The following is a 57199-nucleotide window of genomic DNA, read 5'->3' on the forward strand; positions in this document are numbered from 1 at the left end:
ATAGTCATTGCCTCCTTGGTGGATTTTGTGTGGTAACTTAATTTTACCGATGGCAATAGACTATGTCTATTTTTATTCAATTGAATTTGCGAAACTTATTATACGTTATCGTCCGCCGGTCTGCAGGATCAGCTTTCCACTGTCCGCAACTCGGAATGCCGGATCGGTACCATCATCAATGATGCGGCTTTCCGATGCCTTTGTTTCTTTCCCGCTTTTTTCTTCTGCTTTTTTGCTGTTTTCCCGGGAAGCGTTTTCAGAAGAAGACTCTTCCGTGATGACGGAAGAAGAGCTGCTGTCCGCTGCCTGGTCCGCCTCCGATGTGTCCTGGGATGAATCATCAGATGGCGAATCGTCGTTGTAAACAATCGCTCCGCTTCCGTTTGTATTTTCCTCAGAAGGCGTTTCGTAGAGAATCCCGCCGCCGGAATTCTGTTGCTCTCCCGCGGCAAAATAATTTCAAAAATCCGCACACACAGAATTTTTTAGCCTGAAACCGACCATATATAAGTGGGGAAATGTATGCGTACCGACATTCAAGAGGAAATACAGAATAATCGTTTTTGCTCGTACAAAACCACCTTGTAAAACCATTGAAACCCTTTTAAAATATGCTTGGATGAGAGAAAAAATATCACATACAAAATGCGGTATGATTTACACGATCTTCGTCCATATCTGGGGTATAGAAAAAGAGGAGGGAACCTTATGAAAAAGAAATTAGCAAAACTGATTCCGGCTGTTCTCGCAGCTTCCATGATGCTGTCTGCAGCATCGCCTGTTTCTGCGGGTGTAATGCCGCAGATTACGAGCAATGCGGCGGTCAAAAATCCGGTAACCGCAACGGTTTGTTTTCATGATGTGACGGAAAAGGATTATTTCTACCGTCCGGTGTACTGGGCAAAAGCGTATGGTATCACTTCTGGAACATCCGGGAACACCTACAGTCCAAATCAGCCCTGCACGCGCGCACAGATGGTCACGTTTCTGTGGAGGCTTGCGGGATCTCCGGCTTCCAGCTGGCAGAGCTCCTTTCAGGACGTTGATTCCAATTCACCTTACGCAAAAGCAATTCAGTGGGCAGACGACGTGATGCTGACACAGGGAACCGGGCCCAACACGTTCTCCCCGAATGCACCGTGCCATCGGGGAGAGATGGCTGCGTTTTTGTGGCGTTTCAATAATTCGCCACAGACAAATGGCAGTTCCGGATTTTCGGACGTCTCCGCATCTTCTTACTATGCCGATGCGGTTGTCTGGGCAAAAGCAAACGGCATTACTGCCGGCACGGACGCAAAGCATTACTCCCCGAACAAGCCATGCACTAGAGGAGAAATGGCCGCTTTTCTCTATCGTATGAACGGCAGTCCGAAAGTCACAGTCAATACGCCTGCACCAAGTGTCACTCCGACTCCCAGTCCAAACCCAAGTCCAACCCCATCTCCGACACCGACTCCTTCCGCAGAGGGTAAGGGAGCCCGGGTAGAGGGAAATGAAAATTATGGGCACTGGGTGACGATACACGGAGGTTATCTGTGCAACGGATGTGGGGAGTATTTCTGGGATAATGATGATTACGGATATTCTGACTGGCTTGGTAATGGTATTCATTATCATGGATCGCAATCCAGTTTTACGGAACACGATTTTTGGGTGTGGGATGATATTCCTCGCATTGAAGACCCGAATTCCGGGAAGCCGTTTTATAGTGAAGCAGATTGGAATAGTTATCTTAAATACTGGGATGCAATGGATCAATTAGCAGAAGAATATAATTTGCCGGTGTATCCAGAGGATGTGGCATATGAAAAACAAATTCGATCCATGTCCTGGGCCAAAGATGCTATCGCTCCCACAAAATAACATTTCCTACGAAAAAGGGCGGGGATTTCTCCTCGTCCTTCTTTTTTTCGATTCACGGAAGTACACTTCCGTCTTTTGTTTACCCTGCATTCTCAGGTAATCCCTTTTCTTTTCTCCGCTTTCGGACAAGCAGCATAATTTCAAAAATCCGTACACACAGAATTTTTTTGCAAAAAATCGACCATATATAAGTGGGAAAGTGTACGCCCAACAACATTCAAAAAAGCACGAAATGTTCGTTTTTGTGCGAACAAAATCACCTTGTAAAACCAGACAAACCTTTATAAAATATGCTTGGAAGAGGAAAAAAATACCGGATGCAAAATGCGGTATGATTTACACGATCTTCGTCCATATCTGGGGTATAGAAAAAGAGGAGGGAACCTTATGAAAAAGAGATTAGCAAAACTGATTCCGGCTGTTCTCGCAGCTTCCATGATGCTGTCTGCAGCATCGCCTGTTTCTGCGGGTGTAATGCCGCAGATTACGAGCAATGCGGCGGTCAAAAATCCGGTAACCGCAACGGTTTGTTTTCATGATGTGAAGGAAAAGGATTATTTCTACCGTCCGGTGTACTGGGCAAAAGCGTATGGTATCACTTCTGGAACATCCGGGAATACCTACAGTCCAAATCAGCCCTGCACACGCGCACAGATGGTCACGTTCTTGTGGAGGCTTGCAGGATCTCCGGCTTCCAGCTGGCAGAGCTCCTTTCAGGACGTTGATGCCAATTCACCCTACGCAAAAGCAATTCAGTGGGCAGATGACGTGATGCTGACACAGGGAACCGGGCCAAACACGTTCTCACCGAATGCCCCCTGCCACCGTGGAGAGATGGCTGCATTCTTGTGGCGTTTCAATAATTCGCCGCAGACAAATGGCAGTTCCGGGTTTTCGGACGTCTCCGCATCTTCTTACTATGCCAATGCGGTTGTCTGGGCAAAAGCGAACGGCATTACTGCCGGCACGGACGCGAAGCATTACTCCCCGAACAAACCATGCACCAGAGGAGAAATGGCTGCTTTTCTTTATCGTATGAACGGCAGTCCGGAAGTCACAGTCAATACGCCGGCACCAAGTGTCACTCCGACTCCCAGTCCAACTCCCAGTCCAACCACGTCTCCAACACCAACTCTGACACCGACTTCGACACCGACTCCTTCAGGTGAAGGAAAAGAACAGCCCGGCAAGGGAGCTCGGGTAGAGGGAAATGAAAATTATGGGCACTGGGTGACACAGGATGCTTTAAAGTGTAATGGATGCGGAAAATATTTCTGGGGACCGTCGGATTATGGATATGAGCAAAGAATAACTCATGGCTTACATTATCACGGATCGCAAACAAGTGTTATAGATCATAAATTTTGGGTTTGGGATGATATCCCTCGTATTGAGGATCCATATTCTGGACAACCGTTTTATAGTGAAGAAGATTGGAATGCTGCTATAAATTCCGCATTTGAAACAGAAGCAGAAATGGCAGCACACGGAGTTACATTATCCGAAGAGGAACAGCGTATTAAGGAAAAGTATCTATCCATGTCCTGGGCAAAAGACGCCATCGCTCCAACAAAATAACATTTCCTACGAAAAAGGGCGTGTGAAAAAACGAAAAGTTTTTTCACACGTCCTGTTTTACGCGTTATTTCTTTTTGATTTTATAACCGGCTTGCATGGCTTTTGTAAAAAAGTCATCCTTGTCCTTAATACCATACTCGGAAGCTTCTTTCACAGCCACATCAAGCGGCAGATAGCCAGCGGCGGTATGACGGTATATGGTTAGCAATGTTCCTTTGGATTGTCCCATCTTTACACCTTCGGTTATTCCAATTTTCTTGCCCTTCGCCATTCCAATTTCCTTACCTCTGTTTTCGAGACGTTCAGCAACATCACACATATTGTGCACCTCCTCAAAATTCTTATCAAACCGAATTTCCTGATATCTGGGGTCTTTTGTGACCGCTGATAGAAGACACAAAATGTCTTCGACGTGTTTGATGGTAGTTGGATCATCTGGAGTATACCCCGGATCTTCTCGTTTGCGTACAAAAAAATTTGCAGCAATTCGAAAATCGCTATGGAAGCGATCCAGTTCTTCCTTCGACAAGAAGGCGACCTCGCAGATATTTGCCTTCGCATCGTTCAAAAAAGCATCCATTTCCTTCGGATACGATTGATCGGCAACGATACCACTGATCGTCTTGGGTGCTTTCCAATGCTGATCGCCAAAGTACAGGACAAGGGACAGGACGGGGTATACATCAGACTTTCCGCTCTTCAGCATGTCTCGGTATGATGCTCCCTCATAGCCCATGATCCTCATTGGCATGTACTGATCGATTTTGGTCTGGTTCTCCAAACCACACAGGGCGATCTTGACACCTTTTTTCAACCACAGCTTCGCAACATCGCGTTCCTGGCTTCGAATCGCACCGCTATGGATTGACCGGTACATCGATTCCAAGGCTGTATTCTGCAGATCGCCCGGTTGAACAATTTGTTTTCCACCAAATACGAAGCCGTTCACGATATCCGCAAAGACATCATTGTTGTCTTCAAGTAATTTTTCTGACAAGTCTTTTTCCTTGCCCATGTTTTCTCTCTCCTTTAATTTTAATATTAGCACATTCGCATCCGTTCGGCAACAAAGCAGTTCTCCGCTTTGCTGCCTTCGTATTGTGCTCTCAATCGAATTCGTAGTCGCATCCATGGAAATCCAGGTCAGCTTCGCCAAACTCAATTTCTTCCCAGTGATCACAAATGTAATCGTAGAGTTTTTCTTCGCTGCCATTCATCACATCGTCCGGGACCTCAAGGTCGCCGTGAATTGCAGCGTAAGGATGTGCTGTGATATGGAGTTTTGTCATGTTCCTTTCCTCTCTTTCTTCGTCTTCTTGGTTAATCTGCGTATACACACCATTTTCCGGTGCAAAAATCTACTTCGTCGTTGGCTTCATCATCCTTCGGATCGTAAAACCCGACATGGATCGGAAAACCGCACACCACTTCCAGAAAATCCGCCAATGCCACAGCATCTTCTTTGGAATGGCACAAAACTTCATTCCCGTCGATGGTGATGTAGCGCGGCTTCTGTTTCCGTGAGTCCTCGTTTTCTACGAGACGATTCAAAAGAAGATCGTAGAGATCTCTACTATCAATTCCCACATTTTCTTTCTCTGATTTTCCCATATGTTTTCCTTTCTTCCGGCTCTCCCCGGACAAAATAAAAAAAGGAGAACCCGCTTTCTGCTCTCCCTTTACCAATAAATATGTACATGTATATATGGTCGATCCGAGAGAAAATGAAAAATACCAAAAAGAAAAGAGAATGAAGCAGAATTCTCCGCCAATTCCAAATCAGCAATTTATTCCGGGATAATTTCCACAAGACGGCACAGGATGACAAGCAGGAAGTATTGCAAGAAAGAAAAAAGTTAAAGAAAACCCGAAGAAAGGCATGACGCGGGCCTTGCAATGGCATATAATAGAAAAAAGCGGAAATGTTCACCGCAAATGAGGAGGAAAAGATGGAAAACGGAACCGCAGATAAAATAAAGAAAGCCACATCAGATGTGATTTCGGAAATCGGTAAAGACACGACCCAGATGTCGTCACAGGAAAAAGCGGAACACTATGCGATAATAGCATTGATATGGGATATTGTGGCCATCATCGTGCAACTCATTGTCTGGATAATCATCAATGCAGACGAAGATATGATGTTAAAAACGCAATATCTTGCATTGGGAGATGTTGTTTTTCTCTATCTAATGAACCACGAATTGAAATGGCTGGAACCGGAAAAAAGGACTAAAGCCCTCGTCATAGGAACGGTTGCGTTCTGTCTTAATTTTCTGTCTGCGCCATTTATCATGGGTTTTGTGTTCATTGCGCTAATCATGATACAGTTTGTCGGTCGTATACCCGGTCGTTATTTTTTCCTGTTTGACTGGAAAAAAGATACTGTTAATATTCAGGCTGCTGACGCATTGACGCAGAGCTATCTTTCACACGAACACGAAACTTATCCGACAGATCACATGCATAAAGTAGTAATAGCTATATATCTGATATTTGCCGTCGGCACTCTCCTAGTCCCTCTCGGTGGGATTGGTCTATTTGGTTTTCCTATTGCCGTTAGCCTTGGATGCGGCCTTGCGGGATATGTACTTCGACGCGTCATTGGTGAACAAAATCGGAATACCGAGATCGGGAAAAGTCTCTGGCGCATTACAACTTTGTTTTCCATTATCGGTTATATAACAATTATCTGGTTGATCATAGGTGTAATATGCGCTATAGTTGCCGATGTGATCACTGAGCGTAACTCAAGATATTTATAATCAGAACAACAACAAAAATTAACGAACAGCCGTAGGATTTTCTCTCCTACGGCTGTTCTTATCATTCTATCCATTTACAATATTCTTTACACACTGGGACAGACCAGGTAAATCCCGATCCATGACATAGCTATCCGCATTCGAATCGTCATACATGCCGTACTGACGGGCAACCGTATCATACTCCTCGTCCGAAAGAATTGCGCTGGGATCTGCTCCTACGATCACTCGGACCCTTTCGGATACCAACGCTGATAATATCGAGATCGACATTTCTTTTCTTTTTAAATGAGTGTCCGAATATCCATCATTATAAAAGTCCGTCAATCCGTTTGCATTCGCCACAAATGTGATTGCGGTCTTTTCTGATACACCCGGAAGTTCGGATGTCGATGATACACTTTCTGTCTGCGCATTCTCCGCGGTGTTTTCCGCCGTATCCTCCTGCGTATTTTCCTGTGTCTGCTCTTCTGTCTTTTGCTCTGTGCTGTCTGCCTTGACAGACCCGAATGGATCGTCAATTTTATGCAGTGTTTCCAATGGGCTGCAGCCGGCGAGAACAACAGGGAAAATGAGCAATGCACAAATGGTGCCGACAACAGATGTATGTTTATTTTTAAAAATGTTTTTCATGATTTTCTCCTCTGTCAGAAGAAACAAAATTATCCTCTTGCCACTTCCTGTTCTGAACTTCCATCATAAGCTGTCTTTCCCGGCGCATTGCAGTGCGGGCACACGGTTTCACCGAATACATAGGTGCCTCCGCAGTAGTCGCAACGCACCAGACGCGGTGCTTCCCCGTGTGTGTTGACCTCGTGCATTTTCTGGCCTGCCGGTGTCCTCTTATCTTTCCGGATTGCGAGGATACACAACACTACAACGAGAGCAGCCATGGCAAAGCATCCGTAGCCTACCAGTAAGAAAACTATGTTGGCTTTTGGAGTGCCGATTGTCTGAAAGCCCTTCACCAAAGCATCTGCGCATGCTCCTTCCTGATGCATATTTTGCCCGAGCTGACGGCTGACCGTGGAATTGAATGTCTGCGTCATGGACTCCGGAAGCATATTGGATGTATCGTCTCCGGCTACTCCGGCAAAGGTATAGGCGTTAGAATCTACTTCGTCTGTGCCCTGCTTTCCTTCTCCGCTCCAGACACAGATGAGCCAGTGCTTCTCATCAGTCGGGAACATGGATACATATGAATCATATGCGTAATTTTCCTGCGTCTGCCCCCAGCTACCGTAGTAGGCATACCAGGTTTTGTAATCGACAGTCTGGATGACAACCGGAATGCCGGACTTATCGTAATAAGCATCTACCGCCTCTTCCAGTTTTTCTGTGTCTTTTTCTGAAAATATTTTTGCGTTATCCTGAATCGTGAGTGGTGTTTGCCCGGATGTCACACGGGCAGGAACCGCACCGAACGTCACGAAAAAGAAGCCAATCATAACCAACACAATGACTGCGACCAGGAATGAAAGAGGACTGTTACCTCCTCGATACGCCGCATCGGTGTATCGGTAATGTGGCATTCCGTTACAGTACAAGACCCAGACATGAGCTCCGGGCCGGTAATGCGTGTAGTAATGAACAGTATTTGTGTCTCTCGATGAACTTGTGCCTCTGAATGAACCGCCTCCGCCGGAAAAGCTTCCCCCATGACTTCCTCCGCCGCCTGTTGAGTGTGGCATGAATTAACCCCTCCTTAAATCATTATAAATAATTTTGTGTGAGCTTACACATTCTCCGGTCTTTTTGTTCCGCACTTTGGACAGAAATTTCCATTATTTTTACGCCCGCAGTTCGGGCAGAACCACGAAGAACCTACATTTTCAGTTGCTGTTTTCTGCTGCGGATTTTGACTCGCATAAGCAGCGCCAGCAGCAGGATTCCCTGTCAACACCCCGGCGGTATCTCCTACCGACGGATTCTGGTTTTGGTAGAACTGCCCAGCGTTAACACCGCCTGCCTGCATCGCAAAACTCGAAACTGTATTGGACAGGAGCCTTTAGCAAGCCCCGATCCCTTTACGGGTCGGGGTAATTGACAAACAATCGACCATATATAGATGGGAAGCTATAGCCCCGCAAAAACAGGTATAGCGAACCAGGAAAAACTACGTTATCATGTAAACAAACGTTTTTGAAGGAGGATTCACTATGAAAAGAAAGTTTACGAAACTTATCCCCGCGGTTCTTGCAGCCGCTATGATCATGTCCGCATCACCAGCTTACGCGGATACAAAGCCTGCCGCTTCTGCATTTTCTGATGTCGGATCGAGTGCGTGGTACCACGACGCGGTATACTGGGCAGCGGACAAGGGCATTACCGCCGGAACGACCAAAACAACCTTCAGCCCGATGAAGTCCTGTACCAGAGGAGAGATTGTCACGTTCCTGTGGAGATACGAGGGCTCTCCGAAAACATCCCTTGCCGGAAATCCGTTCAAGGACGTCACGGATCAGTATTATGCCGAGGCTGTGATGTGGGCAAAAAACAACAAGATTACAGCAGGAACCTCTGAAACCACTTTCAGCGGAGAACGAACCATTGACCGGAAAGAGGCCATCACTCTTCTGTGGAGACTCGAGGGCAGCAAAGAGCCGACAAAGAATGCAGGTTTCAGCGATATCCCTTCCGGAAAGTATTATTCCAAGGCGGTCGCATGGGCTGCGGAAAACAACATCACCAACGGTGTCGGAAACAACCAGTTCGGCCCGGACAATCCTTGCACCAGAGCGCAGATTGTAAAGTTTATCTCGAATACAGATAGCGTTCAGGCGGATGATGGTAAGAAGGACGATGCGACGAAGCCGGACGATACGAAGACGCCGGATGATACAAAGAAGCCGGACGACGGCAAGACAACAGATGACACGAAGAAGCCGGATAACGGCAAGACTCCGGACGATACAAAGAAGCCGGATGACGGCAAGACAACGGACGATACAAAGAAGCCGGATGACACAAAGAAGCCGGACGATACAAAGACTCCGGATGACACAAAGAAGCCAGATACTGGAAGCACCTCTGAAGATACCAAGCAGCCGGATACCGACACAACTCCTGCTCACGAGCACAAGTGGGAGCCGATTAAGGAAACAGTGCATCATGAGGCGACTGGTCATTACGAAAAGGTTCAGACTGGAACAAAAACAGTTGTAGATGAAGTGGCATACGACGAGCAGGTAGACACGGGAAAAGGTCAGTATGTTTGTAATTATTGCGGCTATAAAACGTCAAATACACAAGAGATGATTGATCATAGCGCAAAAGAAGGGTATGGATATCATGTAGAACCTATTTATAAAATCATTCATCATGATGCCGTCACACATGAAGAACCTGTTTATACGCAAAAATGGGTTCAGGATAAAGCAGCCTATGACGAAAACGTAATAACCGGATATAAATGCTCCATCTGTGGCGCAACAAAGTAATCTTTATAAATAACACTCCCCCTCCATACTAATATAAAAGCCGGAAGCATTTCGCTTCCGGCTCTCTTTGTATCAACCGTTAATTTTCGGTTTTCTTCTGTCGTTTCATAACTGCAAGCAATGCAAAGAGTGCAAGGGCAATCGCAGCGATGGACACAACAAGGATGATCATTCTTCCCGGTCCGCCGGTCTGCAGGATCAGCTTTCCGCTGTCCGCAACCCGGAATACCGGATTGGTAACTTGTGTATCATTGACACTGGCAACCTTATGGTCTTTCAGCACCACCTTGATGTCATCCGACTGCAGTTCTTTTCCATTCGGTGCTGCTGTCTCACGGATGTAATAGGTGCCATCTTCCAGTCCTGTCCATGTGACATAGCCATCGGTTCCGGATACCTGCTCCGGATAATCCTTCGGATTTGCTCCGGTGCTGTCGTTCTGCTGATACCGGGATTTGTCCGCTTTCAGAAGAACAAATTTCGCTCCGGCAAGGGACTGATGGTTGTTGTCAATCTTCATGATACGGACAGATCCGGAGGTTACATGGTCATCTCCATGCATCAGAAGAACCTTTCCGAGATCATCCCAGCGGATTTCTACCGTATTTGGAATATCAACGCCATTTTCCGGTGTGATCTCTGCGGTAGAATTGATCAGTGTATCAAAGCGCAGCCGTAAATAATCCACGCCCTCATACTGCTTCTTTGAAATCTTCTCCAGTCCGCTGGCTGTCAGAGTGACCTTCAGCGTACCGCCCGCGGTTCCTTCGGTTGCTCCGGAAATGGTGTAATCTCCGCTTTCGAGCGTAAGGAGTACGTTTGCGTCTGTGCTTTCCGCGTCCACAACATCAACTCTCACATTTCCCTTGTAATCCAGACGGGAGTCAATCGCATCTGTGAAGGACGCTCCTCTCTGCTCCGGTTTGGAATCCTCCATGCCGGACGGGATCTTTGTGGTGATGCTCCATGTATGGATCTCATAACGGTTGTTGCTGACCTTGGAGACTACTTTCTTCGGTGTTGAAACCAGGATACGAATCCTCTGTGCTTCAATGTTCTCTTCTTCTTTGGCCGATACGGACTCTCCGGAAAGATTCAGTGTTTCGAAAGCAACCAGCTGACAGTTCTGATACTGCATGGCATCAAAGCTGTAATGAATGTCCGCGCTTCCAGAAGATGTAAGATTTCCACCTGTCGCTGCCCCTGTTTTAAACGAGGTTTCCTTTGACCGGATTCCGGTATCGGTAAGACTTCCATCCGCATTCACCTTCATCAGTTTTCCGGTTACTTCGTATACCTTGGATGGAGCGAGGTTTTCATAGATTACCTGGTCGGTCAGGGTGACATTGGTATCAAATGCCTTCGTATCATCCGCTGCCTGTACCGGCTTTCCGTTTTTGTCCAGATCAAAGGCGATGATCTTTTCTCCATCATTCGCGGTCTTGTCTCCATTGGCATCCTGATACAGGATCGTGCTGATCTTCGGGAAGAAGACCATCTGCTCTGTATCATTCAGATCCTTATGAGATGCAATCTCTTTTCCATCGACAAGGATGGACTCTGTTGCCACCACGGTTTTTCCCTGCATACCGGTTGCATCGAACGTGAAGACGTTCTTTACCTCTCCGGTCTCACTGGTTACGTTCATGGTGGTCGAAGCGGTTACTGTCTTTCCGTTAATGGTAAGCGGCTGCCCGGTCGCCTTATCGTAGAGTGTTCCGGTTATGGTTACCGTTTTGCCGATAAAAGCATTCAGCCTCGTGATCTGAATCGTATCCGTCAGGCCAGTATTCTTCACTGCTTCTGTATACTGCGAATTTTCTCTGTCCCGAAGATTTGTGGACAGTGCGGGAAGAAGTAACGGATTGATATACAGACCGGAATCGTTATGTTCAGACCGATAAGTCTGATCCGCCATCTTTGTCTTGTCTGGAAGCTCGATTCCGCTGATCTGTGACTTTTCCAGCTCTCCGAAACCACCGGTTTTGATTACCCCGTCCGCATCGGAATCAACCGTGGTATCTGTACCGACATGTTTTTCCACCTGCGACAGATACTTTTCCATTTTTGTCAGAACGATCCGATAAGTACCTTTTGGCAGATTTTTGAATTCGTACGCGCCGTCTGCTTTGGTTGTGATCTCTGCGACATCGTTCCCGTACACATCTTTTGCCTTCTCATAATTGCCGGAGGCGTCCATTTGATACAGGGAAGCGACGATACCGGAAAGAAATCTGTCGTCTGTCGTGCGGACGTTGTTACGGTCCTTGTCCAGCCATACATTTCCGCTGATCTGTCGGTCTACCACCTGTACTTTCACGGCATTTGAGACAACAGGCGCGACCTGATTGTCGGAATTCTCGAAGAAACGGTTGATATAGGTATCTCCCACCTTCTGGGATGAATTTCCCTGATTTTTATCCAGACAAGTAAATGTGATCCGAATGGATTCACTGCCTCCGAGAACAGACGCGTATTTGATTGCCGTTATGTTCTGGCTGGAATCCGGGAATCCTGAAATCTGAATGGTACTGCCATTGATTTTTGCTGTCAGTGGTTTCCAGTCAGTCACAGAAGATAATCCGGCATATTCCATCCCTCTTACATCCGGGTTTGTCGTGTACCATGCGATGATTCCGGCTTTTTTCTGCGCGGTTAATGCCAATGGCGCAGATTTGTAATCGACGGACATTTCTTTCAGATCATAATAGCCTCCGAATTTCGATCCGAGCGAATCCCCGTTGTAGGGCAGCACATCGTACAAAATACCATTATCCACCTCGTTCTGCGAGTTGTTGCCAAAGGTCAGGGTAAAATGGAACGTGTCATGCAGGTCGATGAGCGGCGTATCCGTCGATTTGTATACAGCGATGGCCGCCAGCTTGATCACAGCAATGCTGGTGGAGCTGATGTTATGATTCATCTCCGCAATCGGGAGCCCTCCCTGATCCGATGTGATTTGCGCGGTCAGTTTGAGCTGTTGATTGTTGGTTACGTCATTCAGTGTTCCGACATTGCCAATCCGCGTACGGAATGTCAACGGTTCGATTGTTTTTCCAATACTCTGATTCAGAAACCGGATTTTCAGAGTTGTCGTTCCGTCGCTGTTCTCTGTCACAGATTCCGGTGTAACCTGTGTGTTCCCCTGTTTCAAAGAATTCTGTTCGTAATACAGAAGCTTTGGAAGCGTTACGGTAATCGTCAGGTTATCCGTACCGGATGCGGATGCTCCGGACGAACCGATGACCGAAAGAGAAGGCTGCAGTTTGAACGATGCTGTTCGTTCATACTTGTCCATGTCGTAAGACGTTTTCCCATCGTTATTTGTGATATCGATTGTCGCATGGTCTCCTACAATCAGGATGGAGTTACCGTTCAGGTAACCGCCCGTATGACCGCCGACCATTACGCCGTTGCTATATTGTGTTTTCGTGTAATTGGTGTGATATCTCTGCCACCCGGGCGCAGAATAATCTTCCGTGTATTTGCTTCCATTATATTCAGAGAGGGATGCTCCAAGACCATACGATCCGTCTTGATGCTTGGTCGTTGTCCACGATCTCGCCGGGGTTTCGCCCTGATGCCAGGCACGAACATCCGAAACGGTTTTATAAACTTTTCCCAATACCGCATCACTGTTGATTTTGACAGGTGTATACCCAGCGACCCATCCATATTTCACTTTGAAATTTCGGATTTCAAACAAAACGCCGACGCATGTTTTTCCGGATTTTACCAATGCGTCATAAGAATCGTAATATACCATGTTTTCTTCGTGGTACTGTTCCATTTCCTCATCGCTGGCCCAGGCAGTTCCATCTGGTTTTGCGGCATAAAATACCTTTGTCGTGTAATCACCCCGCGATGTGCCATTCGGTGTCATGCCGGTACTGTCGAATTTTTGCAGAATGTTACAGGCAATGCCGTATTTTTCGTATTCCTGTCCATACGCCGAGCAAATGGTCTGCTCTTCATTTCTGGATGCGTAGTTTGTCCCGGGGTGGTTATCCCCCACCAGAGCATATTTTTCCGCATACCACGTGCCATTATAATGTGATCCGGCCGGATACATCGTGATGTTGTAGGTCCAGACGTCGTTGTTTGTCCGGATATCTGCCGCTTGTTTTTGCCCGCTTTTTGAGCTTACCTGAAAGTTTTCCAGCTCCTGTTTCAGAATGTAATCGGATGTTTTATCGACAGAATCTGGGAAACGGGCAATGGTCTGCATATATCCGCATGATATCCAATATTCGGATGAATCGATGGAACCCCAATGGTAATTGGGCGTCGTTGGAAAATGATAATTGTCATAATCAAAGGTATAATCCTTGATTGTGAAATGATACAGGTTGGGATCCTTTGGATCCTGTTGTACCGAATAATTCCCTCCGTCCCAGCAGTCTCCTTCTCCGCCGTATCCCGAAGAAGAACTCCATTGATTCCGTGGGGCACGCCAGTTGAGTCCGCTGGAGGTCGTCTGCACGAAGGTCATCTGTCTTCCGAGATTTCCTTTGTCATCTCCTTTTCCGTTGTAACCATTGTTCGCGCAGTAATCCCAGAAATACGGCTGATAGTCTTTATCGTACGATTTGTCCACGCCATTGACGGTGGCAGATAGTTTCACATCAAAGGTAATGTCACCGGAAGGATATTCGAAGCCTTTCATTCCCTTTGAGGCGTTCGGCTGCTGCATCATGAAGCCGATCCCCATGCCCTGCAGACGTCCGGATATTGCATGGTCTCCTGCTTCCGCCTTGCTGTCCTCGTCATACAGCATCCCGGTGTCTGGATTCGCCCAGGTAAGGAAGTCACATCCTTCGGAACCAGTATTGTACACGATCGTAAAATCATAGGAAGGAGTCGCGCTGACCGTTTCCGGATCTGCGGTAATGTCCCGCTTGTTGTCTTCATCGTTTTCTGCCCAAAGTTCGAAGCTTGGCTGAATCACGGTTCCGTTTTTGGCGGCTCTTACCTGAATCCCGCATGACAAGGTTCCCGCTCCGGGAATGGCAACCCCTTCTTCGCTGTTCGTCAGATAGCGATAGCCGGTGATCACCTGCGATCCGTCCTCTGTTGAGGTTTGTTTCGCGTCCTGCAGCCACTGCATCGCATCCAGGTTAAATTGCGCAACATCTTTGGTGCAGGGCAAAGTAAACCGGACAAATACTTTTCCGTCATCAACAGGCTTGTTGGAAGTGATGGCGGTCACGTACTCGATGGAATATGTGATCGTATCGAAAGACCGCACAATCCCGTTGTCTGCCGCCGCGTCGTTGCCTGCGTTATTGTCGGAATCGAAGGGCGCAGTTCCATCAACCACCTCTTTGATTCTTGCGTTTGTCACGGAAAAGGAAGGTGCAGCGTCCGTCTCTGCTATTTCAGATGTTTTGACAGATGCCGTATCAGATGCTGCGTCAGCGTCCAATGCTGCGACAGACATCGTGTTTGTGTCCGATTCCGTTTCCGTCTCATCCAGAGAACCCCGTGAAGACGCAGACGGCTCCAGATCAGATCCTAAAGGATTTTCCGCTGCAGAATCAGCCGAAACAGATTCCCGGGTACTCGCGTCGTCCGGTTTGGTATCCTCCTGATTACCTGTAAAGTCTGAAGCGGTTTCTGAACTTGTGACAAGGCTTTCCGTGGAAGAGGCGGATACAGGAGCAGCAGATGCTGTTCCTGCAAATTGACTTACACTGATGCACATCGTTAACAATATCAAACCTATTTTTTTTCGCATCATTTTTCGCTATTGCGTCTCCGGCATCTGTGTGCCGGAGGACAAAGCGTTGTCCTCCTTTCTGTCCTGAACATTTGTTTGTTGTTGCTGTAACCGTCTTTTTTTGTTTTCGGATTATTTTTTCGTGACCGTGTATTGTACAGCTCCTGTCCACACGTCGGCAGTATTTGCTATCCCTGTGATTGCTACCTGATCCTGTTTGGTTCCGGCAGATGTGAAAGATAACGGTGTTTGGCTGCTTTTCGATGCCGCTGTGAGGCTGTTTCCTCCACCTTTCGATGCCATTTGTGTCGCTGCGGATGATACTTCGATCGTGTCAGTGAAAGATCCTGTCTTACATTCAACGGATATATCGAATGATGTATTGACATCGACCTTACCGGTCGGCATGTTGGTATAACTAATTGCGGTCGGAATGGTGACGGTGTAGGTATTTGCCGTCCACTGTGCGTAAAGGATTACGGTACCGCTTTCCGCAAGATTTTTTACGGATTCCTTATCTGCATATTTCGTTCCGGATCCATCTGCTTTTGTGTTCCATCCGGCAAACGTGTATCCGGTACGAACAAAAGAATTAGCGGTTAATGTTTTGGCGGTATCGTAGGTCATGGACTCGTTTGACATCGTTCCGGTTCCTGTATTCGCATCGAACACAATATCGTAAGCATTTGGTACCCATTTCGCATAGACAGTTGCTGTGGCATTATTTGTTGTTTCCAACGCGGGAATGAATTGCTGTGCTGTATATTCGGTGTCCTGTTCAAACGAAGTGCCTGTTCCATCTGCGCGCGTATTCCACTGTGCCCCGGGTTTTATATGATAGCCTGTTCGCGACAGATTTAACCATGACTGGTTATCTGTATTTATGAGATCATATTTGGATCCATAAACGATAATTCCGTCATCAACCTGTCCGTTTAAAGAATGATTGATTTTGCCATCAAGCAATATGGTTCCATCTTTTGAAATCGACCAGCCGGTTTTCGAGGTTGTCCCGATCATGCCGCCGTTTGCATTGTATGTAAGTACTCCAATATTTGGCGTCCATTTTGCATACAACGTCACGGTGCCGCCGGTAGCGAGATTTTTCACCGTTGCTCCATTCGTGTACGACGTTCCCGATCCATCTGCTTTTGTGTTCCATCCGACAAATGTGTATCCGGTACGAACAAAAGAATTAGCGGTTAATGTCTTGGCGGTATCGTAGATCATGGTCTCATTTGCCATTGTTCCAGAACCACCATTGGCCTGAAAGGCAATGTTATACTTATTGGCCGTGAAGCGGGCGGTAAATGATGATGCGTCATGCAAAAGACCAGTCGAAACTACTGCTTCATAATTGCGAATTTTGAATGTAATATCTGATGTTGCTCCTGTCATAATCAACCCGATACCTGAACGGTCAATCATAGCCACTTTATTCGTATTTCCTGCGGAATCATTTGTCCAGCTATAAGTAATACGCGTCCAAGTATTCGCCTTCAGCGAAGTACTTGTACCGCCCCATCTGGAGCCGTCGTTATCATTGCCATTCCAACTAGAACCTGTTTGCGCATAATTATTAATATCAATTTGAACAGCAGTCGCAATTGGGGAATATATATCAAACGACACCGTAAACGATTTGCCATAGGGTATTACGGCAGATGTATTTCCTGAAGCACCCGATCCCCAGTTTGAATTTGCACTATTCTTTGATGCTGTCACATTATAAATATCGTTCGAAGCGTCATACGTTACCGCTCCACCGTAATAATTTCCAACAAGGGAGTTCTTGTTGGCCGAGTACGGCGAATCTGGAATATAGGAAGCGGACGCACCCACTTTCTGGTCAGCAGCATACCATCCATCAAACGTATATCCGGTTTTTGCTGTGGCTGTCGATCCTTGTGCTGCGCTTGTTCCGGATATTGTTTCGGATGATCGCGAAACATTGCCGCCGGTCTGAGCAGAGTAAGTAATTGTATTATTTTCGGCTTGCCACTTGGCATAGAGGGTGACTGTGCCGTTGGTAGCCAGATTTTTTACACTGGATTCATTCGTGAAAGACGTTCCTGATCCATCTGCTTTTGTGTTCCACCCGGCAAAACGATAACCGGCCCGGCTATATCCATTTGGTGTTAAGGTTTTTGCTGTATCATACGTCATGGATTCCGATGCTGTACTTCCGTATGTTGCACCGTTGCCATTAAATGCAACGGTATAGCTATTGGCTTTCCAATTTGCGATGACTTTCTTATTTCCTGTCGTTCTGGACGCCAATTTGCTATAAAGATCATCGGCACTGGTGAAAGATGCATTTGCACCGGGGTTGATTCCGGTTACCGTCTTTCCGTCCATGGTCCATCCGGTAAAGGTATATCCGGATCGTGTAGGACTTGCAAGGGTTACCCCATAAAGAACATTGTAGGAAGACGGATTTGCCGAGTTGTTGGTTCCGCCATTTAGCTCATATGTGATTGTGTAGTCATTTGGGTAATAATCATACTCAAAAGACATCACATCCGCGTTTTGCGTAATTTCGGTTCCAAATGCATAGTGATTCCAGAAGTTCGAGATAGAGCTTGTTCCAAATGTATTTTCAAGATAAAATCCATTTGGAATTTTCATCCCGTTCGAGGCGTTTAACGTGTATTTCGCTCCATAGGGCTCGCTGATATCGCTTGATCCGATTTGGAACGCATCTTTACCACCATTATTTCCCTCTTTGTTTTTGTACCCCCAGGTCCAATGAGCGATATGGTTTGTATACGTATTGATTGTCCAATACGCGTAGAAGGTGATTGAAGATCCGGTGTAATGCCACAATTTTGCTGCTGTAAAATACGTTCCATCACCAACCGCCTGCGCATCCGCACCGTATACTTTTATTCCATTTCCATTTGGCTGTGTATAGTAGCCCTGAAAGGTGTAACCAGTACGCGACGGCACAGATCTGAAATAATAATTGCCCGAATCGTATGTGGTTGTGAATTTTTCTGTAGATTTATCTGCAGCTACCGTGGCATCTGAGCCGGTGTTTGATGTTTTACCGCCCTGCATATCCAGAGTAACGGTCGTATGGTTTGCGTTCCAATTTGCCGTATACGACTTGTTTCCGGAACTTCCCTGCGGAATCATAACCGATGTTTGAGCGGTAGTACCATTACTTTCTGTCCAGCCAGCGAATGTATAACCGGTACGAGTCGGATTTTTCAACGTGATCGCGGCTGTCGTGTAATTATATGATGTCGGGTTACCGGAAACGATACCTCCATTCAATGTATATCCGATGGAGTAACTGGTATACGACATATAAAGGTCCATTCCAATTCCCGCTTTTGTTGGAGTACATGTATACCACTGATTCGTGCTGTCGTAGGTTATGTTTGCGACAGAACCATTAAATGATTCATAAGCATGAATAGGCCTGATATTTCGAATATAATAAGTTGTCCCATACGGCTGAATCGTATTGGATTCATTTGTTACATCATTCCAATTTCCGTTTCCAACTTTAAAACTGACTGTTGCTCCACCCTGATTTTCCCCGTTCGCATAGTAAATATTTAAATCTGTCCATGCATAGAAATAACGATAGACAGTCGCTCCGGATGTTCCAACTGTAGCCGTTGAGCATCCATTATATTGGTAATATGTATAATACTCGTACATGCTTGTACTGGAACCAAAATCAGCACCGCTTGCAGTTGTCCCGTAGTTGTATAGCTTTGTAGCAGATCCGAGCTTTACTCTGCGATTATTCGACGCATCGACAAACCAGTCCTCACAGGTTACAGTGTATTGATTTACCGTCCAATTGGCCGTATAGGTTTTATTCCCTGTTGATCCTGTTTGAATCGTAACAGAGGTTTGCGGTGTGCTGCCATTGGAACCGGTCCATCCTGCAAAGGTATATCCTGCTCTTGTCGGGGCAGGAAGCGTGAATGCCGCTGACTCAATGGTATATGATGTTTTCTGCCCGGAAAGCGAACCGCCATTTACGTTGTAACTAATGGAATAGGTTGTTGCCTTTGCATTGATCGCAATTGCCTGTGCTCCGGCTCCCATCGTAATTGTTGCGGTGGAACCGGAAATACTCTGCGTACCCGGACCATACTGGTTAGTAAACCCATTAAACTCATATCCTGTCGCAAAAGTCGGTGAATACAGATAGAACTTATCTCCCATATGCGCGTCTGCGTAGTAATCCCCAATGGTCGTACCGTTATCAGCATCTGCCTTGTTCTTCTTCAGCCTGAATCCTGTAACATGTGCCATTGGATTCACATCAAACTTATACGGGGTTAACGTCCACTGCGCATACAAAGTCGTATTTGCAGCTTTGTTCCATGTTCTGGCGGAACTTCCGTCCGCATTATAATATTTTGTGCCTCCAGTCGCTGCATCATAAAAGCCGGTGAAAGTATATCCGGAACGACTGAGCCCGATGGTTATGGACGGCATATTGCTGTCATAGGTTGCAGAAACACTTGCTGTTGTTCCAGACCCGCCATTTGCATCGAAGGAAATCGTGTAGCTCTTTGCTTTCCAATGCGCATATACCGTAAGACTTGTTGTACAGGGAGTAGAGGATGTTACCTGCGTGCCACCCGATGCTGCGGTATACCACCCCTGAAAATAATAACCCGTTCTTGTTGCGTATGCCAAGGAGCTCCAAGCGCCCCATGTTTTTGTTTCATAGCCTGTGGTTGACGTAGTGGAAGGCGTTCCGCCGTTCCCATTATAGGTAAGCGTATATTTCTTTGCCGCCTGTGCATACCATGTGCCGGTTAATTTCCCATTTGTTTGTCCCAGCTTTATGAAGTCATTCCCAGAATAGGACGTTGCTGCGTTTTCGGATCCAAGGCCCCATTTGTTGGTTGTTAACTGTCCGGAATACGTCTCATACAAGGTTGGGAAAAAATTGTAATTATAAAACGATGGGATTACAAAATTTTGCCCAAAAGTCGCTTTTTTAATACCGGACGACGCAAAAAAATCTTCCATATGTGTCACGTTAGATGTAACAAAACTTTCCAAATTTAACTCGGCCAGTTTTGGACAATTGTATACAAAAAAACTCATATCTTTTACATTGGACGTTTGAAAGTTTGAAAGATTTAACGAGGTTAATTTGTCGCAATTCATAAACATCGCTTGCATATCAGTCACATGAGAGGTATCAAAATGGGATAAATCTATAGTAGCAAAGTCACAACCATCAAACATACTATTCATATCTGTGACTTTGGATGTATTAAAGTTTGAAACAGACGTATTTGTAAGTGGAACGTCACTAAACATAGAAGACATATCCGTTACATTTCTTGTATCAAATCCTGATACATCTAATGATGTCAATTTGCCACACGCACGAAACATTGAACTCATAGTAGTGACATTCTGTGTTTTAAATAAGGATCCAAATTTAATGGATGTCAAATTGTGACATTGATTAAACATGCGGTGCATATCTCGTACATTTCCGGTATTAAAATTTGACAGATCTAGCGTTGTGAGTTTTTCACAATTTTCAAACATGCTATACATATTCGTTACTCTTGATGTATTAAATTTGGATAGATCTAATTTGTTAAGATTTGCGCATCCGAAAAACATTTCACTCATGTTTGTTACATTTGATGTATAAAAATTAGAAAGATCCAGGCTGGTAAGGTTCTTGCATCCGTAAAACATTGCCCCCATGTCTGTTACTCTTGATGTATTAAAATTGGCGAGATTGATAGAAGTAAGATTTTCGCATCTCCTAAATAAAGATCTGCTATCAGAATAAAGATAAACTGTACCTGTGGCCTTTATTTGAGTTATTCTTTCTGGGAAGTTCCACCATGGTTGAATGGTCTTGTATACATATCCTCCAGTAACTGTTAAGATACCGGTTGAGACATCAAATGACCATTTCGGATCGTACCAACTACCAGTACTACCATTCCATGTCCCGGACGAAGGTGTATAAACGGCGTATAATGTTTCACCATTTGTTAAATTATATCCATTCGTCTTATCGCTTAGAGCTGATGCATTTTCACTCCACCCGCAAGATATATATCCGGATTTATTTGGATAAGGGAAATTTTTGCGGTCGTACCATGTCGTGCACTGCACCTGTTTTGTCGTTGTCCCGTCGCTGAATGTTCCGCCGTTGGCATTCAGGGTAATGGTGATGGTGTCCGCAGCCGCTGACAGTGTCGTTTTTTCGTCCTTTGTTTCTTCTTTCTCTCCTTTTTCTTCTTCCGGGTTCCTCAAACTTTCTCCGTCTTTTGTGAATACGCCGCCCGTTTTTACTGCGTCTTCTGCGATAAAGGAAGCTTTTACAAGCTTTCCTGTGAATCGCGCAGCTGCCTCTGATGTAGATGCTGAGGTAACATAGTAATCCACCGTTGCTCCATCGTTGCTGGACGGAAGACGCTTGCCATCCTCATCACAAGACCCGAGGATGATCGCGTCTGCACAACGCCCCGGTACAAAATACGAAGTGTTCTTTCCGTTATTTCCTGCAGCACCTACTACAAGAATGCCGGCAGAAACCGCATCACGAATCGCCTGATCGATCGCGGCACTGTCGTTCATGGCATAACCGGAAAGGGAGAGGTTGATCACTCTCACGCGCTGTGAAATTGCATATTGGATTGCAGCGTAAACAGAAGAAACCGTTCCGTCTCCCGCGTCGTTTAATGCTTTAATGGAAAGAATGGATGCTTTGCCTGCTTCTTCTGTGATCCATTTTGCGGTGTTTGTGCCATGACCGTTTTTGTCTACACCGTCATCACCAATCATGGAAACAGAACGGAACGTATAGGAAGAAGATCCTGTATCGACGAGCGCTACGACATCAGAACTATCCTCTCTATCCGAATCTACAGAGGAAAGTTCCTGCATAGGATTGCTGTTTTCTGTCATTAGTGCCTCGGTCATCGTATTCGAAGTATTTTCCGCTGACTCTTCTGCTGCACCAAGCCCGGTATCCGGTTCTACAAAATCTGCTTTGCCGAAATATTTCTCGTATGCTTTTTCCGCATTTTCTTCGGAATCATATTGTGCCAGGTATACGTTGTCATAGGATCCGACAATCGACTTATCTCCTGCAATAAGTGAAGCGTCATTTGTACCAATGACGAGACGCATGGAAGTAAAATCCAGGCCGGACAGATCCACATCATCCTTTTTGTCCTCTATCTCTTTCTCTTTTCCTTCTTCTGAATTCGAAGAGTCTGCAACAACACTTTCCGATGAGGAATGATCGGAGGAATCACTGCTTGCGGAAACGTCGGTTTCTTCTTCTTTTGCAGCGGACTGTGTGCTTTGTGAAAATGCAGCAGCATCGTCAACCGGTGCGTCGGAAGGGGTTTCCTTCTCTTCTGCCTGCGTCGGGGAAGCAGCCGATGCGGTATCGGAAGAAACCTCGGTTGATACTGGCGGTTCATCTTTTTGTGCCGGAGACTCTCCTATTGCTTCCTCCGTATTTTCAGAAGCATTCATATCCGCGTCTGTAGAGGAAGAAGAAATGGCGGAAAGATCGTCCGCATGGGCGTATGAAGGCGCGCCGATGGAAAGAGCGGCCACAAGCGCAAGACTGGTCCATTTTTTCCATTTCGTAAACATGTAACCGCCTCCTTAATCTACCGTTACCTTAAACGCAAAATTCATGCCGTTTGCGGGCGTGTCTGTGCCGTGCATATAGGCATGATAGATGACCTGCGCATCATAGCTTCCCTTTTCCGGTGTGTGGTCAAGTGTAATTTCTTTCAGTTCGCTGCCGGGTGCAATACGGTTTTCACTTCCGTTGCCTGCTGTCCATACGCATTCATCTTCAGCAAATTTTCCATCCTTATTCAAATCGAGATACACACTCGGGCAAAGATCTACCGGATTATTCTTCAGATTTTTCAGAAGGATTGGCTGTTTTTTGCTGGCACTGCTCCACGTCTGATCCTGGACGGATTCAAAGGACGTATATCCGGTAATTTCCCCTTTTACTTCACTATTCGTATTGACAATCCCGGTCTTGTCGCCGATATAGTCAATGGTATTCTGCGCCGGATTCTGACGGGTGAGCAAAAAACAGATCAGGCAAAGGATTGCGACCACAACCACAATGCCGATGATAAGAGGCCAGATTTTTCTCTGCATGACACGTATATAACCGTGTTCTGTTTTTATCCCGTATCCGGTATCTTTCCACCAGAAACCAGAGGCGTTTTTTTCGGTCACTGGGATTTTTTCAAACAGAATATCTGTCTTTTCTGTCCGTTTCGGCTGTCTTTTCGCCGCGCAAATTTCTCCGACAACGATTATGCCTGCGTTTCTTTTTTCTGCGATATATTCCGATCCGTTGATCCGAAAGCTCTTCTGATTTTCGGAACGATTTGTATTTTTTTCTCTCATGACTCCTCCCATCGAGCTATGTAAAAAACAGCGAAGCGCAAAAATGCGCCCGCTGTTCTTCTGTTTTGTGGCTGCCTGCCGAAAAATGCGTTATGCCAGTGCTGAAGAATACTGGACGGTTCCAGTATATGTGCCCGCAGAATATGCGAATCCATTCATGGAAATATTATCCTGTACGGTAGTACCGGTAACCTTTCCTGCGTCGTCCATCTTAGACACCTGCTCCGCGGTAAAAGTACGCTTGTTGGCGTCTGTACCATCGCTGTAAGCGCCTTCCTTGTTTTGTGTAGCCGTCCCCTTCATGGATGTTGTCTCTGTGATCTTGTCGTTTGCATTCGCGACTGTTCCCTGGAACGCTACCGGCTGACCCGTCTGCGCGGATACAGTGACTTTCTTTCCGGAAGCAAGTACACCCTCTACAATGACATCGTAATCATTGGAAGTTGCAACTTTTCCGACGTGCATGTTCTCATATTTGATGGCAGTCGGGATACGTACCACATAGGTGCCGTTGTCGTGGTCTACATCCACGCTGTCTTTCCACTGACCATTTGTCGTGTCATAGGTTAGGTCGATGGCACCATCACCGTTCTTTGTTGTGGTGGAAGTGCCTGCGCCCCAGCTGCCGGTCCCTTTTGCGTCAGTTGTCGTATACAGTTCGGTCTTTGCGTCCAGCGCCCCATCCGTAGTGGTCGGGGTTCCTGCTGCGTAAACAGGCATCACTCCGCCCATAATGGTTGCGGCTGTGAGGCCCATAGCGATAAGTTTCGAAATCTGTGTTTTCATCGATTTTTGCCAAGCTCGATTGGGAGTTCCCGATTTTTTCGGGTCCTTTCTATTAGATGTTGCATTTAAACATTGTCTTCTTTTATTCAGTTGTCGGTGGCAGGCGGCCGCAATTTGATTTTCCGCTTTCCATTTTGTTTCCTCCGTTTCTAATTTTGTATTTCATACCTTTCCAGAATGCCGAGAGGATATTTTCGGTTCTTCTGTTGCCGGAAAGGCAATTTATGTATTCCAATCCAAAATTTTCTATCTATATATATGACTGTTTTTCATTTATTTTTTTTATTTTTTCGTATTTATTTTCTGCGCCGCCAAAATCGCCTTGTAAAACCAGAAAAACCCTTATAAAATAAATGCGGAAGAGGCGCAAAATACCATATACAGAATGTGGTGTATTTTTGGCTATCTTCGTCCATATCCTGTGTATCCAGGATCGATTGATCTAATCATTTATATATGGTCGATTTTCGATCAAAGTTTTTATATTTTTTCGAGAGTTTTGTGATGAAAAAAATTTCAAAAAATCCGCACGTACAGAAATTTTTGCTCAAAAATCGACCATATATAGATGGGAAGCTATAAGCCCTGCAAAAACAGGTATGGCGAACCAGGAAAAACAACATTATCGTTTTTAAAGGAGGATTTACTATGAAAAGAAAGTTTACGAAACTTATCCCCGCGGTTCTTGCAGCCGCTATGATCATGTCCGCATCACCAGCTTACGCGGATACAAAGCCTGCCGCTTCTGCATTTTCTGATGTCGGATCGAGTGCGTGGTATCACGACGCGGTATACTGGGCAGCGGACAAGGGCATCACAGCCGGAACGACCAAAACAACCTTCAGTCCGATGAAGTCCTGTACCAGAGGAGAGATTGTCACGTTCCTGTGGAGATACGAGGGCTCTCCGAAAACATCCCTTGCCGGAAATCCGTTCAAGGACGTCACGGATCAGTATTATGCCGAGGCTGTGATGTGGGCAAAAAACAACAAGATTACAGCAGGAACCTCTGAAACCACTTTCAGCGGAGAACGAACCATTGACCGAAAAGAGGCCATCACTCTTCTGTGGAGACTCGAGGGCAGCAAAGAGCCGACAAAGAATGCAGGTTTCAGCGATATCCCTTCCGGAAAGTATTATTCCAAGGCGGTCGCATGGGCTGCGGAAAACAACATCACCAACGGTGTCGGAAACAACCAGTTCGGCCCGGACAATCCCTGCACCAGAGCGCAGATTGTAAAGTTTATCTCGAATACAGATAGCGTTCAGGCGGATGATGGTAAGAAGGACGATGCGACGAAGCCGGACGATACGAAGAAGCCGGACGACACAAAGAAGCCGGATGATACAAAGAAGCCGGACGACGGCAAGTCAACAGACGACACGAAGAAGCCGGATGACGGCAAGTCAACAGACGACACGAAGAAGCCGGATGACGGCAAGGTGACGGATGATACGAAGAAGCCGGACGACAGCAAGGTAACGGACGACACGAAGAAGCCGGATACCGGAAGCACTTCTGAAGATACCAATCAGACGGATACCGGAAATAGCTCCGGGAACACATCGGGAAATACGGGCAAGTCAGATACCGGCACAACTCCTGCTCACGAGCACAAGTGGGAGCCGATTACGAAAACGGTGCATCATGAGGCAGTAACACATGAGGAACCGGTATACGAGGAGAAATGGGTAGAGGATAAGCCGGCATGGGAAGAAACGAAAGTTGTTAGTGATTTCTACTACAAATGCAATCATTGTGGATGGACAACAACTGATGAAGACGCAATGGGTGATCACGTTGCCGTAGAAGGATATTCATATAGTCTTATCCCTGAACAGGTTCAGACCATTTATCATGATGCTGAAGGTCATTACGAAAAAGTACAGAACGGGACCAAAACCGTAGTAGACAAGCCTGCCTATGACGAAACCGTAACAACCGGATATAAATGCTCCATCTGTGGCGCAACAAAGTAATCTTTATAAAATAACACTTCCCCTCCATAAGATAAAAGCCGGAAGCAAAATGCTCCCGGCTCTCTTTCTGTCAATTCTTACGTCAAGTGTTAAGCTTCATTTCCTTTCTGCCGTTTCATGACCGCAAGCAATGCAAAGATCGCAAGGGCAATCGCAGCGATAGACACAACAAGGATGATCATTCTTCCCGGTCCGCCGGTCTGCAGGGTCAGCTTTCCACTGTCCGCAACCCGGAATACCGGATTGGTAACTTGTGTGTCATTGACACTGGTAACCTTATGGTCTTTCAGCACCACCTTGATGTCATCCGCCTGCAGTTCTTTTCCGTTCGGTGCTGCTGTCTCTCGAATATAATAGGTGCCATCTTCCAGTCCTGTCCATGTGACATAGCCATCGGCTCCGGATACCTGCTCCGGATAATCCTTTGGATTTGCTCCGGTGCTGTTGTTCTGCTGATACCGGGACTTGTCCGCTTTCAGAAGAACAAATTTCGCTCCGGCAAGGGACTGATGGTTGTTGTCGATCTTCATGATACGGACAGATCCGGAGGTTACATGGTCATCGCCATGCATCAGAAGAACTTTTCCGAGATCATCCCAGCGGATTTCAACCTTGTTCGGGATGTCTACTCCATTTTCCGGTGTAATCTCCGCAGTAGAATTGATCAACGTATCAAAGCGCAGCCGTAAATAATCCACGCCCTCATACTGCTTCTTTGAAATCTTCTCCAGTCCGCTGGCTGTCAAAGTGACTTTCAGCGTACCGCCCGCGGTTCCTTCAGTTGCTCCGGAAATGGTGTAATCTCCGCTGCTCAATGTCAGAAGAATATTTGCGTTCGTTTTCTCGGAATCAACCACATCCACTCTTACATTTCCCTTGTAATCCAGACGGGAGTCAATCACATCTGTGAAGGACGCTCCTCTCTGCTCCGGTTTGGAATCTTCCATTCCGGACGGGATCTTTGTTGTGATGCTCCATGTATGGATCTCATAACGGTTGTTGCTGACCTTGGAGACTACTTTCTTTGGCGTTGACACCAGGATACGAATCCTCTGTGCCTCGATGTTCTCTTCTTCTCTTGCCGATACGGACTCTCCGGAAAGATTCAGTGTTTCGAAAGCAACCAGCTGGCAGTTCTGATACTGCATGGCATCAAAGCTGTAATGAATGTCCGCGCTTCCAGAAGCCGTGAGATTTCCGCTCGTGGCTTTACCGGTTGTAAACGAGGTTTCCTTTGACCGGATTCCGGTATCGGTGAGGCTTCCATCCGCATTCACCTTCATCAGCTTTCCGGTTACTTCGTATACCTTGGATGGAGCGAGGTTTTCATAGATTACCTGGTCGGTCAGTGTGACGTTGGTATCAAATGCCTTCGTATCATCCGCTGCCTGTACCGGTTTTCCGTTTTTGTCCAGATCAAAGGCGATGATCTTCTCCCCGTCATTCGCGGTCTTGTCTCCGTTGACGTCCTGATACAGGATCGTGCTGATCTTCGGGAAAAAGACCATCTGCTCTGTATCATTCAGATCCTTGTGAGAGACAATCTCTTTTCCATCGACAAGGATAGACTCTGTTGCCACCACGGTTTTCCCCTGCATACCGGCTGCGTCGAACGTGAAGACGTTCTTTACTTCTCCGGTTTCACTGGTTACATTCAGGGTGGTCGAAGCCGTAACGGTTTTTCCGTTAATGGAAAGCGGCTGCCCGGTCGTCTTGTCGTACAGCGTTCCGGATACCGTGATCGTCTTTCCAATATAGGAGTTCAGGTTCTTAATGCTTACCGTATCCGTCAGTTTAACATCCTTCTTTGCTTCCGTATACTGTGATCCTTCCTCGTTACGAAGACTGGTGGATGGTACCGGAATCAGTGTATCGTTGACATCCAGTGACGTGTCGGACAGGCTGTTTCCTGTCTTCACAGAAATCAGATTTCCGCTGTCATCGACTCTTGCCAGGACGACAGATCCGTAGCTGGTTCCGTTAGATTCAGTGAAGGACGCGTCATTTTCATATCCAGTGGCGGCTTTGGATTCTTGAATAGTGATGGTGCCGTAGGGAATCGCAGTGCGTGTGCCTGAAGAACCCTTTATCGTATATAGCTCGTCACCACCAACCTTATATGTATTATTGAATACAACGGTATAAAGTCCTGTTGTCGATCTATATTTCGCCGCAAATACCCATGTTCTTGTCGCCTTCTCCGGAAGCTCCGACAGGCTGCTGTAGTAATTGTTGTAGTACTTTACGGTAAACTCCGTTCCTTCCAGCGAAGGAACATTTGCGGTAGCATTTGCTGTATTTTTATTGATTGTAATGGCAATCGGGTCGTTTCCGGGTGTGTCGGTTACTTCGATTGTTTTTGTCGTTCCCTCTGTCAGAGTATCCCCTTTTACTTCATTTGACAGAACATACCCTTTGGGAGCTGTCAGCTCTTTGACGTAATAGGTTCCCACTTCAAGTTCTACCGTATTGGTATCGCCGTTTGCATTCGTAGCCAGCCGTTTTCCGGTATCCTGCGTACAAGCCTTGTCCTTATAGACGCCGTATACTGCACCTTTCAGCGTATAGCACGGATTTCCTTCGGTCATCTCCGGATTGGAGGATGACTTGTGAAGACGAAGGGAGCCCTTTGGGGTAGCAGGCGGCGTTGTCGGGGTTGGCGTAGGCGTTGTTGTTGTATGCGGGGTTGTGGTCGGGGTTGGAGTAGGTGTTGTTGTTGGCGGCGGAGTATTAACGTAGTTTTGAACATCTACTGTTGGTGTTCCGCCCGATGGAGTGGCTATTCTAGTACTGCCATTGGCCGTCATTTCTACAATAATATATTTCCATCCAGTGTCAGGCGTAACGTTACCTGGCCATTTCGTCTCCTTAACTGCAATTACATAATAACGATTACCTGCAACCCAATCATCGGTGCTGCTATAGATTCGATCGGTACCTGTTACGGGTCTTGTATATTCTTGGCCAGGATAAAGTGTTTCACCCCAGGGATACCAATCCCCGTTGTTTACACTGTAATTCCGCGGATAGGAACCGCCGAAATCACGCATTTTGGCTTCGAACTGAAAATCGCTATTTGTATAAGTACCGTAATTTGTTACAAGTGTCCCGTCAACGTACTTATTAACCTTAATTTTCAGTTCTCCACTCGGCGGGCGGTACGTATTCGTAACAGATTCTGAAGCATATGCCAAAGCTACTGAGGCCGTACCGCTTGCAGACATTGTTAAAATCGCATAGTTCCATCCATCGCCGTCTCTTCCGGGGTCTTTTGTTACACCAGATGGAGCGCCAGTTTCTCGATAAGCAATTACATAATACTTGTTCTTGGCTACCCAGTCACTAATACTACTGTAACTTCCGGCGACCCCTTTCGTGTCCATCGAGTATTCCTGACCGGGATGAATAGTGCTCGGATTAAAAGGATACCATGTACCATCACTTACACTAGGCTTTGACGGACGGCTGCCTCCGTAATTACGCATCTTTACTTCAAACGTGAAATCGCTGTTATCATAAGAAGTAGAACCGGTTACCTTCTGTTGGCCTCCGGTATCCATTCTTTGCAAATATTTATCGAGTCGGATTTTAATTTTTCCGCCGCTGGGAGGTGATGACGGTTCGTTTTCTGCTACAGCATAAACAATAACAGTCGTATTGTTAAACGTGGCGGAAGCACGCACTTTATTCAAACCATATTCATACAGCCATTCTCTCCAGTTCTCACTTGTTGCCTGCCCATTATTGTAATGAACAGAAGCCCAGGTTGAACCAGGAAGTCCAGAACCATTATCCGCCCGCATGTGGGTTAAGGTGTACCAATCCTTTTCCGGATAATTATAAACAGGATATGCCTGATTATCATTGCCGATGGTATAAATACCAATCGCTCCAACAACTCTGGCTTTATTTGTGTTTGAACGAGTCGCCGCATCCAGTATAGCGGTCCTTGCTGCCTCGTTATACAGATGCACATAGTTTGTAACATTGTTATAATCAATAGAATTTAACGTGCGTCCGATTGCAACCTTCTGAATCCATTGTGTTCTGAAATCGGTAATCTTGCTGGTCACTTGATTATCATTACCAATGTCAGCATTTGTACTGCTTCCACCATCGTGCCATACAAAGAAACCATGCACGTTTCCAATTGCTCCGCCTCCGGATGCTCCTTCACTTCCGGATCCTCCATTGGCTGCTTTGATGCCGTCGGATGTGCTATCCGTAGTGTCTTCATCCGTCTTACTGTTGTCTGTTGCGACAGTTGTGAAGATCGTTTTGTTATCGGCTGCAATCTTTCCTTCTTTTGAGTAGATACCCGAAAGTCTTGCAGCTGCTTCGGAAGTCGATGCGGCGGCTACATAATAATCAACGGTATCGCCGTAGTTGGTATCCTTGATTTTCTGTCCTTCCTCGTCTGCCGCGCCAGCGATGATCGCTTCGTCAATTCCGCCGGGAATGTAATATTTGGCATTTTTGCCGTTGTTTCCCGCGGCACCAATCACCACAATTCCGGTCTGAACCGCCTCTTTTACTGCCTCTTCCACTGCAGAAGTCTCCGCAGTTTTTGTTCCGGAAAGGGACAGGTTGATCACGCTTACTTTTCTTTCGATGGCATACTTGATAGCCGCTGTTACCGAAGACGGGGTTCCGTTTCCGTTTGCGTCCAGAGCCTTGATCGAAAGAATTCTGGCATCCGGATCCTCTTCGGTGATATAGCCCGCCATCTGTGTTCCGTGGCCATTGTCATCGGAAGCATCGTCGCCAAGCATGGAAACCGCCTCTGTGACATTGCCTCCTTTTGACGCACCGGTATCAATCAGGGCAATTGTTCCCTTCTTGACATTGCCGGATGGCGCATCGGCGAGCTCTGTCAGAGGGTTGCTCTCCTCTGTCATCACATGATCCTCTGTGACATCCGTGATATCCGTATCTGAATCTGCGGCACTGAGACTTGCGTTATCGATATCGACAAAATCCGCTGTCTCAAGGTAGCTGTCATAAGCCTTTTTCGCTGCTTTTTCGCTCGGATACTGAATCAGGTACAAACCGTCATACGAAGACAGGATGTGATCCTGATCGTCCGCCACGACGGACGCATCGTCTGTCCCAACCAGAAGGCGGGCAGACGAAAGATCGGATTTTTCCATCACCGTATCTTCTGCTTCATCCGTGTCCTTCATCAGGATGGATGATTCTGATGAAGACGAAATTGATGCGGATGAAACGCTTGCGGAAGAAGACTTCACGGACTCTCCCGCAAAGGTTGTTGCAGGAAAGCTCGTGACAGCCAGAGCGGCCGCAAGGATGATGTTCAGTGTTTTCTGAATTTTCCTCATTTTTTCTTCCTCCTGCGTGTAACAAATAAGACGATTCCAATGATGCAAACCGAAGCGGCTGCCAGGATCATATACAGGATCGGCAGAGTATCACCCGTCGGGGTCCCTCCGGATTTATCGTCTGTATGCTTCGGCGGCTTGTCTTTGCTGTTGACAAACTTTACCTTTGCCGGAGTTTTCCGTACAATGCGTCCGGAAGTACCCTCTGCTGTGGTCTTGTACCCGTTCTTGTTCGCTTCCACCTCGGTTACCTTGTAGTCCGAACCGCATGGAATCATCGTAATGGTTGCAACTTCTCCGGATTTCAACTGAATCTTGTCTCCGGTTTTGATCGTTCCTTTTGTTCCGTTTGAAATTTCATACGGAACAGCAAGGCTGGCATCTGTCGTCTTAAATTCAACAACAAAATTGAACTTCTGGTTTGTGTCTCCGGCAGTGCCGGTTACCTGTTTGCTGATGACAATGTCGCCTGCAGGCAGGGCCTTCGGCTCCACTTTCAACTCGTAGTTCCAGAAGGTACGGTCGATCTCCTCGCCGTCACTATAGGGCAGCTGGAACAGGAACGGGGTTGACGCGTAATGTTCTGATGCCGGAGAAGTCTCCATTCCAAGGTAAACCCCAAGCGCCATCCCGCTGATTGCGAGTTTTCCGTCCTCACCTGTCTTGCCGGTATAACTCGGCCCGATTTCCGGATGATCTTTGTAATATGCCTGTACCTTTGCCGCAATTTCTTTTGCGTCCGTATTCTGATCGATGGTAAGATCCGGAATGATGGAAACGTACTGGTTTCCTACGGATGTGACCGTATCCGGTTCGTCCGCGGACGGTTTTTCTGCCTGATCTTCTGAACTGTCGTCGGTCACCGAACTGGAGCTTACCGCTTCCGATTCCAGACTTTCCGATGCGTTTAAAGTGGGATCCGCGTCCGTTTTTGATCCGGAAACGGCGTCCGTGTCTTTGCTTGCGGAAGCCTTCGAAAGGTCAGATGCATCTTCTGCCGTGATCTGCATGTTCAGGTCCGCGATCTTGTAGAATGTGAATTCCGCGTCCGTGACCGGATCGTTTCCGTCCAAGGTGTCCTGATAGTCAATGACAACCGTTCCGGTCTGTGCCGGATCAATGACGGATGACCGGGTGTCCGGATTCTCCGCCGCACCAACAGGCACTGCAGACAACCCAAGAGCCACGCAGCAGGACAGGCAGAACAATTTTTTCAGAAATGTTCCTTTCATCCTTCGCTTTCTCCTTTCTTTTTCTTTTTCTTCAGGATGCACACGCATCCGGTTGTTCCAAGAGCAGCAGGAATTGAGATCAGCAGCGCCATCTTGATCCATGGCAGCTTGTCGTTGTTCTTCAGGAGAATGGTTTCTCCCTCGGATTTGACCGGGATGTCCGGATAGGTCCGCTTCCCGGTGACAAGAAGTCGGTGGTCGTTAATGCCGTAAGGGGTGCAGGTGTAAAGCGTGACGAGATCTTTTCCGTCCTCTACCTGCATGTAGGGATCACAGTCGCCCGGCAAAAGGACACGGATGTCTTCCACCGTGTAGGCATGCTCTTCATCCAGAATCCGGATGTAGAACTTGTCTCCTTTCGCAAGCTTTGTCAGGTCGGTGAAAATCCGGTTGCTGATGAGCCCCGTGTGGCCGGCAATCACTGCGTGGGTGCTGTCTCCGCCATACGGAAGGCTTGTCCCGTACATGTGCCCGGTTTCATATTCCAGCTCGCTGTCTTTGGTTCCATGCGCCACCGGAAGGTAGACGTTGATTTTCGGAATGATGATATATGCCATCGCGCCGTCTTTCTGGTCCAGGATGGATTCATATTCCGAATCCGTGGCATCCGCGCCCCGATAGCTGAAGAAGCTTTCCTTCTGCTGTTTGGCGATTTTCTGGTTGTATGCTTTTATTTTTTCTTTCTCTTCCGCAATCTCTGACTTGCTCATGCCATCGATTTCGCTGCTGTAACCGGTATATTTCGTTACCGCAGTTGCCAGATGGTACTGGTCAAGGATCAGGGGAGAAAGAAGTCCCGCGACTCCCGCGGTAAGAATCAGCCATACGGTAAGAAGTAGTATTTTTCGCTTCATCAGGGTGTCCTCTCTTCTTCTCTCTTTTCCTGCTGCAATCGGATGATCCGACAGGACATTTTCCATGTCCTGCCGAATGTCGGATTGTGTCAGGACTTATACGGTTTTCTTTTTCTTTCTGGTAGCCAGAACAAGAACGCTGCCCGCGCCGACTACGATCAGAAGGGTTGCGCCGTAAACCATTGCACGGCCCTCGCCGCCGGTCCGAAGGTTCAGGGACTCGTAGTTCTCAACATTGAAGGAGGCAGTGCCTTTGGCTACAGCAATCGCTGCGGTATTTCCGTCCGCGGTAATGGTGGTCTTGTCTGCATCCAGAGCACCGGTTACGCCGTGGTTGGAGTTGGAATCGTCGGTCGGAACCGAAGTCAGAGCGATCGTCACCTTGGACTTCAGGAGCTCGTGGCTCTTTGCGCCGCTCTCGTCTTCTCTTCCCTCAGTTGCGGTCTCGGTCATGATATAGTGCTCTTCATCAAGGCCCTTGATGTACAGTTTTCCGTCGGAGCCCGGATGTACGGTTGTCACAATGTCGTCCGTTTTTTCCGAGGTACGGTCATACAGGTGGTAGATGCCGTCACCCTCTTTGACGAACTGGACATCGCTGTCCTTCACATGGTTCTCATTGCTGCCTGCTCCGGTTCCTTCTCTCTTGAAGGTGAAGGAAACCCGAGTCGGATCCTTTACGCCGTTTTTCTTTACATTCAGCTTGTAGGTATATACACCAACCTTGTTGCCCTTGATGGAATGGTCGGTATCTGTTTCGCCGCCGTTATCAGAAGTATTCCAGGTCAGGGTCGGCTGGTTCTCTTCCTCCACCTGATCGCCGACATGCTGGGTATCCTTGTTCAGTACGGAATCAAACAGGATCATGACCTGACTGTCCTCGGTAATCGCATTCAGCTTCTCAAGTCCGGCCTCTGTCAGAGTAACCGTGAAGGAGCTGTTTCCGTTACTGTCTTTTTCACCTTTTGCCAGGTCGTAATCATCCTTGGTCAGCTCGACCGCACTTCCGCTCTGAAGCTGGAAGCTGTCAGTGAGGGTGCCGTAATCGCTCATCTTCTCCGGGTTCGCAATACGGGGAACGATATAGACGCCGTTGATCTTGTCAAAGGTAAGACCATTATCCATGGTATCAGTCTCGACAAACTTTGTGTACGCGTTGCCATCCTGCAGCATCGGTGCTTCCGGAAGAAGGACCTGATGAACCGTCTCACCAATCTCATAATCGCCGTGGTCAATCAGGGTATCCTTATCGTCTTCCTTGATGATCCGCTTCGGGTTGTTGATGGTCTGGTTCTTCGGATAAACCGTGACGTCATACTGCCATGCAGTACCCGCCGCATTATTGCCGATCGTGGTCTGGTTGGTCATCGGAACGGAAACCAGAAGCGGGCTGGACTGGTTGGCAACGACCTCATCACGGGTGGTTTCTCCAACAACTTTGTCCTGTCCGGTTGCCGTCTGGTGCGGGTCCACGGTGATCTGGCCGCTCTTGTCGCTGTAAGTACCACCGTTTGCAATCTGCGATGCTGTTGACTTATCCTCTCCGGTCTGCGGATCATAACCGGAAATATCAGTCTCGCATACGAGGTACAGGCCGAGCGGAAGCTTGTCCAGTACGGTCTCTCCGTTTGCATCGGTTGTGCCGGTGAAAATGGTCTTCGCGTTGTTGCCGCGGTTGTTGATCACAAAGTCATTCAGGGACTTCTCTCCGCCCTGCGCCGCGTTGATGGTATCCATCACCTTCTGCATGGTTTCCGTGGTATACGCCTGGGTATCGCCGCTTCCATCCGGGCGGGTGACTACCGGAGCGGAACCGTTAGTTACCAATGTTCCATCCGCATCCTTGGCTTCTGTCAGCTGCTCTTTGGCCACGGAATTCAGAATCAGGCTCTTGAAATCCTGGTCAAGATTGTCGAAATAAACGCCGACGCCGTTCTTTGTGGTCAAAGTTTCGATGTCCGCAACCTTGATGGCGGAGAATTCCACGCCCTTCATCGGGGTTTGGGTAGCGCTTGTCGCTCCCTGTGTACCCTTGTTGTCAATGGTCTTGCCGTTGTTTTCTTTTACCTTGAAGATGGTGATGCTTCCGCTCTTCGTGGTGTCAATGGTTGATGCGGTGATCTGCGGGTTTGCGGAATCCGCGAAAACCGGGGCCGCCATGGAAGTCATTGCCATTGTTGCGGCAATGCTCATTGCAGCCAGATTTTTGATTCTGGATTTCATACGATTTTTCATTTCTTTTCTCGGGGCAACCAGCCCCTCTCCTTTCTGTGACTGTGTGGTAAAAAAGTTCTTTATGTTGCTCACGGACCGTGGGTCCGGATGGGCCATCGTCTGCTGCCTGTCATCATTTTTCCTCCTTTGCCTTGTTTGCTTGATTACGATTTCAATCCACGGGCTTCATGCGGGGCCCGACGATATATTTACAAAGAACGCTACTTTCATATATGACTGATTTTGTTTTTGCTAATTTTCACTTTTTGCAAAGTAGAAATACATAATCTTTTGCATAACAGAAGCAAAATTGGTATGACCACGGGGCCGCGTTTTTATATATGACTGTTTTTGTTTTTATTTTTTTCTTTTTGGAGATTTTTTTCTTAATAGAGAGTTTTCCTAATGGAGAGTGTTAAGAGTCGTCGTGAATGAAATGTCGAAAAAATGCGGATGGAATATCTGCATGAGAGGAAACATGTTCTGTTTGTGCGGACCTTATGAGAAACAGATGCGTAAACAAAAAATATGCCGGACCGCACCTGACCGACATGAGACGTGATACAATAACAGAAATGCTGTCAACGCTTTTATCGAAGAAAAGCCGTCCGGAAGACAAAATACAGGATTTGGAAGAAAATTATGACATACCAGTCACAGAGGCGGTCCGTAAGGAGGTGAGCAGTATGTGTAACTACAGCAGCTATATTTTTTCTGAAGGAGTAAAACAAGGAGAGAAACAAGGCGAAAAAAGAGGAGAAAAAAGAGGTGAAAAAAGAGGTCGTGACGAAGGAATCGTTCTTGGTGCAATTGGCATCATGAGAGATGATGGTGTTGCAGAAGAAAAAATTATGCAGCGGATCATGAAGAAATATCAGGTTTCAGAAGATGACGCAAAACGTCTGATGGACGAAGAAAAAGAGCTTGTCTGATTTCCAAAGACACTTAAAAAGGCTGCTACACTGTTCTTAGTGCAGCAGCCTTTTCAAGATGATGTCTCATTTCATGACTCCGAGTTTTGCCTTTAATCTTTATTGACTGTCGTGCCATATAATAAGATTGAACCATAAAGGTTTCGTGTGGCGGCACGTAAAGCTGTACTGCACTTGGGCAGGTTAATTACCACGGACGCGATGATACTCGAAAGGGTATCCAGTCACCCCTTGGATAATGGGGAGTCCACTACGGGGACTTAAGATACCGGAGACAGAACGATATCCGAAACGATATCCAGACTGACATCCAGTAAATAACCGCTAAGATATCACAATACTAGGTAACTGTTATGGCTATCTAGTGTTTTTTAGCTTCTCCACGATTTTTGATTTTACTTCAATTCTTTTGGTACCAGGAAATTTATCCGCATTTTTCTTCAAAAATTCCAAAGCTTGCAGCGGATTATCTTTTATCAAACGCAACATAGTATCATATGCCTCATCTTGAATCGCCTTACTCTCATAACGAGAAATTGTAGTTTCTCCCCAACCAAGTAATTTTGTTAAGTCTACTTGAGACAGTCCATAGCTTTCTCTTATTGCCACGATTTCATCAGAAGTAAGTAATCCATGTTTTACACGATATGCATTCCTAGCATTGAGAAGATTTTCATTTGTCATAGAGCCAGTTTCAAATTCATTTTCCTCATCATCTGCATTTGCACAAAAATAAAACCTCTCTTCATAGGTTACCTTATCTCCTTTCAGAGTAATCGTTGCAAAGCGTTTTCTTTCTTCCACTTCATGCGTTTTGTCGCACAAGGGACAATCCATATGAACCTTTCTAATTAATGTGCTAGGCTCCATCATTTGCCTCCTTTCCATTTACGTATATAGGAATTTCATGCAGGAATTCTCGGCCATTCAATTGCCGAGATGAAAGCATCGTTTAGTAAAAAAATATATGAAATAATGTATGTTTTTTCTTTCAAAAGGTAGACATATCTTCCGTCTGGTTCGCTGCCCCAACTATATCGGCGAAATGAAATCTGTGCTATTTCACCGCTTTTCTTCGCACTGCTTTACTCTTTCCCTCATGAGAACTTTCGCCCTTTGCTGTACACCCATCCACTGTTCCTCCGTTAACTCTTCCGGACGTTGCATCGTGCGTATCGTGTTCAGATTAAGCCGTTTGGCACACGGAAGAGATTGAAGAGCAGCTTGTTTTAAGGACATGTCGTGTTCGGTGGTTTGTGCGATGATCTTCGTGTCTTCGGAAAAAGCATGATCGTGATCGAACAGCGGGTGTAAATCTCCCAGTTTTCCGGTGTCTGCATCAATGAAAAAGCCCCAGTTTTCTCCGTGCCGGTCTGAATTGCTCAGTAGATAATCACATACCTGCATTTCATGATATTTTGGGTTCTGTTTGATTCGTGTATACGGATTTATATTTTCGTCGTTGCAATGTTCTTCATAATCATACCAGGTGACCATGGATCTTTGCTCACTGGTGATTATGGGGCATTTCACTAATTCTTCGTTCCTTTCGTCTATTTTTCGAATCTGTTCTTCCTCTGTCCTTTGATGGAGTTCGTTTGAGGCATCCAGATAAGGTACGTGGTCCGCTCCGATTGCATCCAGGATTTTCGATGCCGCCACTTCTTTTTTGCCAATCTTGTAAAGCCACAATTTTTGATTTGCATCGCGATACCATGCCTTTGCAGAAAGCCCAGCCGTTGATGGTTCCGGTGTGTGAATATGCCCGTGGAACATCTGTTTCTTGCCAAATAGGCTTGTTTCCGCTACATCCTCGGATATATCAGCCCTATACAAGCTTACCTCTGCCCAGCTGATATCTTCTGCTTCCTGCCTGATCCAGTAGCAATCCGACAATGACGCGAAATGCATGGATGCTGCGGCGGCATACGTGTTTGACCGCGGCAATCGCAAGCCATCCATAATCTTTTCTGCATTGGAACGGCCCATGCTCATGACACGCGTCCCGATCCATCCATGATAGATACTGTCAAAATCTACCTCCGGGTTACGAATGGCCAGAGGCAGCAAATCCGGACGCAATACTTCCACAAAAAATCCTGTGATTTTTACAACAGGAATATCTTTACTCATGAGATACTGTGGCTTCGTGTAATTCGTCATGGATTTTTCCTCCTGATTATGACAGTATTATTGCACATTTCGTTGTACGCTCGCAATCATTTGTCCTCGCTTGTTGTTACGAGCCGCTTTTCTCTTCTACATTTTGGTAGAAAAAATTCCCCCGACCCTTGCGGGGCCGGGGAATGAACTATTGTGGGCCCTGATTAATCATCGATAAGCGGAGCACCCGTTTCTCTTTTTGTCATTTCATTTATTCTGTATAAGAAGGTCGCCATCTGGGCTCTGGTACATGGAGCGTAAGGACTGTATGTCGTTGCTGTTGTACCGGATGTAACGCCAAGAAGCTTTAATCCGTATACGGCATCTGCGGACCATCTATCTGCCGGGACATCGGAAAATCCTTTTTTATAAGTGGATTTCAGATGCTGGAGATTGTTGGACTCATCAATATATCCCTTCATGGAAGCGATCGTTCCTGCGTAATATCTCCAAAGGAAGACTGCCATCTGCTCCCGAGTGCACGGCTGATCCGGAGAGAATGTTGTTGCGGATGTTCCGGATGTGAGACCGTTTGCGTATGCCCACGCGATTGCATGTGTGGCATAAGAATCACTTTTAACATCCCTAAAGCTTACCGATCCTATGTCTTTCGGGCTTCCGCTCATTCTCCAGAGGAAGGTTACCATCTGCGCCCTGGTGCACGGCTGATACGGAGAGAACGTTGTTGCGGATGTTCCGGAGGTAATTCCCTTATCCTTGATCCACTTCACCGCATCATAGTACCATGAGGATGAGGGTACATCCTTAAATCCGGTTTCTGTGACAGCTGTCGGATTGCTCGGGTTCTTTGTATCGTCATTTTTATCTGTATTTCCTGTATTTCCAGTATTTCCGGTGTTTCCAGTGTTACCAGTGCTTCCGGTGTTACCGGTACTACCAGTGCTTCCTGTATTATCTTTTCCGCCGTTTTTGACGTACTTGTCATACAGCTCGCACTGGGAATCCTTGTACCACTTGCCGTAAGAAATAATCTGCTTGTTTGCGTCCGCGATGGAATCACATTCGCTGCAGCGGTACTGGGTTACCTTTTCCTCATATACCGGAGTAATTACCCAGTCTTTTTTCGTTTTGACCGGGTTGCCAAGGTATTCGTCGGCATCAATATCTGTAAATGAACTCGGATCATCACTGACATGATAATCATAAGCAAACTTATACGCTCCGCGATCTGTATTGACTGTATTATAAGCAAAAGTTTCTTCCCATTTGTCATCTTGATGGGCGCTGTTGAAATATTCTACAGCAGAGGCATCACTAATCCGAAATGATTCGCCTGTTGTCGTATTATCCAGCCATACAGCGCTCAGTGGGGTCCATCCATTGAGATATTTACGTGTCACTCCGTCAGGCATATGTGTGTTCGCATATGCGTTGGAGCCCGGGTAGTTACCATTTATATTATAATCTACCACGTTATCGTATCCATATCTTTCCGGATCCGACCACTTCGGATCATTTGGATCAATCATTGGTGTGGTGTCAAGATATTTGCCATCCTTGTACTCCTTGTTTTCGCTGACCTTTACCTTTTCTGTTTTATCCGCGATCCAATTGTGCGGCTCTCCGTGACTTGTGCTTTCAGAAGAAGACTCTTCCGTGATGACGGAAGAAGAGCTGCTGTCCGCTGCCTGGTCCGCTTCCGATGTGCCCCGGGATGAATCCTCCGCTGACGAATCGTCGTTGTAAACAATCGCTCCGCTTCCGTTTCTATTTTCCTCAGAAGGCGTTTCGTAGAGAATCCCGCCGCCGGAATTCTGTTGCTCTCCCGCGGCAAAATAATTTCAAAAATCCGCACGTACAGAATTTTTTTACAAAAAATCGACCATATATAAATGGGGAAATGTACGTGCACCGGGATTCAAAAGGAAATACAGAATAACCGTTTTTGTACAAACAAAATTACCTTGTAAAACCAGACAAGCCCTTATAAAATATGCTTGGAAGAGAGAAAAATACCGGATACAAAATGCGGTATGATTTACTCGATCTTCATCCATATCTGGGGTATAGAAAAAAGAGGAGGGAACTTTATGAACAAGAGATTAGCAAAACTGATTCCGGCTGTTCTCGCAGCTTCCATGATGCTGTCTGCGGCATCGCCTGTTTCTGCGGATGTGACCCGGCAGATTACGAGCAATGCGGCGGTCAAAAATCCGGTAACCGCAACGGTTTGTTTTAACGATGTGAAGGAAAAGGATTATTTCTACCGTCCGGTATACTGGGCAAAAGCGTATGGTATCACTTCCGGAACATCCGGGAATACCTACAGTCCCAATCAGCCCTGCACACGCGCACAGATGGTCACGTTCCTGTGGAGGCTTGCAGGATCTCCGGCTTCCAGCTGGCAGAGCTCCTTTCAGGACGTTGATTCCAATTCGCCTTATGCAAAAGCAATTCAGTGGGCAGATGACGTGATGCTGACACAGGGAACCGGACCCAACACGTTCTCACCGAATGCCCCCTGCCACCGGGGAGAGATGGCTGCGTTCTTGTGGCGTTTCAATAATTCGCCGCAGACAAATGGCAGTTCCGGATTTTCGGACGTCTCCGCATCTTCTTACTATGCCGATGCGGTTGTCTGGGCAAAAGCGAACGGCATTACTGCCGGCACTGACGCAAAGCATTACTCCCCGAACAAACCATGCACCAGAGGAGAGATGGCTGCTTTTCTCTATCGTATGAACGGAAGTCCGGAGGTAACAGTTAATACGCCGACACCAAGTGTCACTCCGACTCCCAATCCAAACCCAAGTCCAAGCCCGTCTCCGACACCGACTCCTTCCACAGAGGGTAAGGGAGCCCGAGTAGAGGGAAACGAAAATTACGGACACTGGGTGACGATACATGGAGGAACTCTTTGCAACGGGTGCGGGGAGTATTTTTGGGATAACGATGATTGGAATTATTCGCAGTGGCTTACAAACAACGTACACGATCATGGATCGCAATCCAGTTTTACAGAGCATGATTTTTGGGTATGGGATGATATTCCCCGTATGGAAAAACCAGGTTCCAAAAGACCATTTTATAGCGAAGCAGATTGGAATACTTATTTAAAATATTTGGACGCAATGGATCAATTAGTAAAAGAATATAATTTGCCAGTGCGTCCAGAGAAAGTAGCATATGAAAAACAAGTTCGATCCATGTCCTGGGTTAAAGATGCCATCGTTCCAACAAAATAACATTTCCTACGAAAAAGGGCGGGGATTTCTCCCCGTCCTTTTTTTCGATTCATGGAAGTACGCTTCCGTCTTTTGTTTACCCTACATTCTCAGGTAATCCCTTTTCTTTTTTCTTCTTTCGGACAAGCAGCAGCACTGCCGCTCCCGCAAGAATCGCCGCAGCGATATAGAACATTGCCGTTCCCCGGCCGCCTGCATGCAGATGATTTCCGAGGTGGTTTACAAATTCAACCATAATGCTCTGCCCTTTGTCGTTGATATCGCTGTGTGTGGCAACAATCGCTTCCCCAGAAGGACGACGGTTGCCGCTGTCTGTTGTGTCATTACGGAAACCGGATTCTACGTATTCGGTCGAATCGTCGGTTCCGTTATTGCCCCATCCAGTCTTCTTCACATCGCCGTTTTTGTTTCCCTGAGCGTCAGTCAGATTGCTGCCGTGGAACTGTTCTGATGCACCCGCTTCTACGAAGCCGGTATACACTGCCTTTCCACTATCATTCAGCGTCCGTACCTTCAGGTCTTCAAATGCTACAACCAGAGTGCCGGGTGCATAGTTGCTGTTGAAGACAATCTTGACATCCACCGTTCCGCTTGCCATACCGTTCGGCATATTGGCAGTAGTGGGCGTGAAGATCGTGCGGCCCGTTACAATGCCTTTGGTGGAAGAACCCTCGTGATACGTTCCATTTGCGTCGGTATAACCGTTCAGGTATTCGCCCCTCACCGGACGTGCCGGGTTTGAGGCTTCTTCTGTAGATGTGTCGGCATCACGAAGCGTTTCCTTTCCCCACAGCGTAGATTCCATAACGTAGGTATGGCCCGGAATCAGGTTGCTGTAGGCAACACGGTCCACATAGGTGATAAACGTATCCGGCGACGCCGCCTGACCGTCTGCATGATCGTCATATGTCGGTTTCTTACTCTCGTTCGGATTCGTGCTGTCGTACTGCTTCCGTTCCTGCACCCGCTGGCTCAGCTGCGTCGCACGGTCGTTAATGCCTGTGGTCCCCGGATTGCTGTATGTCATCGTATTGCCGCTGACACTCGCATCTTGGGAAACCTTTGTGTCACCATTCGACACATCGTTCTGGTACAGTGTTGTGTGGATTTCCGGGAAATGCAACTGTTCGTTCTCATCGTCCGGATTGTTGTAGCCGGTGTTTTTGCCTGGCACATGCTCTGCCACCAGAACCCATTCGCCTGTCGCAGGATTCTTCACATACAATTCTTCCCAACATGTTGTATCCTTATTGGAAAGCTTTAACGCGTTAAAGGTATCCTGATCCAGTCGGAACGTGACATTTTCTGTTCCGTCTGCGGAAGATGGTGTGAATTCTTTCTCTGCTGTTACCGGTCCTTTTTCATCCGCATACGCTTTCCAGCCACCAGAGTTCGGAGCACTGGAAGAATCCCGATACATCAGATACGCCTTGATTTTCCATTCGTTCTTACCCTTGTCTTTGACCTTCCAGTAATCGGTTCCGCTTCCTTTAATCTCAGACGGGGAATCTCCCTGTAACCGGAGATTGGTATATCTTACCACATCCGTGATCTGAATCTTATCACCGACCGTTCCGGTATGATCCGTGGAATTGTTATCAAAAGCAATCGTGCGGATCTTCGGGAAGTTTACGGTCTCGTTTGCGTCTTTTGCGTCCTTGAGATCCACATGAAGGTTGGTGCAGCCGACGCCGGGTTCATCATAAGTTCCGCCAGATCCTGAAAACCAGTGTTCGCCAAAATCTACATCATCCTGTGCCTGTTTCTTTCCGTCAAGGCTTGTAGAAACAACCAGCGTGTGGCCCTCGATTTGCTTGGGATCAGAAATAGTAAACTTGTATTCTACCAGAACTTCACCCTGAATGTACTTGTAGGTTGGATTTGTGGCATCTCTCCGCTCTTTATGATCTACGGGATAGTAATACGGTGATCCGTCTGCATAAGTTCCGCCGTATTCGTATGTTGTCCAACAGTGCGTATATTTTCTATTTTGGGTAGACATCACCTTGTAATTTTTCACCGTCGCAGATGACAGCTGTAGGGATGTACTCCCGCTTGCCACGAATTTTCCCGTTGCAAGAACCTTGCCGTCCTGTATGACATCGGTGCTAGTACCTGAGGATGGGCTTCCGATATCAATGATGGCGCCGGTCTTGTTCTCACTGCTTCCTCCGGATGTGTCTGACACATCGATGAGTTTTCCATCCAGTTTCAGGATACTGTCCGGAACATCCGATTCGTATTCCATGAAACCTTCAAGATACAGGATATCCTTTATCACGATCTCCTGCGATCCATTCGGCAGGACGGAGGTTCCGACCTGTGTCTTGGTTGAATCCACGTAAGCCTGTGACTTTGCCTTACCCGGATATACCTTGTAATTGACAAAGTTTCCGCCTGTTGTCAGCACAAGGCTTTGCCCATAACCCGGTTTGTCCCACTGGAAGTGAGCGTTCTTTCCGTCCTTACTTAAGATTACATGACCGACATAATGTTTGGTGTCCGCCTGCAGGTTCAAAGCAGCCGCGCTCGCTTCATCTTCCCAAACTTCATAGGTACCTGGCCAGAAGACGGGGATGGGCGAATCATCATACTGGCTTTGGAAATAATTGAGCGGATCTCCGTTCGTTTTATAATAGCTTGCATCTACTTTTTGCCAGCTACTTATTGGAAAATGTCTCCAGTCAATCCACCCTGCTTCTCCGTTTTTCGGGTTTGTCTTCGTGGTAAACTCCCACGTCTTTTCCTCATAGTCTCCTGCTGCTTCCCGTTTGTCCGGTGTCCAGTTTTCGTATTTTGTTCCCCTTTTTCCATGTGCGGTCCGTTTTCTGTTCTCCGGATCCGGTGTATACTTTACGTGAAACTTGATGCCGTTGATGCCGGTTCCGAACTGTGTTGTCTTGTGGACCTGCAGAAAGCCGGGGTCATAAGGGGTATCCCCTTCTTCGATCTCGATGATAATCAGATGCTGATGGCCATTATTACCGATGCGGTACGCTCTTTTCAGTTTTACGCTTGTATAATTTGCTTCTGCATAAGCAATTGCTTTCTGGGCCAGAGCTTGCGTTCCTGGAAGGCAGTCAAGTCCGGATCCGCAATAATACCAGATACAGCTCTGAATCGTGGCGTATTGCGTTGTATGATCATGCGAATTTGCAAGAATGTAATCCTGCGCAAGCCCCATTTTTTTCAGGACATCAGCAGAATAATATGACTGTGCATCTTCCACGGATACTTCGCCGTAATGGAACCATACGTCTTTTTCCACACAATAAGCATATTCCCAGTTGCCACCCGCAGCCGCTGCGCCTCCGGCATACATATTTGTCCAACGGTTTCCGGCCGTGAAGATGGACGAATGTCCAGCGCCACCAGCAAGACTGGCGTATTCCAGCATCTCTGAAGATTCTGCATTGATGAACAGCGTATTGGGCTGGCCATTGAACCACCCAACCTTTGAGAAATCCGGAATATGGTGATGCGGGTAAAGATCGGAAGCGGCGGAAAAATCCGCGGATTCATCTGCAATCTCCGACGTATCTTCCACAGAACTCACAATCTCCGGCTTTTCTGGAGCGTTTACTTCCTCGCAAAGCGTATGCCCGTACATAGTGACAGCTTTGCTGATCTTTTCCGGCAGGAAAATGTTCTGGTTGTCCACCTCAATTTTCCCTTCCAGAGAGTATGTACCTGTCAGGTAAGCAACCGCTTCTGAAGTATTCGGCGCATATACATAGTAATCTACCGATTCTCCGTAGTTACTCTTTGCCCGTTTCATTTTTTCCTGATCACAGGCTCCCGCAATGATCGCGTCTTTGCTGTTTCCCGGAATGGTATATTTGGCATTCTTGCCGTCGTTTCCAGCTGCGCCAATGACTGTAATCCCTGCGTCACAAGCTTCCTGAATCGCGTTTTCAATGGATGATTTTGCCGCAGTACGGGAACCGGACAGCGACAGGCTGATCACATCCACCTTCCGGTCAATCGCGTAACGAATTGCGGAATAAACAGATGCCACCGTGCCGTTTCCATTCGCGTCCAGCGCTTTGATACTCAGGATTTTTGCATCCGGATCCTGTTTACGGATCAGACGCGCCATCCGCGTTCCGTGTCCGTAACCGTCTATGCCGTCATCCCCGAGCATGGATACTTGCTCCTGAACCTCTGTGTCATCCGATACTCCGGAGTCAATCAGGGCGATGGTTCCGTGTTTCACCTTTTTGCTGTTTTCGTCCAGCGCTTCAGAAAGAGCGGATACAGGGTTCGCGTCTTCTGTAATCTGACTGCTGTCTGTCACGTCGGTAACTGTTGTGTCTTTCTTTTCCTCGTTCGAAATCACCGATGAATCGTCTGAACTGGAAGAAGCTACGGATTCTTTGGTATCACTTGTTGCTTTCATGGCCGGTGCGTCTGCGTCAATGAAGTCAACTTTGTTGTAATAATAGCGGTAAGCACTTTCCGCTTTTGATGCGGTCACGAAATCCAAAAGATAAACGTCATCGTAAGAAGACAGCACAAGGTCGTCTTTACGGATCACGCTCTTATTGTCGGTTCCGACCAGAATTCTTCCTGACGAAAAGTCAATCCGATCCAGAGCTTCTTTGGACAACGGATCTGACGGAAGATCCTCTTCCTCGTCAGACGACGAGGATATACTTTGTGCGGTTTTGGCGGAAGAACTGGATGAATTAGAAGAATTCTCTCCACTTTTTTCCTCCCGGGAGATTTCCGATGAATTTCCCGCGTCTGATTGAGCACCGGAAGAGTTGGATGACGCATTTCCCGCGTTGCCGTTACTGCTCTCCATGCTGTCGGAAGCGGATGACGTTTCGTTCGATGATCCATCGTTCAGAGAACCGTCGTATGATTCTGCATCCTGAACGGTATCGTTTTCCTCGTCGTTGTAGAGAATCGCTCCGCTTCCGTTTGTATTTTCCTCAGAAGGCGTTTCATAGAGAATCCCGCCGCCGGAATTCTGTTTTTCTCCTGCGGCAGTATCCCACCAGTTTGTCGTATCCGAGGAGACTGCAGAAGAACCCTGAATCTCCTCCGCGGATACGGATGTGCCCGCTACGGGACAGACTGCCATTGAGGACGCCAGAACCGCAGCGATGATTCTGCCTCGCAGATTATTTTTCATGACGTTCCTCCTTTGCCTTTACTGTTTTTGTTCCTTTTTTTCTGGATACTGCAAGAAGTACCGCAGCTGCCGCCAGAATGCATCCGATCAGCGCATATTTCCAGAAGTCACCTGTCGGAACCCATCCGGAAGATTTGTCCTTGTTTCTGGTGTTCAGGAAACTTGCGGTCTGCACTTCTTTTCTCTTGATGTGCCCCTTGCTGCCCGTTACGGTTGTCACATAACCGGATTCATTCGCTTCGTCCTCCGAAACCTGGAACATTGTCCCAACCGGAATGTTTTTGATCGTGACGGTTTCGTCCGGGTTAATCCTCAGCGTTCCGCCGCTCTGGATTTCGCCCTTCTGTCCATTGGAATTGACGTACTCGTATCGGATCAGTGCCGGATCAAGGTATACCGGACGTTTGTTGTCCTTATTGGACGATTCCGAGGTGCCCGCGTATCCCGCGCTGGTGAAGGTGACAAGGAAGTGGAAAGTTTTGTTTTCCGCCGCGTCACCCGCGATTTTCTTGTTGATTTTTAAGTCTCCGCCCGGAATGGATTTTGGCTGTACCTGTACGTCATAGTTCCAGCCCTCCTGTGAACTTCCGGGGATTGTCTTCATTTCCGGAACACTGATCAGACACGGAACCGACGCGTAATGATGATCCGCGGGTTTTGTTTCCGCCATCAGGTATGCGGCTGGTTCTACATCCTTAAATACCAGTTTTCCATTCTTGTCTGTGGTGCCAACGTAGGTCTTTCCAAAGCCCTCGTGCTGGTAAGCGCTTTTTACGACCTTCAGAAACTGGGACGGCTGGGTGTCCACGGTGACAATGGTCTTCGACATCGTGTCGAGATCCGATCCGCTTCTTCCCTCGTCCGGGGTCCGTACCTGCTGCTGATATTCTCCGGGGCTGATTTTCCGGTCCGATCCAGCCTGTGAAGAATATTTTCCCGTTCCGTCGTCCATGGTGAGTGCTGCGCCGTAATTCTTCAGGTCCTTATCGTTTCCTGCCGCGTTAGGAATCAGGTATTTGATAAAAGCTAATCTTTAATTGCTCTCCGATTTACAATGCCGATTTTGATTTTCGAATCGGAATAATCCAGTACTTTCGCGTCGATCTGTTTCACATGAATGATTGTCCCGGTATAATCTCCCATGATCCCATTCACCAGGTCATCTTCCACTTCTTTCGATAAAGTCAGAACGATCTGTTCCGCGTCGATGACCGAAAGACGGTTCGAACATGCGCGCTCGTCCGCGTCATGCCCTTCCGGATGGGCTTCATCTCTTAGCATATATTTCGGACAGGCGTAAAACTGCCCTGTTTGTCCGTTCATGATCGTCATTTTTACCGGTTTCTTATGTTTGTTGATACAGTAGAACTCTATATTGTCGTGAGCCCAGAAATTTAATATCATTTAAGCCCTCCCTGCAAAAAGATTTTTGTATTTTGTTGACTCGGTCCTTTTATACGCCGAAGCGGTCAACAATCCCGACCGAGTCTTGCTCGTCCGCGGGTTTGCGCGTTATGAATGTGACACGCTGTCTTTCTATATATGTCTGTTTTTCTTTTTTCTTTTGCAAAATTTTTTTCTTCTGTATCTGTGTATTTGGGGGTACAATATGACCGTATTCTCAAAAAAAATAATTTTTTTCATCAAAAACAGACATATATAAGAAAACGGAGCTTTCCGTTTCCTTTACCTTTTATCTTTCGGGAGAAGATCCCCAAAAATCAAATCGTCCCAGACTTATGACGGGAAGGAGAAAAAACATGACAGCAGAAAACAAAATCCTTGTAGAAAACAAAAATCTTATTGAAGCGGGCGGAAGAATTGTCCGCGCACGACGCACGATGAACGGAAATGTCATTATGACCTTATTAATCAATGATCACCGGCATATTTCCCAGGTTCCGTTCCTTCATCACGGGCTGATCGATCGTTCTTTGATGGGAAATGCAAAAGTAGAAGTAAAAGGGCATGTTTATGTTTCGTCGGGTTTTGACGAAATCGTTCGGAGACCGGTAAACCAGACAATGTTTCTGGTCGATGATATTCAGCTGCGTAAGACGCAGATGGAAGAAGCTTTCGGCGTACCGGGACGTTTCTGCGGAACCGACTATTTCGTTGGAAAATTCACCGGCACCATTGACCATCTGGTCCACTCCGGCAACGAAAACTGGGGCTCCCTGTTCGTTCTTGTAGACGGATATAACGGAAATACTCCCTCCAGCGTAGCTTTCAATTATTTTCTGAAAGGAAAGCTTCCCTCTTTTGACCATTTCAAAGAAGGTGATCGCGTAGCCATTGTCAGCTCGGTTCATACAACGACCAAAACCATCCGCGAGGAAGAACGCACTTTTGTAAATCTTGGCGTGGAGGATATCGTGAAAATTAATGAAAGCGCGGAGGAGGATCCGGATTTAAACAGCGAAAACACGGATTCAGAACCGAAAGAAAACAGCCGCGAAAGACGGAGAAAGCGTCGTCTCCTGCTGTTCCGCCAGAAAAACATGAATCGCGCAGACGAAAAAACGGCAAGCACAGCACCTTCTGAGGATGAAAACGAGGCTGCTGTGGAAGCAGGCCAGAGTCTGGAAGCGGCAGATTCGGAAAGAAATATGCCTGATGGATCTCCGGCGGCACAGGAAGCCGCGGATTCCACAGCGGATGCGTATTCCGTTACACATCGTCATCACGAAATGGAAGCTCCTGACGAAGTTTCCGCCGGCAGCGGAATTTCTGACGAAGGGAATGAAGAGGGCTATGCAGACACTCCGCAGAACGACACCCTTTCTTCCGACACAGAAGAAGAAACTTCTCTGTATCACGAGAATACACAGAATCGTATGCAGTATGCTGCCCCAAAGCATTCAGCCGTAAATGACGCTTACGATGGCGCAGAAGAATCGGAATCTGAACGTACAAGCCATACCTCTTCCTCATACTATGAGGCTGATATGGAAGACGATGACGATGATTCGGATTTCCTGCAGCAGTTTAAAACCAGAAAGTGACGGCTATTGAATCGAGTAGGGCGGATTTAACCGCCCTCTCACACCACCGTACGTGCCGTTCGGCATACGGCGGTTCAACATAACTTCAAGGCATGACGCTCATTATAGTAATCAAGGCAGCTGATGAGACCTGCCTTGGCAAGCACCTCTTTGGAAATTGCTCTGACTACACACGTTTTCGTGACGACCCATTGATAGCGATCGCCGCAATACGATGTAAGCCGTGCAATGTTTTTATTCACACCTAACTTCTGCAATCCCCATTGGCGTTTCTTCGGTACTTTCCATTGCTTCCATATAATTACCCGAAGCCTCGTCCTTAAATGTGCGTCAACCTTAGCCATTGCTGTCGTCATAGAGCCGAGAGCGTAATAGTTTATCCACCCTCTTGTTACCTGGTTGATTTTCGTAATCTTACCTGTAACAGTTCCAGGCATCTTCCTACAAGTCAGTTCTTTAAGCTTTCGTTTGAACTTAGTAACCGAGTCCTGATGCGGTCTGCATTTCCACTCTAATACATTTTTGTCCTTGTAAAATCCAAAGCCAAGATATTTAAGTTTCTGCGGTCTTGTGATGTGGGTTTTGGTCATGTTAACCTTTAACCCAAGTTTCCTTTGTATCCATTCCGTCACCGTCCGCATGACTCGCTTTGCACTCGCTTCGCTTCTGACAGCGATAACACAGTCATCAGCGTATCTTGTAAAGCGGAGTTCTCTCGTTTCAAGTTCCTTGTCCAGTTCATTCAACATGATATTCGACAGTAGTGGTGACAGATTTCCGCCCTGCGGGGTTCCGAGTTTTGTTTCCTCGTAACCCTGTGGTGTCATAACTCCTGCTTTGAGGTATTTGCGAATAAGCGACTCCGTGTCGCCATCATTGATGATGCTGTGGACAAGGCTCATGAGCTTGTCCTGCGGTACGTTGTCAAAGAATTTTTCCAAGTCGATATCAACTATCCACTCGTAGCCCTCATTCAGATAAACAAGCAGTTGTCTGATTGCCATTTCACAGCTCCTGTTTGGTCTGAAGCCATAACTCCATTCCGAAAACAAAGGCTCGCACATGGGGCTTATCACCTGCACAATGCCTTGCTGAATTACCCTGTCCATTACGGTCGGAATACCGAGTTTTCTCACTCCACCGTTTGGCTTGGGTATTTCTACCCGCCTGACCGGTTGGGGGTTGTACTCCCTCTGCCTGATTTGCTCTCTGATACTGTTCCAATTCTCTTTGATATAATCGCCGAGTTCGTCTACAGTCACGTCATCTACACCACCTGCTCCTTTATTGGCGCAGACTCTCTTGTATGCGGCGTTCATGTTGTCGTTGGACAGTATCTTTTCCAACAGTTCTGACATTGCCTTGTGTGCTCTCTCCTTTCCGTTCCCATGGATTTGCCTTAGGTTGTGCGGTACCTGCTCATTTACGTTTCACCTTTTCCGCTGTCAGGTATTCCATGGAGCATACATTTGATTACACGGTTACATTGTTCAGCCCTTTGGCAACGCCCATTTCAGAACATTACCTACTACGGCTTCTGCTGACTTCTCACAGTTCGTTGTTACTACGGCAAGTGAAACCGCCTGTGAGACCTCGCGGGATAAGCCTGCCATTCTTTCCTCGTCTACCTGCCTGATCTACGCCTACGGGTTACGGTTGCCTTTTGGATTTCACTGCTCTAAGCCAGCTAGTCCGCCGCAAACGCCTTAATATCAGGTTTCTGTTCGTCAGGCTACGATTTCGCTATCCCTTCTTCTCGCCTACACCTCACGATGCAAACCTTGGGAGTCGCTTTGGGGTTCGTTGGCAACTACGCCCCACGTGGACTTTCACCACAGACCGGCGGCATGCCCGCCATACTAAGGAAGCGGAGGCGGAAATCCGCCCCCGCCAAAGTGCGCAAATACGAATTAATTGCCGGATTCAGGTACCTGTCTTGCTGCTGGTGCTGGTTTCTCACCATTTGTGCCTCCGAGCCCCTTATTGACGTCTTCCGCCTTTGTGCTTCACACTCTGTCCGATCACCGTAAATGCGACAATACAAACCACCGCAATCAGTGCGATAATGAGGGCATACTCTACCATGCCCTGTCCGTCTTCCTCAAGAAATCTGTTCATCTCAAGTTTCCTCCTTCAAAAATGAAAATAAAAGTGTATGTAAATCGAAGCGTTCTGCAGTAACGCTTCGGGTTTACCAAAAATGTACTGAAATCGTTTTCTGTATCTATATGGTCGATTTTCGATGCGGTAAACGCTCGAATTTTTTTGTTTTTTATCCGATGACAAATCTGGCAAAAGCAAGGATCGCTTCTCCTGCAACCCCGGTTGCAATATAGGACCCAAATGCAAAAAAGCTAAAACGACTGATTTTTCTGGCCAGAAGCATTGGAAGCAAAATGCCAAATACCGCAACGACAAAGCCGGTAAGCCAGCCGATCATCTGGTTCATATTTCCCCAGTAAAAAAACGTCAGCAGAGACATCAGCTTGATATCTCCCATGCTGATCGCCTGCGCGCCAAACAAGCGGCTGATCGTATTCACCACCTTATCCACCTCAAAAACAATGATCATGGCGATCGCGGAATACAACAGATTCCATCCGCTCTGTGTCTGGATTACTTCGATCATCTTTTTTGCGATTGCGTCCAGCAGTATGATCAGCAATATCTCATTTGGAATGATTCGTATATCGGCATCAATCTGCATCACCATGGCACAGCACGTATACATGATTGTACAAAGGGCAGTCATCAGTACATCTTTCGTCATCCACGCCACGAAAATTCCTGATAAGAGAAACGCTGCCGCGCTGCCTGCGGTCATTATCATCTTTTGCGTATCATTCATGTGCGTTTCCAACACTCTTCCTTTGTCAAAATAGTCTTTTTTCTTTTTCTTGATTATTTTATTCGACAACCCAAGCATAAATGGCGCACCAAATAACGGAATGACCAGCGAAATGACTTCTTTTATCATTTTTTCTTCCTTTCTCCTCCTCATGGTGAGAATGATACGTGCAGGTGATGTCCCTGGCAACGAATGGTATACTGATCTGATCAATATATATGTCTGTTTTTTATTTATTTTTTTTATTTTTCTCATCATTCTTTTTTGCGCCGCCAAAAATCGCCTTGTATAACCAGAAAAACCCTTATAAAATAAATGCGGAAGAGGCACAAAATACCATATACAGAATGTGGTGTTTTTGGGGCTATCTTCGTCCATATCCTGTATATCCAGGATCGATTTGATCTGATCATGTATGTAACAATCGTTTTTGAAGGAGGATTTATCAATGAAAAGAAAGTTTACGAAACTTATCCCCGCGGTTCTTGCAGCCGCTGTGATCATGTCCGCATCACCAGCTTACGCGGATACAAAACCCGCCGCTTCTGCATTTTCTGATGTCGGATCGAGTGCGTGGTACCACGACGCGGTATACTGGGCAGCGGACAAAGGCATCACAGCCGGAACGACCAAAACAACCTTCAGCCCGATGAAGTCCTGTACCAGAGGAGAGATTGTCACCTTCCTATGGAGATACGAGGGCTCTCCGAAAACATCCCTTGCCGGAAATCCGTTTAAGGACGTCACGGATCAGTATTATGCCGAGGCTGTGATGTGGGCGAAAAACAACAAGATTACGGCAGGAACCTCCGAAAACACTTTCAGCGGGGAACGAACTATCGACCGGAAAGAGGCCATCACTCTTCTGTGGAGACTCGAGGGCAGCAAAGAGCCGACAAAGGATGCAGGTTTCAGCGATATTCCTTCCGGAAAGTATTATTCCAAGGCGGTCGCATGGGCTGCAGAGAATAACATCACCAATGGTGTCGGAAACAACCAGTTCGGCCCGGACAATCCCTGCACCAGAGCGCAGATTGTAAAGTTTATCTCAAATACCGACAGCGTTCAGGCGGATGATGATAAGAAGGACGATACGACGAAGCCGGACGATACAAAGAAACCGGACGATACAAAGAAGCCGGATGATACAAAGACACCGGATGATACAAAGACACCGGACGACACAAAGAAGCCGGACGACACAAAGAAGCCGGATGACGGAAAGACAACAGACGATACAAAGACTCCAGATACCGGAAGCACCTCTGAAGATACCAAGCAGCCGGATACCAGCACAACTCCTGCTCACGAGCACAAGTGGGAGCCGATTACGGAAACGGTGCATCATGATGCGGTAACACATGAGGAACCAGTATACGAGGAAAAATGGGTAGAGGATAAGCCGGCATGGGAAGAAAGTGTTGTTGAAAAAAATTCGTATTACAAATGCAATCATTGTGGATGGACAACAACTGATGAAGACGCAATGATCGATCACGTTGCCGTAGAAGGATATTCATATAGTTTTATCCCTGAACAGGATCAGACTATTTACCATGATGCCGAAGGTCATACTAAAAAAGTGCAGACCGGAACCAAAACCGTAGTAGACAAACCGGCATACGATGAGGTCGTAACAACCGGATACAAATGCTCCATCTGCGGCGCAACAAAGTAATCTTTATAAATAACACTCCCCTTCCATAAGATAAAAGCCGGAAGCTTTTCGCTTCCGGCTCAGACTGTAGACAAAGTCCGAGGCACAACGCCTCGGATTTTTGCTTTTTTGAAACAAATAAAAAGTCAAAATTGTCAGCATCCGTGCGGTTTGTTGGCGTTTCTATGGTAAAATATAAGTGTCGGATTTATAAAAATGTTCCCCACAATCAGGAGATGCAAATGCTGACACAGAATGCCGATAAGAAGCGCGAGCAGATTCAAATGTTTTGTATGGATGATCTCGTTCCACAGGATCATCTTCTGAGACTGATTGACAAATCCATTGACTGGTCCTTCATTTATGATCTTGTAGAGGAAAAATATTCCCCTGATCAGGGACGTCCAAGCATAGATCCTGTCATGTTGATAAAGATTCCGCTTATACAGTATCTCTACGGCATAAAAAGCATGCGTCAGACGATCAAAGAGATCGATGTCAATGTTGCGTATCGCTGGTTTTTGGGTCTGGACATGTATGATAAAGTTCCGCATTTTTCTACTTTCGGCAAGAATTACACACGTCGATTTCAAGATACAGATCTTTTTGAACAGATTTTTTTACAGATCCTTTCCAAATGTTATAAATACAAGCTGGTCGATCCGAATGAGATTTTTATTGATTCCACGCATGTAAAGGCAAGGGCAAATAATAAAAAGTGGAGAAAGAAGATAGCTGAACAGGAAACGTTATTCTATCAACAACAGCTCCAGAAAGAGATTCAGGAAGAAAGAGACCAGAAACCTGAAATGATAGTTATGGATGCAGATTACAAGACACCGGCGATTGCCAAGCTGCTTCTGGATGATGGAATAAAACCGCTGTTTCCTTACAAACGGCCAATGACGAAAAAAGGTTTTTCCAGGAAAAATGAATACGTTTATGATGAAGCCTATGATTGCTATATATGCCCGAATTATGAAATTCTGAAATACAGCACCACAAACAGGGAAGGCTATCGAGAGTATAAAAGTAATCCATCCAAGTGCAGAAACTGTCCATATCTGAGCCAATGCACAGAAAGCAGGAATTATGTAAAACTAGTAACCCGCCATGTGTGGGAAGACTACATGGAGACCTGTGAGGACATACGTTACACAATTGGAATGAAGGAAGTTTATCAGCTTCGAAAAGAAACCATCGAAAGAATCTTTGGTACTGCCAAAGAAAATCATGGTTTCCGGTATACGCAGATGTATGGAAAAGCCCGAATGAACATGAAGGTCGGGCTTACCTTTGCGTGCATGAATTTGAAAAAGCTGACCAAAATGTTCTTAAGAAAGAGAAAAATAGGGCGCGGAAATCCTCTGTTTTTAGCTTTTCATTCTCTTTTTCCATCAGAATTCTGTTTCACATAATTTTTAACGATAAAACAGGCTCCAGGGGCTTGCCCCAAAGCCTGTTTGTCTACAGTCTGAAGCCTCCCCAAGGGGAGGCTCTGTTTTAAGCGTTATTTCTTTTTGATTTTATAACCGGCTTGCATGGCTTTTGTCAAAAAGTCATCCTCGTCCTTAATACCGTACTCGGAAGCTTCTTTCACAGCCACATCAAGTGGCAGATAGCCAGCGGCGGTATGACGGTATATGGCCAGCAATGTTCCTTTGGATTGCCCCATCTTTATTCCAATTTCCCTGCCCTTAGCAATTCCAATTTCCTTACCTCTGTTTTCTAGGCGTTCAGCAACATCACACATATTGTGCACCTCCTCAAAATTCTTATCATACCGAATTTCCTGATATCTGGGGTCTTTTGTGACTGCTGACAGAAGTTACTTCGTTTTGATTTTATAACCAGCTTGCATGGCTTTTGTAAAAAAGTCATCCTTGTCCTTAATACCATACTCGGAAGCTTCTTTCACAGCCACATCAAGTGGCAAATAGCCAGCGGCGGTATAACGGTAGATGGCCAGCAATGTTCCTTTGGATTGCCCCATCTTTATTCCAATTTCCCTGCCCTTAGCAATTCCAATTTCCTTACCTCTGTTTTCTAGGCGTTCAGCAACATCACACATA

36 protein-coding genes are annotated in these 57199 nt (G+C 46.7%); 11 read left to right on the forward strand and 25 right to left on the reverse strand.

Going from position 1 to position 57199, the window contains the following annotated elements; all coding sequences use genetic code 11:
- Window positions 1-25: 25 nt before the first annotated feature.
- From ACTNDI_RS11610 to ACTNDI_RS11620, 3 genes are all read left to right on the forward strand, one after another.
- Window positions 26-364 carry a hypothetical protein gene (locus tag ACTNDI_RS11610; protein ID WP_441101143.1) on the forward strand — a complete coding sequence of 113 codons (339 nt, stop codon included), beginning with the start codon at window positions 26-28 and terminating at the stop codon, window positions 362-364.
- Window positions 365-708: 344 nt separating this feature from the next.
- Complete coding sequence (locus ACTNDI_RS11615; protein ID WP_441101144.1) at window positions 709-1863, forward strand: S-layer homology domain-containing protein; 1155 nt, start codon at window positions 709-711, stop codon at window positions 1861-1863.
- A 387-nt stretch (window positions 1864-2250) separates the two neighbouring features.
- On the forward strand, window positions 2251-3441 hold the full coding sequence (locus ACTNDI_RS11620) for an S-layer homology domain-containing protein (RefSeq protein WP_441101145.1): 1191 nt from the start codon (window positions 2251-2253) through the stop codon (window positions 3439-3441).
- Between the two features lie 64 nt (window positions 3442-3505).
- On the opposite strand, the gene ACTNDI_RS11625 is transcribed toward ACTNDI_RS11620, so the two are convergent.
- The 3 genes from ACTNDI_RS11625 to ACTNDI_RS11635 all read right to left on the reverse strand — a co-directional run bounded on the left by ACTNDI_RS11625 (window position 3506) and on the right by ACTNDI_RS11635 (window position 5052).
- Window positions 3506-4456, reverse strand: a complete 951-nt coding sequence (locus ACTNDI_RS11625) for an Rpn family recombination-promoting nuclease/putative transposase (protein ID WP_441101146.1) — start codon at window positions 4454-4456, stop codon at window positions 3506-3508.
- Between the two features lie 91 nt (window positions 4457-4547).
- A complete protein-coding gene (locus tag ACTNDI_RS11630; RefSeq protein ID WP_441101147.1) occupies window positions 4548-4730 on the reverse strand; it encodes a hypothetical protein in 183 nt (60 codons plus the stop codon).
- Between the two features lie 31 nt (window positions 4731-4761).
- Window positions 4762-5052, reverse strand: a complete 291-nt coding sequence (locus ACTNDI_RS11635; RefSeq protein ID WP_441101148.1) for a hypothetical protein — start codon at window positions 5050-5052, stop codon at window positions 4762-4764.
- 338 nt (window positions 5053-5390) lie between these two features.
- On the opposite strand from ACTNDI_RS11635, the gene ACTNDI_RS11640 reads away from it, so the two are divergent.
- Window positions 5391-6206: a hypothetical protein gene (locus tag ACTNDI_RS11640; protein WP_441101149.1), complete on the forward strand. Its 816-nt coding sequence runs from the start codon at window positions 5391-5393 to the stop codon at window positions 6204-6206.
- Window positions 6207-6272: 66 nt separating this feature from the next.
- On the opposite strand, the gene ACTNDI_RS11645 is transcribed toward ACTNDI_RS11640, so the two are convergent.
- Entirely contained in the window at window positions 6273-6839 is a 567-nt protein-coding gene (locus ACTNDI_RS11645; protein ID WP_441101150.1) for a hypothetical protein, read from the reverse strand.
- 29 nt (window positions 6840-6868) lie between these two features.
- The gene (locus tag ACTNDI_RS11650; RefSeq protein WP_441101151.1) at window positions 6869-7897 is read right to left on the reverse strand and encodes a hypothetical protein; all 1029 of its coding nucleotides are present in this window, start codon (window positions 7895-7897) and stop codon (window positions 6869-6871) included.
- A gap of 468 nt (window positions 7898-8365) precedes the next feature.
- Here ACTNDI_RS11650 and ACTNDI_RS11655 point away from each other — a divergent pair, with 468 nt between their 5' ends.
- On the forward strand, window positions 8366-9646 hold the full coding sequence (locus tag ACTNDI_RS11655; RefSeq protein WP_441101152.1) for an S-layer homology domain-containing protein: 1281 nt from the start codon (window positions 8366-8368) through the stop codon (window positions 9644-9646).
- Between the two features lie 79 nt (window positions 9647-9725).
- Here the strand turns inward: ACTNDI_RS11655 and ACTNDI_RS11660 are convergent, their stop codons facing one another.
- The 4 genes from ACTNDI_RS11660 to ACTNDI_RS11675 all read right to left on the reverse strand — a co-directional run bounded on the left by ACTNDI_RS11660 (window position 9726) and on the right by ACTNDI_RS11675 (window position 24557).
- Complete coding sequence (locus ACTNDI_RS11660) at window positions 9726-15350, reverse strand: VaFE repeat-containing surface-anchored protein (protein ID WP_441101153.1); 5625 nt, start codon at window positions 15348-15350, stop codon at window positions 9726-9728.
- Window positions 15351-15497: 147 nt separating this feature from the next.
- A complete protein-coding gene (locus ACTNDI_RS11665) occupies window positions 15498-22988 on the reverse strand; it encodes an InlB B-repeat-containing protein (protein ID WP_441101154.1) in 7491 nt (2496 codons plus the stop codon).
- Between the two features lie 12 nt (window positions 22989-23000).
- Window positions 23001-23771 carry a hypothetical protein gene (locus ACTNDI_RS11670; RefSeq protein ID WP_441101155.1) on the reverse strand — a complete coding sequence of 257 codons (771 nt, stop codon included), beginning with the start codon at window positions 23769-23771 and terminating at the stop codon, window positions 23001-23003.
- 90 nt (window positions 23772-23861) lie between these two features.
- Window positions 23862-24557 carry a hypothetical protein gene (locus ACTNDI_RS11675; RefSeq protein ID WP_441101156.1) on the reverse strand — a complete coding sequence of 232 codons (696 nt, stop codon included), beginning with the start codon at window positions 24555-24557 and terminating at the stop codon, window positions 23862-23864.
- Window positions 24558-25205: 648 nt separating this feature from the next.
- Here ACTNDI_RS11675 and ACTNDI_RS11680 point away from each other — a divergent pair.
- Window positions 25206-26537, forward strand: coding sequence for an S-layer homology domain-containing protein (locus tag ACTNDI_RS11680; protein WP_441101157.1), 1332 nt, complete (start codon window positions 25206-25208; stop codon window positions 26535-26537).
- Window positions 26538-26626: 89 nt separating this feature from the next.
- On the opposite strand, the gene ACTNDI_RS11685 is transcribed toward ACTNDI_RS11680, so the two are convergent.
- The 4 genes from ACTNDI_RS11685 to ACTNDI_RS11700 form a co-directional block, all read right to left on the reverse strand.
- A complete protein-coding gene (locus tag ACTNDI_RS11685; protein ID WP_441101158.1) occupies window positions 26627-31876 on the reverse strand; it encodes a VaFE repeat-containing surface-anchored protein in 5250 nt (1749 codons plus the stop codon).
- Window positions 31873-33108 carry a DUF7601 domain-containing protein gene (locus ACTNDI_RS11690; protein ID WP_441101159.1) on the reverse strand — a complete coding sequence of 412 codons (1236 nt, stop codon included), beginning with the start codon at window positions 33106-33108 and terminating at the stop codon, window positions 31873-31875. Before ACTNDI_RS11690 ends, ACTNDI_RS11685 begins: the two co-directional genes overlap by 4 nt.
- Window positions 33105-33962 (reverse strand): class C sortase, encoded by an 858-nt coding sequence (locus ACTNDI_RS11695; RefSeq protein WP_441101160.1) that lies wholly within the window; start codon window positions 33960-33962, stop codon window positions 33105-33107. Before ACTNDI_RS11695 ends, ACTNDI_RS11690 begins: the two co-directional genes overlap by 4 nt.
- A gap of 96 nt (window positions 33963-34058) precedes the next feature.
- Complete coding sequence (locus ACTNDI_RS11700) at window positions 34059-36197, reverse strand: SpaH/EbpB family LPXTG-anchored major pilin (protein WP_441101161.1); 2139 nt, start codon at window positions 36195-36197, stop codon at window positions 34059-34061.
- A gap of 665 nt (window positions 36198-36862) precedes the next feature.
- Here ACTNDI_RS11700 and ACTNDI_RS11705 point away from each other — a divergent pair.
- Window positions 36863-37108: a hypothetical protein gene (locus ACTNDI_RS11705; protein ID WP_441101162.1), complete on the forward strand. Its 246-nt coding sequence runs from the start codon at window positions 36863-36865 to the stop codon at window positions 37106-37108.
- A gap of 357 nt (window positions 37109-37465) precedes the next feature.
- Here the strand turns inward: ACTNDI_RS11705 and ACTNDI_RS11710 are convergent, their stop codons facing one another.
- From ACTNDI_RS11710 to ACTNDI_RS11720, 3 genes are all read right to left on the reverse strand, one after another.
- On the reverse strand, window positions 37466-37978 hold the full coding sequence (locus ACTNDI_RS11710) for a type II TA system antitoxin MqsA family protein (RefSeq protein WP_441101163.1): 513 nt from the start codon (window positions 37976-37978) through the stop codon (window positions 37466-37468).
- Window positions 37979-38170: 192 nt separating this feature from the next.
- Window positions 38171-39271, reverse strand: coding sequence for a hypothetical protein (locus ACTNDI_RS11715; RefSeq protein WP_441101164.1), 1101 nt, complete (start codon window positions 39269-39271; stop codon window positions 38171-38173).
- Between the two features lie 164 nt (window positions 39272-39435).
- On the reverse strand, window positions 39436-40761 hold the full coding sequence (locus ACTNDI_RS11720) for an S-layer homology domain-containing protein (RefSeq protein WP_441101165.1): 1326 nt from the start codon (window positions 40759-40761) through the stop codon (window positions 39436-39438).
- 561 nt (window positions 40762-41322) lie between these two features.
- Here ACTNDI_RS11720 and ACTNDI_RS11725 point away from each other — a divergent pair.
- Entirely contained in the window at window positions 41323-42477 is a 1155-nt protein-coding gene (locus ACTNDI_RS11725) for an S-layer homology domain-containing protein (RefSeq protein WP_441101166.1), read from the forward strand.
- Between the two features lie 76 nt (window positions 42478-42553).
- On the opposite strand, the gene ACTNDI_RS11730 is transcribed toward ACTNDI_RS11725, so the two are convergent.
- From ACTNDI_RS11730 to ACTNDI_RS11740, 3 genes are all read right to left on the reverse strand, one after another.
- Window positions 42554-47617 (reverse strand): VaFE repeat-containing surface-anchored protein, encoded by a 5064-nt coding sequence (locus ACTNDI_RS11730; protein ID WP_441101167.1) that lies wholly within the window; start codon window positions 47615-47617, stop codon window positions 42554-42556.
- Complete coding sequence (locus ACTNDI_RS11735; RefSeq protein WP_441101168.1) at window positions 47607-48569, reverse strand: DUF7601 domain-containing protein; 963 nt, start codon at window positions 48567-48569, stop codon at window positions 47607-47609. The genes ACTNDI_RS11730 and ACTNDI_RS11735 overlap by 11 nt, the downstream gene beginning before the upstream one ends.
- A 74-nt stretch (window positions 48570-48643) precedes the next feature.
- A complete protein-coding gene (locus tag ACTNDI_RS11740; RefSeq protein WP_441101169.1) occupies window positions 48644-49021 on the reverse strand; it encodes a hypothetical protein in 378 nt (125 codons plus the stop codon).
- 356 nt (window positions 49022-49377) lie between these two features.
- Between ACTNDI_RS11740 and ACTNDI_RS11745 the strand changes: the two genes are divergently transcribed.
- The gene (locus tag ACTNDI_RS11745) at window positions 49378-50622 is read left to right on the forward strand and encodes a hypothetical protein (RefSeq protein ID WP_441101170.1); all 1245 of its coding nucleotides are present in this window, start codon (window positions 49378-49380) and stop codon (window positions 50620-50622) included.
- 74 nt (window positions 50623-50696) lie between these two features.
- On the opposite strand, the gene ltrA is transcribed toward ACTNDI_RS11745, so the two are convergent.
- From ltrA to ACTNDI_RS11765, 4 genes are all read right to left on the reverse strand, one after another.
- Entirely contained in the window at window positions 50697-51980 is a 1284-nt protein-coding gene (gene ltrA / locus ACTNDI_RS11750) for a group II intron reverse transcriptase/maturase (protein WP_441101171.1), read from the reverse strand.
- A gap of 132 nt (window positions 51981-52112) precedes the next feature.
- Complete coding sequence (locus tag ACTNDI_RS11755) at window positions 52113-52235, reverse strand: hypothetical protein (RefSeq protein ID WP_441101172.1); 123 nt, start codon at window positions 52233-52235, stop codon at window positions 52113-52115.
- A 367-nt stretch (window positions 52236-52602) separates the two neighbouring features.
- Complete coding sequence (locus ACTNDI_RS11760; protein ID WP_441101173.1) at window positions 52603-52740, reverse strand: Flp family type IVb pilin; 138 nt, start codon at window positions 52738-52740, stop codon at window positions 52603-52605.
- A 154-nt stretch (window positions 52741-52894) separates the two neighbouring features.
- On the reverse strand, window positions 52895-53848 hold the full coding sequence (locus tag ACTNDI_RS11765) for a hypothetical protein (protein ID WP_441101174.1): 954 nt from the start codon (window positions 53846-53848) through the stop codon (window positions 52895-52897).
- Window positions 53849-53918: 70 nt separating this feature from the next.
- Between ACTNDI_RS11765 and ACTNDI_RS11770 the strand changes: the two genes are divergently transcribed.
- Together ACTNDI_RS11770 and ACTNDI_RS11775 are read left to right on the forward strand one after the other, a co-directional pair.
- Window positions 53919-55148, forward strand: a complete 1230-nt coding sequence (locus ACTNDI_RS11770) for an S-layer homology domain-containing protein (RefSeq protein ID WP_441101175.1) — start codon at window positions 53919-53921, stop codon at window positions 55146-55148.
- A 215-nt stretch (window positions 55149-55363) separates the two neighbouring features.
- Window positions 55364-56545, forward strand: a complete 1182-nt coding sequence (locus ACTNDI_RS11775) for a transposase (RefSeq protein ID WP_441101178.1) — start codon at window positions 55364-55366, stop codon at window positions 56543-56545.
- Window positions 56546-56637: 92 nt separating this feature from the next.
- Here the strand turns inward: ACTNDI_RS11775 and ACTNDI_RS11780 are convergent, their stop codons facing one another.
- Both ACTNDI_RS11780 and ACTNDI_RS11785 read right to left on the reverse strand, forming a co-directional pair.
- Complete coding sequence (locus ACTNDI_RS11780) at window positions 56638-56880, reverse strand: hypothetical protein (RefSeq protein WP_441101176.1); 243 nt, start codon at window positions 56878-56880, stop codon at window positions 56638-56640.
- A gap of 75 nt (window positions 56881-56955) precedes the next feature.
- On the reverse strand, window positions 56956-57199 hold a 244-nt coding region (locus ACTNDI_RS11785; protein ID WP_441101177.1), incomplete at its 5' end, for a hypothetical protein.

The sequence above is a fragment of the Bilifractor sp. HCP3S3_D3 genome (assembly GCF_052063915.1).
Lineage (GTDB): Bacteria > Bacillota > Clostridia > Lachnospirales > Lachnospiraceae > Bilifractor.

Excerpts from the sequence above, each read along its gene's own strand:
- ACTNDI_RS11615 (WP_441101144.1), top strand. The coding sequence starts at position 709 with ATGAAAAAGAAATTAGCAAAACTGATTCCGGCTGTTCTCGCAGCTTCC.
- ACTNDI_RS11620 (WP_441101145.1), top strand. The coding sequence starts at position 2,251 with ATGAAAAAGAGATTAGCAAAACTGATTCCGGCTGTTCTCGCAGCTTCC.
- ACTNDI_RS11625 (WP_441101146.1), bottom strand. The coding sequence starts at position 4,456 with ATGGGCAAGGAAAAAGACTTGTCAGAAAAATTACTTGAAGACAACAAT.
- ACTNDI_RS11630 (WP_441101147.1), bottom strand. The coding sequence starts at position 4,730 with ATGACAAAACTCCATATCACAGCACATCCTTACGCTGCAATTCACGGC.
- ACTNDI_RS11635 (WP_441101148.1), bottom strand. The coding sequence starts at position 5,052 with ATGGGAAAATCAGAGAAAGAAAATGTGGGAATTGATAGTAGAGATCTC.
- ACTNDI_RS11640 (WP_441101149.1), top strand. The coding sequence starts at position 5,391 with ATGGAAAACGGAACCGCAGATAAAATAAAGAAAGCCACATCAGATGTG.
- ACTNDI_RS11645 (WP_441101150.1), bottom strand. The coding sequence starts at position 6,839 with ATGAAAAACATTTTTAAAAATAAACATACATCTGTTGTCGGCACCATT.
- ACTNDI_RS11650 (WP_441101151.1), bottom strand. The coding sequence starts at position 7,897 with ATGCCACACTCAACAGGCGGCGGAGGAAGTCATGGGGGAAGCTTTTCC.
- ACTNDI_RS11655 (WP_441101152.1), top strand. The coding sequence starts at position 8,366 with ATGAAAAGAAAGTTTACGAAACTTATCCCCGCGGTTCTTGCAGCCGCT.
- ACTNDI_RS11660 (WP_441101153.1), bottom strand. The coding sequence starts at position 15,350 with ATGTGCATCAGTGTAAGTCAATTTGCAGGAACAGCATCTGCTGCTCCT.
- ACTNDI_RS11665 (WP_441101154.1), bottom strand. The coding sequence starts at position 22,988 with ATGTTTACGAAATGGAAAAAATGGACCAGTCTTGCGCTTGTGGCCGCT.
- ACTNDI_RS11670 (WP_441101155.1), bottom strand. The coding sequence starts at position 23,771 with ATGAGAGAAAAAAATACAAATCGTTCCGAAAATCAGAAGAGCTTTCGG.
- ACTNDI_RS11675 (WP_441101156.1), bottom strand. The coding sequence starts at position 24,557 with ATGAAAACACAGATTTCGAAACTTATCGCTATGGGCCTCACAGCCGCA.
- ACTNDI_RS11680 (WP_441101157.1), top strand. The coding sequence starts at position 25,206 with ATGAAAAGAAAGTTTACGAAACTTATCCCCGCGGTTCTTGCAGCCGCT.
- ACTNDI_RS11685 (WP_441101158.1), bottom strand. The coding sequence starts at position 31,876 with ATGAGGAAAATTCAGAAAACACTGAACATCATCCTTGCGGCCGCTCTG.
- ACTNDI_RS11690 (WP_441101159.1), bottom strand. The coding sequence starts at position 33,108 with ATGAAAGGAACATTTCTGAAAAAATTGTTCTGCCTGTCCTGCTGCGTG.
- ACTNDI_RS11695 (WP_441101160.1), bottom strand. The coding sequence starts at position 33,962 with ATGAAGCGAAAAATACTACTTCTTACCGTATGGCTGATTCTTACCGCG.
- ACTNDI_RS11700 (WP_441101161.1), bottom strand. The coding sequence starts at position 36,197 with ATGAAAAATCGTATGAAATCCAGAATCAAAAATCTGGCTGCAATGAGC.
- ACTNDI_RS11705 (WP_441101162.1), top strand. The coding sequence starts at position 36,863 with ATGTGTAACTACAGCAGCTATATTTTTTCTGAAGGAGTAAAACAAGGA.
- ACTNDI_RS11710 (WP_441101163.1), bottom strand. The coding sequence starts at position 37,978 with ATGGAGCCTAGCACATTAATTAGAAAGGTTCATATGGATTGTCCCTTG.
- ACTNDI_RS11715 (WP_441101164.1), bottom strand. The coding sequence starts at position 39,271 with ATGACGAATTACACGAAGCCACAGTATCTCATGAGTAAAGATATTCCT.
- ACTNDI_RS11720 (WP_441101165.1), bottom strand. The coding sequence starts at position 40,761 with ATGATTGATCCAAATGATCCGAAGTGGTCGGATCCGGAAAGATATGGA.
- ACTNDI_RS11725 (WP_441101166.1), top strand. The coding sequence starts at position 41,323 with ATGAACAAGAGATTAGCAAAACTGATTCCGGCTGTTCTCGCAGCTTCC.
- ACTNDI_RS11730 (WP_441101167.1), bottom strand. The coding sequence starts at position 47,617 with ATGAAAAATAATCTGCGAGGCAGAATCATCGCTGCGGTTCTGGCGTCC.
- ACTNDI_RS11735 (WP_441101168.1), bottom strand. The coding sequence starts at position 48,569 with ATGGACGACGGAACGGGAAAATATTCTTCACAGGCTGGATCGGACCGG.
- ACTNDI_RS11740 (WP_441101169.1), bottom strand. The coding sequence starts at position 49,021 with ATGATATTAAATTTCTGGGCTCACGACAATATAGAGTTCTACTGTATC.
- ACTNDI_RS11745 (WP_441101170.1), top strand. The coding sequence starts at position 49,378 with ATGACAGCAGAAAACAAAATCCTTGTAGAAAACAAAAATCTTATTGAA.
- ltrA (WP_441101171.1), bottom strand. The coding sequence starts at position 51,980 with ATGTCAGAACTGTTGGAAAAGATACTGTCCAACGACAACATGAACGCC.
- ACTNDI_RS11755 (WP_441101172.1), bottom strand. The coding sequence starts at position 52,235 with ATGGCAGGCTTATCCCGCGAGGTCTCACAGGCGGTTTCACTTGCCGTA.
- ACTNDI_RS11760 (WP_441101173.1), bottom strand. The coding sequence starts at position 52,740 with ATGAACAGATTTCTTGAGGAAGACGGACAGGGCATGGTAGAGTATGCC.
- ACTNDI_RS11765 (WP_441101174.1), bottom strand. The coding sequence starts at position 53,848 with ATGGACGAAGATAGCCCCAAAAACACCACATTCTGTATATGGTATTTT.
- ACTNDI_RS11770 (WP_441101175.1), top strand. The coding sequence starts at position 53,919 with ATGAAAAGAAAGTTTACGAAACTTATCCCCGCGGTTCTTGCAGCCGCT.
- ACTNDI_RS11775 (WP_441101178.1), top strand. The coding sequence starts at position 55,364 with ATGCAAATGCTGACACAGAATGCCGATAAGAAGCGCGAGCAGATTCAA.
- ACTNDI_RS11780 (WP_441101176.1), bottom strand. The coding sequence starts at position 56,880 with ATGTGTGATGTTGCTGAACGCCTAGAAAACAGAGGTAAGGAAATTGGA.